This is a genomic window from Rothia sp. HMSC072B04 (assembly GCF_001813725.1).
Lineage (GTDB): Bacteria > Actinomycetota > Actinomycetes > Actinomycetales > Micrococcaceae > Rothia > Rothia mucilaginosa.
Genome location: NZ_KV813815.1, coordinates 1 through 57,671 on the forward strand (window position 1 = coordinate 1; position 57,671 = coordinate 57,671).

The 57,671-nt window shown below is 60.0% G+C and carries 45 protein-coding genes, 2 tRNA genes and 1 other RNA gene; 22 read left to right on the forward strand and 26 right to left on the reverse strand.

The annotated features are described in order from the left end of the window. Window positions 1-325: 325 nt before the first annotated feature. From rlmB to HMPREF2928_RS08360, 9 genes are all read right to left on the reverse strand, one after another. On the reverse strand, window positions 326-1,312 hold the full coding sequence (gene rlmB, locus HMPREF2928_RS08320) for a 23S rRNA (guanosine(2251)-2'-O)-methyltransferase RlmB (RefSeq protein ID WP_005509305.1): 987 nt from the start codon (window positions 1,310-1,312) through the stop codon (window positions 326-328). Window positions 1,313-1,407: 95 nt separating this feature from the next. Beyond that, complete coding sequence (cysS, locus tag HMPREF2928_RS08325) at window positions 1,408-2,826, reverse strand: cysteine--tRNA ligase (protein ID WP_044146129.1); 1,419 nt, start codon at window positions 2,824-2,826, stop codon at window positions 1,408-1,410. A gap of 82 nt (window positions 2,827-2,908) precedes the next feature. After that, the gene (gene ispF, locus HMPREF2928_RS08330) at window positions 2,909-3,391 is read right to left on the reverse strand and encodes a 2-C-methyl-D-erythritol 2,4-cyclodiphosphate synthase (protein WP_005509302.1); all 483 of its coding nucleotides are present in this window, start codon (window positions 3,389-3,391) and stop codon (window positions 2,909-2,911) included. A 73-nt stretch (window positions 3,392-3,464) separates the two neighbouring features. Then, a complete protein-coding gene (gene ispD, locus HMPREF2928_RS08335; protein WP_070688224.1) occupies window positions 3,465-4,208 on the reverse strand; it encodes a 2-C-methyl-D-erythritol 4-phosphate cytidylyltransferase in 744 nt (247 codons plus the stop codon). Window positions 4,209-4,223: 15 nt separating this feature from the next. Beyond that, window positions 4,224-4,907 carry a response regulator transcription factor gene (locus tag HMPREF2928_RS08340; protein ID WP_005507150.1) on the reverse strand — a complete coding sequence of 228 codons (684 nt, stop codon included), beginning with the start codon at window positions 4,905-4,907 and terminating at the stop codon, window positions 4,224-4,226. A 41-nt stretch (window positions 4,908-4,948) separates the two neighbouring features. Next, window positions 4,949-6,091, reverse strand: coding sequence for a sensor histidine kinase (locus tag HMPREF2928_RS08345; RefSeq protein WP_246823468.1), 1,143 nt, complete (start codon window positions 6,089-6,091; stop codon window positions 4,949-4,951). 167 nt (window positions 6,092-6,258) lie between these two features. Then, a complete protein-coding gene (locus tag HMPREF2928_RS08350) occupies window positions 6,259-6,996 on the reverse strand; it encodes a phosphoglyceromutase (RefSeq protein WP_005507152.1) in 738 nt (245 codons plus the stop codon). 220 nt (window positions 6,997-7,216) lie between these two features. Continuing rightward, window positions 7,217-7,534 (reverse strand): DUF2516 family protein, encoded by a 318-nt coding sequence (locus HMPREF2928_RS08355; protein ID WP_005507153.1) that lies wholly within the window; start codon window positions 7,532-7,534, stop codon window positions 7,217-7,219. Between the two features lie 48 nt (window positions 7,535-7,582). Beyond that, on the reverse strand, window positions 7,583-8,785 hold the full coding sequence (locus tag HMPREF2928_RS08360; RefSeq protein ID WP_070688226.1) for a trans-sulfuration enzyme family protein: 1,203 nt from the start codon (window positions 8,783-8,785) through the stop codon (window positions 7,583-7,585). Window positions 8,786-8,944: 159 nt separating this feature from the next. On the opposite strand from HMPREF2928_RS08360, the gene tmk reads away from it, so the two are divergent. Together tmk and HMPREF2928_RS08370 are read left to right on the forward strand one after the other, a co-directional pair. Then, the gene (tmk, locus tag HMPREF2928_RS08365) at window positions 8,945-9,661 is read left to right on the forward strand and encodes a dTMP kinase (protein WP_083311404.1); all 717 of its coding nucleotides are present in this window, start codon (window positions 8,945-8,947) and stop codon (window positions 9,659-9,661) included. Then, the gene (locus tag HMPREF2928_RS08370; protein ID WP_070688228.1) at window positions 9,658-10,800 is read left to right on the forward strand and encodes a DNA polymerase III subunit delta'; all 1,143 of its coding nucleotides are present in this window, start codon (window positions 9,658-9,660) and stop codon (window positions 10,798-10,800) included. The genes tmk and HMPREF2928_RS08370 overlap by 4 nt, the downstream gene beginning before the upstream one ends. Window positions 10,801-10,948: 148 nt before the next feature. Here the strand turns inward: HMPREF2928_RS08370 and HMPREF2928_RS08375 are convergent, their stop codons facing one another. From HMPREF2928_RS08375 to manA, 3 genes are all read right to left on the reverse strand, one after another. Further along, window positions 10,949-12,304, reverse strand: a complete 1,356-nt coding sequence (locus tag HMPREF2928_RS08375; RefSeq protein ID WP_070688230.1) for a PFL family protein — start codon at window positions 12,302-12,304, stop codon at window positions 10,949-10,951. Between the two features lie 10 nt (window positions 12,305-12,314). After that, window positions 12,315-12,584, reverse strand: a complete 270-nt coding sequence (locus tag HMPREF2928_RS08380) for an ACT domain-containing protein (RefSeq protein WP_049340339.1) — start codon at window positions 12,582-12,584, stop codon at window positions 12,315-12,317. A gap of 299 nt (window positions 12,585-12,883) precedes the next feature. After that, window positions 12,884-14,071 carry a mannose-6-phosphate isomerase, class I gene (gene manA, locus HMPREF2928_RS08385; protein WP_070688231.1) on the reverse strand — a complete coding sequence of 396 codons (1,188 nt, stop codon included), beginning with the start codon at window positions 14,069-14,071 and terminating at the stop codon, window positions 12,884-12,886. Window positions 14,072-14,208: 137 nt separating this feature from the next. On the opposite strand from manA, the gene HMPREF2928_RS08390 reads away from it, so the two are divergent. Beyond that, window positions 14,209-15,615, forward strand: a complete 1,407-nt coding sequence (locus HMPREF2928_RS08390) for a phosphomannomutase/phosphoglucomutase (RefSeq protein ID WP_049357755.1) — start codon at window positions 14,209-14,211, stop codon at window positions 15,613-15,615. Window positions 15,616-15,771: 156 nt separating this feature from the next. Here HMPREF2928_RS08390 and HMPREF2928_RS08395 read toward each other — a convergent pair whose 3' ends face one another. From HMPREF2928_RS08395 to HMPREF2928_RS08405, 3 genes are all read right to left on the reverse strand, one after another. Next, entirely contained in the window at window positions 15,772-16,953 is a 1,182-nt protein-coding gene (locus HMPREF2928_RS08395) for an FAD-binding oxidoreductase (RefSeq protein ID WP_070615660.1), read from the reverse strand. Window positions 16,954-17,553: 600 nt separating this feature from the next. Then, window positions 17,554-18,024: an RrF2 family transcriptional regulator gene (locus HMPREF2928_RS08400; protein ID WP_005509289.1), complete on the reverse strand. Its 471-nt coding sequence runs from the start codon at window positions 18,022-18,024 to the stop codon at window positions 17,554-17,556. A gap of 375 nt (window positions 18,025-18,399) precedes the next feature. Beyond that, window positions 18,400-20,250 carry a phosphoenolpyruvate carboxykinase (GTP) gene (locus tag HMPREF2928_RS08405; protein ID WP_070688233.1) on the reverse strand — a complete coding sequence of 617 codons (1,851 nt, stop codon included), beginning with the start codon at window positions 20,248-20,250 and terminating at the stop codon, window positions 18,400-18,402. A 500-nt stretch (window positions 20,251-20,750) separates the two neighbouring features. On the opposite strand from HMPREF2928_RS08405, the gene HMPREF2928_RS08410 reads away from it, so the two are divergent. The 5 genes from HMPREF2928_RS08410 (at window position 20,751) to HMPREF2928_RS08430 (ending at window position 25,553) form a co-directional block, all read left to right on the forward strand. Beyond that, window positions 20,751-20,826, forward strand: a tRNA-Arg gene (locus HMPREF2928_RS08410). A 319-nt stretch (window positions 20,827-21,145) separates the two neighbouring features. Next, complete coding sequence (locus HMPREF2928_RS08415) at window positions 21,146-22,744, forward strand: DNA repair protein (RefSeq protein WP_070688236.1); 1,599 nt, start codon at window positions 21,146-21,148, stop codon at window positions 22,742-22,744. After that, entirely contained in the window at window positions 22,744-23,997 is a 1,254-nt protein-coding gene (locus HMPREF2928_RS08420; RefSeq protein WP_070688238.1) for a cell wall biosynthesis glycosyltransferase, read from the forward strand. Before HMPREF2928_RS08415 ends, HMPREF2928_RS08420 begins: the two co-directional genes overlap by 1 nt. A gap of 279 nt (window positions 23,998-24,276) precedes the next feature. Then, on the forward strand, window positions 24,277-24,597 hold the full coding sequence (locus HMPREF2928_RS08425; RefSeq protein WP_005509285.1) for a 2Fe-2S iron-sulfur cluster-binding protein: 321 nt from the start codon (window positions 24,277-24,279) through the stop codon (window positions 24,595-24,597). A gap of 2 nt (window positions 24,598-24,599) precedes the next feature. Next, window positions 24,600-25,553, forward strand: a complete 954-nt coding sequence (locus tag HMPREF2928_RS08430) for a DUF4232 domain-containing protein (protein ID WP_070688240.1) — start codon at window positions 24,600-24,602, stop codon at window positions 25,551-25,553. A 142-nt stretch (window positions 25,554-25,695) separates the two neighbouring features. Here the strand turns inward: HMPREF2928_RS08430 and HMPREF2928_RS08435 are convergent, their stop codons facing one another. Beyond that, complete coding sequence (locus HMPREF2928_RS08435; protein ID WP_070688242.1) at window positions 25,696-26,283, reverse strand: malonic semialdehyde reductase; 588 nt, start codon at window positions 26,281-26,283, stop codon at window positions 25,696-25,698. Window positions 26,284-26,431: 148 nt separating this feature from the next. Here HMPREF2928_RS08435 and HMPREF2928_RS08440 point away from each other — a divergent pair, with 148 nt between their 5' ends. After that, window positions 26,432-32,017: a DEAD/DEAH box helicase gene (locus tag HMPREF2928_RS08440; protein WP_070688244.1), complete on the forward strand. Its 5,586-nt coding sequence runs from the start codon at window positions 26,432-26,434 to the stop codon at window positions 32,015-32,017. A gap of 276 nt (window positions 32,018-32,293) precedes the next feature. Here the strand turns inward: HMPREF2928_RS08440 and HMPREF2928_RS08445 are convergent, their stop codons facing one another. Continuing rightward, the gene (locus tag HMPREF2928_RS08445) at window positions 32,294-32,878 is read right to left on the reverse strand and encodes a TetR/AcrR family transcriptional regulator (RefSeq protein ID WP_005507171.1); all 585 of its coding nucleotides are present in this window, start codon (window positions 32,876-32,878) and stop codon (window positions 32,294-32,296) included. 570 nt (window positions 32,879-33,448) lie between these two features. On the opposite strand from HMPREF2928_RS08445, the gene HMPREF2928_RS08450 reads away from it, so the two are divergent. From HMPREF2928_RS08450 to HMPREF2928_RS08470, 5 genes are all read left to right on the forward strand, one after another. Beyond that, window positions 33,449-34,615 (forward strand): pseudouridine synthase, encoded by a 1,167-nt coding sequence (locus tag HMPREF2928_RS08450; protein ID WP_070688245.1) that lies wholly within the window; start codon window positions 33,449-33,451, stop codon window positions 34,613-34,615. Window positions 34,616-34,777: 162 nt separating this feature from the next. Further along, window positions 34,778-36,040: a glycoside hydrolase family 76 protein gene (locus HMPREF2928_RS08455; protein ID WP_070677868.1), complete on the forward strand. Its 1,263-nt coding sequence runs from the start codon at window positions 34,778-34,780 to the stop codon at window positions 36,038-36,040. A gap of 134 nt (window positions 36,041-36,174) precedes the next feature. After that, entirely contained in the window at window positions 36,175-37,113 is a 939-nt protein-coding gene (locus HMPREF2928_RS08460; protein ID WP_070688247.1) for a Dyp-type peroxidase, read from the forward strand. Window positions 37,114-37,237: 124 nt separating this feature from the next. Further along, complete coding sequence (tgt, locus tag HMPREF2928_RS08465) at window positions 37,238-38,548, forward strand: tRNA guanosine(34) transglycosylase Tgt (protein WP_044150805.1); 1,311 nt, start codon at window positions 37,238-37,240, stop codon at window positions 38,546-38,548. Between the two features lie 32 nt (window positions 38,549-38,580). After that, the gene (locus HMPREF2928_RS08470; protein ID WP_070641818.1) at window positions 38,581-39,090 is read left to right on the forward strand and encodes an SRPBCC family protein; all 510 of its coding nucleotides are present in this window, start codon (window positions 38,581-38,583) and stop codon (window positions 39,088-39,090) included. Window positions 39,091-39,236: 146 nt separating this feature from the next. On the opposite strand, the gene HMPREF2928_RS08475 is transcribed toward HMPREF2928_RS08470, so the two are convergent. From HMPREF2928_RS08475 to HMPREF2928_RS08500, 6 genes are all read right to left on the reverse strand, one after another. Continuing rightward, a complete protein-coding gene (locus tag HMPREF2928_RS08475) occupies window positions 39,237-39,944 on the reverse strand; it encodes a hypothetical protein (protein ID WP_049353407.1) in 708 nt (235 codons plus the stop codon). Window positions 39,945-40,164: 220 nt separating this feature from the next. Next, on the reverse strand, window positions 40,165-41,286 hold the full coding sequence (locus HMPREF2928_RS08480) for a hypothetical protein (RefSeq protein WP_049353408.1): 1,122 nt from the start codon (window positions 41,284-41,286) through the stop codon (window positions 40,165-40,167). 111 nt (window positions 41,287-41,397) lie between these two features. Next, window positions 41,398-41,910 (reverse strand): acyl-CoA thioesterase, encoded by a 513-nt coding sequence (locus HMPREF2928_RS08485; RefSeq protein ID WP_049353409.1) that lies wholly within the window; start codon window positions 41,908-41,910, stop codon window positions 41,398-41,400. 345 nt (window positions 41,911-42,255) lie between these two features. After that, window positions 42,256-43,761 (reverse strand): amino acid permease, encoded by a 1,506-nt coding sequence (locus HMPREF2928_RS08490; RefSeq protein WP_049353410.1) that lies wholly within the window; start codon window positions 43,759-43,761, stop codon window positions 42,256-42,258. Window positions 43,762-43,994: 233 nt separating this feature from the next. Beyond that, window positions 43,995-45,449: an amino acid permease gene (locus tag HMPREF2928_RS08495; protein ID WP_070688250.1), complete on the reverse strand. Its 1,455-nt coding sequence runs from the start codon at window positions 45,447-45,449 to the stop codon at window positions 43,995-43,997. A gap of 107 nt (window positions 45,450-45,556) precedes the next feature. After that, window positions 45,557-46,285 carry a queuosine precursor transporter gene (locus HMPREF2928_RS08500; protein WP_049346651.1) on the reverse strand — a complete coding sequence of 243 codons (729 nt, stop codon included), beginning with the start codon at window positions 46,283-46,285 and terminating at the stop codon, window positions 45,557-45,559. 233 nt (window positions 46,286-46,518) lie between these two features. On the opposite strand from HMPREF2928_RS08500, the gene HMPREF2928_RS08505 reads away from it, so the two are divergent. After that, a complete protein-coding gene (locus tag HMPREF2928_RS08505) occupies window positions 46,519-47,571 on the forward strand; it encodes a hypothetical protein (protein WP_049350498.1) in 1,053 nt (350 codons plus the stop codon). Window positions 47,572-47,680: 109 nt separating this feature from the next. Then, window positions 47,681-48,376: a TetR/AcrR family transcriptional regulator gene (locus HMPREF2928_RS08510; protein ID WP_005509262.1), complete on the forward strand. Its 696-nt coding sequence runs from the start codon at window positions 47,681-47,683 to the stop codon at window positions 48,374-48,376. A 143-nt stretch (window positions 48,377-48,519) separates the two neighbouring features. Here the strand turns inward: HMPREF2928_RS08510 and HMPREF2928_RS08515 are convergent, their stop codons facing one another. From HMPREF2928_RS08515 to ffs, 3 genes are all read right to left on the reverse strand, one after another. Then, window positions 48,520-48,843 (reverse strand): type II toxin-antitoxin system VapB family antitoxin, encoded by a 324-nt coding sequence (locus HMPREF2928_RS08515; protein ID WP_005507186.1) that lies wholly within the window; start codon window positions 48,841-48,843, stop codon window positions 48,520-48,522. Window positions 48,844-48,961: 118 nt separating this feature from the next. Beyond that, window positions 48,962-49,050, reverse strand: a tRNA-Ser gene (locus HMPREF2928_RS08520). A 199-nt stretch (window positions 49,051-49,249) separates the two neighbouring features. Continuing rightward, window positions 49,250-49,346, reverse strand: an RNA gene (gene ffs, locus HMPREF2928_RS08525) — signal recognition particle sRNA small type. 228 nt (window positions 49,347-49,574) lie between these two features. Here ffs and HMPREF2928_RS08530 point away from each other — a divergent pair. From HMPREF2928_RS08530 to HMPREF2928_RS08555, 6 genes are all read left to right on the forward strand, one after another. Further along, a complete protein-coding gene (locus HMPREF2928_RS08530) occupies window positions 49,575-52,457 on the forward strand; it encodes a DNA polymerase III subunit gamma and tau (RefSeq protein WP_070688252.1) in 2,883 nt (960 codons plus the stop codon). Between the two features lie 193 nt (window positions 52,458-52,650). After that, window positions 52,651-53,805 carry a recombination mediator RecR gene (gene recR / locus HMPREF2928_RS08535; protein ID WP_070634305.1) on the forward strand — a complete coding sequence of 385 codons (1,155 nt, stop codon included), beginning with the start codon at window positions 52,651-52,653 and terminating at the stop codon, window positions 53,803-53,805. Window positions 53,806-53,992: 187 nt separating this feature from the next. After that, window positions 53,993-55,288, forward strand: a complete 1,296-nt coding sequence (locus tag HMPREF2928_RS08540; RefSeq protein WP_070505882.1) for an aspartate kinase — start codon at window positions 53,993-53,995, stop codon at window positions 55,286-55,288. Between the two features lie 227 nt (window positions 55,289-55,515). Next, window positions 55,516-55,986 carry a helix-turn-helix domain-containing protein gene (locus HMPREF2928_RS08545; protein WP_070688253.1) on the forward strand — a complete coding sequence of 157 codons (471 nt, stop codon included), beginning with the start codon at window positions 55,516-55,518 and terminating at the stop codon, window positions 55,984-55,986. Beyond that, on the forward strand, window positions 55,980-56,639 hold the full coding sequence (locus HMPREF2928_RS08550; protein WP_070688255.1) for a PIN domain-containing protein: 660 nt from the start codon (window positions 55,980-55,982) through the stop codon (window positions 56,637-56,639). Before HMPREF2928_RS08545 ends, HMPREF2928_RS08550 begins: the two co-directional genes overlap by 7 nt. A 52-nt stretch (window positions 56,640-56,691) precedes the next feature. Further along, window positions 56,692-57,645, forward strand: a complete 954-nt coding sequence (locus HMPREF2928_RS08555) for a 3-methyladenine DNA glycosylase (protein WP_070688258.1) — start codon at window positions 56,692-56,694, stop codon at window positions 57,643-57,645. The last annotated feature ends 26 nt before the right edge of the window (window positions 57,646-57,671 follow it).

Below are 57,671 nucleotides of genomic sequence, written 5' to 3' on the forward strand. Positions count from 1 at the left end.
CAGATGCCGAAATGGGTCTGCAACCCGAAAACAGGTGAAGTAGACCACAAATAAGGGGGTTTAGGTTCATTCTGACTTGAACAGAGCACTAAAACCCCTAGTCAACGCAGGATAAGCCTCCCTAAAGTTCTTTGAAAAAAGTTTAAAAACCTTCAAAAGAGCTCAGAAAGCCTCCAGGAGCACATCCAAAGGACACCTTATAGAGGGAGCAGAAGATAGGAAGAGATAGAAAAGGAGGGCACCCCCTCACGGGGGCGCCCTCCTTATTCAAGCTACAGGGTTCAAGCTACAGAGCTACAGGCTGTAGCTCGCCAACTTCAAAACTCTAGTTCGCGGAAGCGCGACGACGAGAAACATCGTACAGAGTAATGCCCACAGCCATCGCCGCGTTCAAAGACTCCATCGCAGAATCAATCGGAATCGACACAATCTGATCGCAGTTCTCAGTCACCAGGCGGGACAGACCCTTACCCTCAGAACCAACCACCACGCACAGCGGCTCATTCGCAAGCTCCAGAGCCGGCAGCTCAATATCGCCGCCGCCATCCAGACCAATCACGAAAATACCCTGCTCCTTAGCCTGCTGAATCACGCGAGTCAGATTAGTCGCCATCGCAACAGGAATACGAGCAGCCGCACCAGCACTAGTCTTCCACGCACCAGCAGTCACAGCAGCCGAACGACGCTCAGGAATAATCACGCCATCACCGCTAAACGCGGACACGCTACGAATAATCGCACCCAAGTTACGCGGATCAGTAATACCGTCCAAAGCAACAAACAGCGGCGGAGTCGACAGCTTACCCGAGTGCCAACGCTCCATAGTATCCAGCACCAGGTCAGTAGCGTCCGGGTACTTGTACGGCGGAATCTGCATCGCAACACCCTGATGCACAGAACCATCAGTCAAACGATCCAGCTCGCTACGCGGAATCTCCAGCATCGGAATATTGCGCTTATTCGCAATAGTCATAATCTCGCGAACGCGGTCATCAACCTCAACACGGCTCATGATGTACAAGTGCTTCGAGGGAATCTCAGTACGCAGAGCCTCAAGCACCGCATTACGACCAGTCACCAGCTCATCGCTAGCACGCTTACCGCCCAGACGAGTCTGGAACTTACGGTTCGTACCGGTAGCAGCACGACGCTCAGCCGCACGCTTCATCTTATGCGCCTTGTGATAAACGCGGTCCTCAGCCTTCGGAGTAGGGCCCTTACCCTCAAGCGCCTTACGACCGTGACCGCCAGTGCCCTTAGTAGCACCCTTCTTCTTGGTGGTAGCGCCCGGGCGCGAACCTGCCTTAGCCATTCTTCTCTTCCTTCGTCAAAGTAATGAATACGAGTCTACGCGAGAGAAACCCGCACGACCTAAGCCTTACGCACAAACGCGGGGCACATCACCCTCTAGCCAACGCTCCAGCTCGAACCATTCGCGCCATCCTTCACCTGCACACCAGCAGACGCCAACAAATCACGCATCGCATCAGCCTTCGCCCAATCCTTCTGAGCACGAGCATCAGCACGCTCCGCCAACACAGCCTGAATCAGCGCATCCAAAGCCTCATGCTCAGCACCCGAAGTGCCCTCAGCATTAAAGCTCATCAGCTGCGCCAGACCCAGAACCTCAGCCATAGCCATCACAGCATTCGCCGCCTCCGAAGCATCCTCACCGGCAGCAAGCGCCGCATTACCGGCACGAGTCTGCTCATGCAGAACCGCCAGAGCACGCGGAATATTCACGTCATCATCCATAGCCTCTGCAAAAGCCTCCGGAACCTCACGACCCGGCTTCAGCACATCCTGAGTTGCAGCAAGGAACGCCTCAACACGCTCAATAGCGGTTGCCGCCTCCTGCAGAGACGACGGACGGTAATCAAGAATCGAACGATAATGCGCACTACCCAGGTAATAACGAACCACCAGCGGACGGGCCATCTGCAGCATCTGCGCCGGCGAAATCGTATTACCGATAGACTTCGACATCTTCTCACCCTCATAGGTGACCATGCCGTTATGCATCCAGAAATTCGCGAAATCATCGCCAGCTGCAGTCGACTGCGCCAGCTCATTCTCATGGTGCGGGAAACGCAAATCCAAACCGCCACCGTGAATATCGAAACGCGAACCCAAATACTTACCAGCCATCGCCGAGCACTCCAGGTGCCAGCCCGGACGGCCGCGACCCCACGGAGACTCCCACGAAGCAGTCAGCGGCTCACCCTCCTTATAGCCCTTCCACAGGGCAAAATCGCGAGGGTCACGCTTACCGCGCGGATCAGCATCCGCAGAATCCTGCATATCCTCAACGCTCTGATTCGTCAGCGCACCATACTTATCCCACGAACGCACATCAAAATACACGTCACCAGAATCATCCAGTGCAGGATACGCGTGGCCACGATCAATCAGACGCTGAATCAGAGCAAACATCTCCGGAATATGACCGGTCGCGCGCGGCTCATACGTCGGCGGATCAATACCCAACGCCGCATACGCCTGAGCAAAAACCTTCTCAAAACGGTACGCGAGCGCCCACCACTGCTCATTCGGGAACTCACCCTCAAAACCGGGCTCCATAGAATCAGCAGACTTCGCCAAAATCTTGTCATCAATATCAGTGACATTGCGGACCGTCGTCACCTTCAAACCACGGTAACGCATCCAACGGCTCAACTGGTCAAAAACCAACGCCGAACGGATGTGGCCCAGATGCGGTTCACCCTGCACCGTAGCACCACAATAATAGATACGCGCCTCACCGGGCACGACGGGCTCAAACTCGCGAATAGTCGCGGAAGCTGAATCATAAAAACGCATAGTCACACTCTCATTCTACGGGGTCGGTTCAGACGCCGGGGCGGTAAATCAGCGATAGGTTACAGAATGGCTCGAAGCAGCCAAACACCTACGAACGCGGATACACCAGCGCCGTCGCAATAGCAGCCACACCCTCGCCGCGGCCCGTCAAACCCAGACCGTCAGTAGTCGTCGCAATCACCGTCACCGGAGCACCCGCCGCCTCGCTCAGCACACGGTTCGCCTCATCACGGCGCGGAGAGAACTTCGGGCGGTTACCCACCAGCTGAACGCTCACATTACCAATCTCAAAACCAGCAGCACGCACAATCGCCGCAGCCTCAGAAAGAATACGAACACCCGAAGCGCCCTTCATATCCGGGCGGTCCACACCAAAATTAGAGCCCAAATCCCCCGTGCCGGAGGCGGCAAAAAGAGCATCCGCGGCAGCATGAGCCACCACATCACCATCAGAATGGCCGCTCAAACCACGCTCACCCGGCCAATGCAGACCAGCAATATACAGGGGAGTGCCCTCTTCGCCAAAAGCGTGGACATCAACACCGGTACCAACACGAGGAATAACAGTCATCACAGGACCCTTCAATCGATCAAACATCTTCTCAGCAGCAATGCCTCGGCAAAAGAGGCATTAGGCGGCAAGGTTAGGCAGCAGAATCACCAAACAGCGCGCGAGCAACCCGCAAATCCATCGGAGTCGTCACCTTAAACGCATCCGCAGCACCGGCAACCGTCAATACCGGCTCACCCGCCGCCTCCATCGCCATCGCATCATCAGTCAACAGCTCAGCCTCCTCAGCAGGCAGGGAACGGCTACGCTCATGTGCCGCCAACAGGGCAGCCACCTCAAAACCCTGAGGAGTCTGCACCGCACGCATCTGCGCACGCGAAGGAGTACCCGTCACCAAACCAGCAGAATCCACAGTCTTCACCGTATCCACCACCGGCAACACAGGAATCACCGCACGCACAACACCCTGCGGGCTCGCAGAACCCAAACCCTCAAGCACGCGGTGATACACCTGCGGCGGAGTAAAAGCACGAGCGCAATCATGAATCAGCACATAATCCACCGGAACCTGCGCATCCTTCAAAGCATCCAACGCCGCAACCACCGAAGCAGTACGCGTATCACCACCGGCAGTAATCAACGCACCGGCACGGCGGGCATCCTCCAAAAGCTCCGGGCAACTCGCCGAACAATCAGCAGGAACAGTCACCACCACATGCTCAGCAACACCCGAAGCGAGCGCACCCTCCAACGCATAATCCAGCAGGGTACGACCATGCACACGCACAGCGGCCTTCGGGATCGGCTCACCCAGGCGAGTACCCGAACCAGCCGCCAAAACAATCACAGCAGTATTCGCCGCAGAAGCAGAACTCATCAGTCTCAAGCCCGCCTACGCCTCGAACTTATAGCCCAAGCCGCGAACCGTCACCACATACTGCGGGGCAGAAGAATCCGGCTCAATCTTCGAACGCAGACGCTTAATATGCACATCCAGGGTCTTCGTATCACCCACATAGTCGGCGCCCCACACACGCTCAATCAGCTGGCCACGAGTCATCACACGACCCACATTGCGCAGCAGAATCTCCAGGAGCTCAAACTCCTTCAGCGGCATAGAAATCTCTTCACCATTAACCGTCACCACATGGCGGTCAATATCCATACGCACCGGGCCGCCCTGCAGCACCGACTCAGTAGCAGAATCAGTCTCCGCCGAACGACGACGCAACACCGCGCGGATACGAGCAATCAGCTCACGCGCAGAATACGGCTTCGTCACATAGTCATCAGCGCCCAGCTCCAGACCCAGCACCTTATCCAGCTCAGAGTCCTTAGCGGTCAACATGATAATCGGGACCGAAGACACCTCACGCAGCTTACGGCACACCTCCATACCGGACATGCCCGGAAGCATCACATCCAGAAGCACCAAATCCGCGCCCTCGCGGTCAAACACCGGCAGAGCGTCCAGACCGTTGTCCACAACAATCGTCTGGAAACCCTCACGACCCAGCAAAAACGCAAGGGGATCCGAGAGGGCCTCTTCGTCCTCAACAATCAGAATTTTAGACATCAATAACTTCCTTCGATTCCATAAAACCTATACCGCTAACACTACACTGCGGCCGGAGGCTCATTCAGCGGCAACGCCAACGTAAACGTCGAACCTTCCTGCGGCATCGACCGAACCGTCACGCTACCACCGTGCTGAGTCATCACATGCTTCACAATGCTCAAGCCCAAACCAGTGCCGCCCGTCTGACGCGAACGAGCCGGATCAACCCGGTAAAAACGCTCAAAAATACGCTTCTGCTCGTCCTCCGGAATACCCACGCCCTGATCAGCAACCTCAACCAGCAGCTGATCAGCCACACGGTGCACCCAAATATCCACCTTCGTATGCTCCGGCGAATAACGCACCGCGTTCTCCACCAGGTTCTGCACAGCAATACCGAGCAGCTCGGCGTCACCGTACACCTCGGGCACCTCCTCGATGCGGGTAGAAATCTGAATGTCCTTCTCCTCCGCCACAATATGCGAACGGTCCACCGCATCAGTAACCAAAGAAGGCACCGACACCGGACCACCACGCGCAATCACATCGGTCGACTGCAGACGCGAAAGCTCAATAATGTCACGCACCAGCGCAGACAGGCGGCGCGTCTCCTTATGAAGACGCCCCACAAAATACTCAATCGCCTCCGGGTCATCACTCGCCTGCTCAATAGCCTCAGCCAACAGACTCACCGCACCCACCGGAGTCTTCAACTCATGCGACACATTCGCCACAAAATCATTACGCATACGCTGCACACGAGAAATCTCAGTGCGGTCATCCGCGAGCACCAAAATGTACTCGTCCCCCAGCGAAGCAACACGCACATCCAAGACCAGCGCCTCACCCTCACCGCGGTCAATCTCAAAAGTACGCTCCGCAAAAATACCGCGATGACGCACCGTGCGAATCATATCCGCCAACTCATCAGACGCCACCGTATGACCACGCACCAGACCCATCGCGTACGCACCCGGAGAAGCCTGAACCACGCCGCCCACCTCATCAATCACCAGGTAGGCGCGACCAATCACAGCAAGTACCTGAGCGGCACCATCACGCAGCGCCGGCGCCGACACCAAACTACGCTCCTGCTCCCGCTCACTACGCGCCACCGCATTCATGCTCAGGACGCCCACCAGCAGACCTATCATGCCCGCAATAAAGGCGATCAGACCGGCATCCATGTACTTCCCTTCCATTCGGGTACCCCATAAGTATAAATGTGGCCGATACCCAGCACTCAGGCGAATGCTCTTCTTCTCAGGCACGCTCCCCGTACAGAAACCTTGCAGACAACGCAATGAGCCGCCCACCTTACCGGTGAACGGCTCATCACAATGACAGGGGTGAAACCCTGCCGGAGGTATTACTTACCCTGGTTTGCTACGGCAGCAATAGCGTCCTTAGCAGCCTCGGGGTCCAGGTACTCGCCGGGCTTGACGGGCTGGAAGTTCTCATCCAGTTCGTAGTACAGCGGAATACCGGTGGGGATGTTCAGGCCAGCAATGTCCTCGTCGGAAATGCCCTCGAGGTGCTTGACCAGCGAACGCAGGGAGTTACCGTGTGCAGCAACCAGAACGGTCTTGCCTGCTGCGAGGTCGGGCTTGATGTCCGACTCCCAGTAGGGAAGCATACGGCCCAGAACGTCCTTCAGGCACTCGGTGCGAGGAGCGTTCTCGACATCCGCGTAGCGGGGGTCGTGTGCCTGCGAGTAGGGGTCGTTGTCATCCAGCGGGGGCGGCGGAACGTCGTAGGAACGACGCCAAGTCATGAACTTCTCGTCGCCGTATTCCTCGCGGATCTCGGACTTGTTCTTACCCTGCAGAGCACCGTAGTGACGCTCGTTCAGGCGCCAGGTGCGCTTGACGGGAATCCACAGACGGTCTGCTGCATCCAGTGCAAGGTTTGCGGTGTTGATTGCGCGACGCTGCAGGGAGGTGTGAACAACATCGGGGAGGATGTTGCGCTCTGCCAGCAGCTCGCCGCCGCGCTTAGCCTCAGCGCGGCCCTTATCGGTCAGGTTAACGTCCACCCAGCCGGTGAACAGGTTCTTCTCGTTCCACTCGGACTGGCCGTGGCGCAGGAGTACTAGTTTGTAAGTCATACCTCTATTTTTTCATTTACCTGCCGGTTTGTCATGCCTTAGAGCCTAGAAAATATGCATTCTCCCAAAAATTTATAAGGGTCTTTTCTACCAGAACGAAAGGCTCAAAAACCCCGCCAGAAAAGGGAAAAGCCCCGCACACCATCCGACCGGGACAAACCAGCCAGAGGGCACGCGAGGCCTCACACTGCATCACTCAAAGCGAGCGCACAAGCTAACGCTAGAAACGGCGGCGGCCCACCGAAGGCCACACACCAGCCAAGAACACGCAGCTAATCACAGCAGCCACAAGCTGAAGAATCAGCACAGTATTACCACCGCCAGTCACCGCAGCAAAAACGCTAAACAGCGACACCGCAGCAGAACCACCGGTCAAAGCCAGCCACGTGTTCTTCGGGCGCTTACCGGCAAAATCGTACGCGTTCGCCGGAGACATCCACGCACGCACAAAAGCCAGCACACCAACCGCAGCACCAGCGATAGCCAGCAGCGTATCAACAAAAGTGGTCACGTACCAGACCAACAGAATAGGAGACATAGTATTCCTTAGAATCAGCAGCTTCTCTAGACAACCCTAGCAAAGTGCCTAGCGGACAACTTTAAAGGCCTCAACCAAGTCATTGTAAAGGTCATCCACGTTCTCAATACCCACCGACAGGCGCAGCAGAGACTCCGGAATCGAATCCGGCTCGTTACCGTGGCGACGACGACGCTCCACCAGAGACTCCACGCCGCCCAGAGAGGTCGCCGGGGTCCACAGCTTCAACGCCTCCACGACGTTACGGGCACCCGATGCGTCGGTATCCAGGGTGACGCACAGAATCGCACCGAAACCATCCATCTGCTTCTTCGCAACCTCATGACCGCGATCGCTCTCCAGACCCGGGTAACGCACCTCAGTCACGAAGGGGTGCTCACTCAGACGCTCTGCGAGAACCTGCGCGTTCTGCACCGCACGTTCCACGCGCAGCGCCAGGGTGCGCAGACCGCGCAAACCAAGCCACGCCTCCACCGGACCGGGGATTGCGCCGTTGGTGATGCGGTGGTGCAGCATCGCCTTGTACAGCTCCTCATTCGAGGTCAGAGCCATACCCAGCAGAACATCAGAGTGGCCTGCAAGGAACTTCGTAGCGGAGTGAACCACCACGTCAGCGCCCAAATCCAGGGGACGCTGCAGAATCGGGGTTGCGAAGGTATTATCCACCGCGGTCACAATGCCCAGGCGGCGAGCAGCAGAAAGCAGGGCAGGCAGGTCAGCGACCTCAAGCATCGGGTTCGTGGGGCTTTCCAGCCACGCCAGGACCTTCGGTGCCGAGTAGTTCACGTTCTCCGGGGTCACGCCGGTGCGGGATGTGGCATCCTCCATAGCGGCGATAACGCTCTCGGTGTCTTCAATGTCCACGCGAACGAGCTCAATGATGCCGCGGCGCTCCAAATCCTTGCACAGGGTCACCGACGCCATGTATGCGTGCTTCGGAATCAGAACAATGGAGCCAACCGGCACCAGGTCGATGACAGCAGCGACAGCAGCCATACCGGAGGGGAACAGCAGACCCGGCTGGGTAGCGTTCTCCAGCTTCGCCACAACCTCTTCCATGCCCTCCCAAGTGGGGTTCGAGAAGCGGGCGTACACGCGGTCCTGCTCAATATTGACGGCGTCCACACCACGGTAGGTGGAAGAAAGAACGATTGGAGGGTTCACCGGCGCGTCATGCTCGTGTGCCGGGCGGCCGCCAGAGACGACGAAGGTCTCTGCGGAGTAATTCATGTCGTGGTTATCTGCACTCATGTCTTTAAGCCTGGCACACCCGCGCCCAGAACGCACGCCCGCGCAGATGATGGCGCGCAGGATTTACATGTTTTTTACCTTGATACGCACTCAATCCCACGCGGAGGTATCACCAAAACCGCACCTGTGCAGCTAAGAGACCCGGTACCCTTAAAGGTGATGGATACTCTCAGCTACACCCCCGATGCGCAGAATCTTCCCGCCGACCCGACCGGTCGCCGCGGGCTTTTTATCGTGGTCGAAGGAGGCGACGGTGCCGGCAAAACCACCCAGCTCGCCCTGCTGAATGAAGCACTCAGCGCCCGCGGATACCGTGTCATCACCACCCGCGAACCCGGCGGCACCGAGATCGGCGAGAAGCTGCGAGCCCTCGTCCTTGAAGCGGGTCAGGGTACCATTGACGACCGCACCGAGGCGCTGATTTTCGCGGCATCCCGCGCAGCGCACGCCTCCCAGTTGATTCGTCCCGCGCTCGCAGAGGGCGCCATCGTGCTGAGCGACCGCTATATTGATTCTTCTGCCGCGTACCAGGGCGTAGGCCGTGACCTGGGTGTTGAAACCATCGTCGATTTGAGCCGCTGGGCTACCGCCAATCTGGTGCCCGACGCGACCCTACTGCTGAGTGTGCCGTTGAGCGCCGAGCAGGAGCGCATGGATCAGCGCGGCACCGTCGACCGTATTGAGGCTGAAGGCGCCGCGTTCAAGGCCCGCATTCACGGTGCGTTCGAGCAGATTGCCCGCGAGGACGCTAACGGTTCGCACCGCATTATTGATGGCGTGGGCACGATTGAGCAGGTGCACGCGCGCGTGCTTAAGGTGATCGAACCTCTGCTCGCCGCCCGTGAGCTGATCCGCACCGGTAAGGAGGACTCATGAGCCTCTGGAATACCCTGCTGATTCCCGCCGATAAGCTCCAGCAACTACGCACGGATGCCGCCGCCAACCGCCCCACACACGCTTGGCTTTTCACGGGCGCGACCGGTGCGCCTCACCGTGAGGCTGCAAAAATTTTCGCTGCTGCGCTACTATGCGAGCAGCCCGACCCGCAGAACCGCGGATGCGGCCAGTGCAAGGGCTGCGTGACCGTCATGAACGGTTCGCACGCAGATTTTACGCACTTTAGTACCGAGGTGACGCACATCAGTATTGATGAGGCACGCGAGCTGGTCATGAAGGCTCAGGACCGCCCGACCGTGGGTCGCTGGCGCGTGATTCTGGTGGAGGACACCGAGCGCATGCCGGAGCGTACCTCCAATGTGTTGTTGAAGGCGATTGAGGAGCCGCCGCCGCATACGATTTGGTTGCTGACGGCGCCCTCCCCCACTGACGTGCTGGTGACGATTCGTTCGCGTTGCCGTCCGGTTCAGCTGCCAGTTCCGACGGATGCTCAGGTGCACGAGTACCTACTGGCGCACGGTGTGGTGGATCCTTTGGCGCAGCGTGCGGCGCGTCTGGCTCTGGGTGATGCGCAGGAGGGGTACCGTTTGGCGACCGATGAGCAGGCGATGGCTCGTCGGGAATTGATTACCTCCCTGATTCTGAATGTTCGTTCTATTTCTTCGGCTTTCAACGCAGCTGAGAAGCTCACCGACCTTGCTGACCAGGACGCGCAGGCTGTCTCCGCTCTCAAGGATGAGCAGGAACGCCAGGAGCTTCTAGCGCTGCTGGGTATCCGCGAGGGCGAGCGCGTTTCGCCATCTTTGCGTGCACAGGTTCGCCGTCTGGAGGAGCAGCAGAAGCGCCGCGCTAAGCGCGTTTCCTCCGATACGCTGTTGCGTTCCGTGGCGCAGGTTCAGACGGTTCTGCGTGATGCGTTGACGGTGGCTCTGTCGGCGCAGGCTCCGCTGGTCAATGAGCATTTGCGTGAGCCTCTGGAGGCGTTCTGCACCCGCCGTTCCGCCCAGCAGCTGCTGGAGGATGTGCAGGCGGTCGAGCTGACTCTGCGTCGTCTGCGGACGAACGCGAATGCGCGTTTGGCGCTTGAGGCGTTAATGAGCCGCTTCGTGTATCAGTAGTTTCTTAGTAGCTCATACAACGAAGGGGAGGCCCCGAAGAGATAATCTTCGGTGCCTCCCCCTTTTTTCTGTTGGTTCTCAGCGCACTTAGGGCTTAGTTACGGAAGCGAGATTAGTTGCGGATTCGAGCTTAGTTACGGAATCAAACTTAGTTGCGGAAACCGTGAACCGGCGACGGAATACGACCGCAGCGGGCGATGAACGCCTCCGCGCTGGGGGTGTGGGTGGGCATGACGGGTGCTCGACCGAGCAGGCCGCCGAACTCAACCATGTCGCCTACGCTCAGACCAACCGCCGGGATGACGCGGACCGCGGTGGTCTTGTGGTTCATCACGCCGATTGCTGCTTCGTCGGCAATCATTGCTGCGAGGGTGGCGGCGGGGGTCTCGCCGGGAACCGCGACCATGTCCAGACCGACGGAGCAGATGGCGGTCATCGCTTCAAGCTTGTCGAGGCTGATGTGTCCGGCGGCTGCGGATTCAATCATGCCGATGTCCTCAGAGATCGGGATGAAGGACCCGGAGAGGCCACCGACGTTCGAGCACGCCATGAGGCCGCCCTTCTTCACCGCGTCGTTGAGCAACGCGAGGGCCGCAACAGTGCCGTGGGTACCGACGGTTTCCAGACCCATTTCCTCGAGGATGTGTGCGACCGAGTCGCCAATCTCTGCGGTGGGCGCCAGGGAGAGGTCGATAATGTTGAACTGCACGCCAAGGCGTTCAGCGGCGAGGGTACCGACCAGCTGGCCAACGCGGGTAATCTTGAAGGCTGCCTTCTTGATTTCTTCGGCGCAGGTGTCGAAGGATTCGCCGCGGACCTTCTGCAGGGCGCGGTGTACCACGCCGGGGCCGGAGACACCCACGGAGATGGTGGTGTCTGCCTCCTGAACACCGTGGAATGCGCCCGCCATGAAGGGGTTGTCGCTGACGGCGTTCGCGAAGACGACGAGCTTGGCGCAGCCGAAGCCGTGTGCATCCGCGGTCAGGTCTGCGGTGGCGCGGATGGTCTCGCCCATGAGCTTGACTGCGCTCATGTTAATGCCGGCTCGGGAGGATCCGATGTCTACGGAGGAGCAGACCACGTCGGTTTCTGCGAGCGCTCGCGGGATGGAGCGAATCAGCTTCTCGTCGGCGGGGGTCATGCCCTTATCGACGAGGGCGCTGAAGCCGCCGACGAAGTTCACGCCGACTGCCTTCGCAGCTGCGTCGAGGGTACGAGCGAACTCTACATAGTCCTCGTCGCCGGAGGCGCCTGCCACCAGCGCGATGGGGGTGACGGCGATGCGCTTGTTGACGATCGGGATGCCGAGCTCAGCTTCGATACCTTCGCAGACGCTGACGAGGTTTGCGGCGCGGTTGGTGATCTTGTCGTAGATTTTGCGGCGGGCTACTTCGCCGTCGGAGTCGGCGCAGTCGAGCAGGGAGATGCCCATGGTGACGGTGCGGATATCGAGTTTTTCTTCCTCGATCATTCGGATGGTTTCTAGAATATTGGTGTTGCGCATCAGTGGAGCCCTAGATGGCGTGCATTGCTTTGAAGATGGATTCTGCCTGGATGCGAATCTGCACCTTCTGTTCGTGTTCGACACCGATCATGGCTTCCTGCAGATCGATGAGGTTCTGCTGCGCTTCGTCGAAGGAGCAGTGCATGATCATGGTGAAGTATTCGCCCATGATGGTCTGGGAGACGTCGAGGACGTTGACCTTACGCTCGGCGAGGGTTGCGGTCACGGCAGCGATGATGCCTTCGTGGTCGATGCCTGTGACGGTGAGGATGATCTTCACAGTGTTCTCCTAGCAGTTTGGGGCTGCGTACCTGAGGAAGAGGTGCATAAAGGCACAGGTATACGCATATTTATAAGACCAATTATAGGTTACTCAGAACACACTGTGCAGGGTAGACACAAAAATATCCCCTGCATCCCATATTCGGGGCATAAAAAATCCACGCCTTCCCGGTCTGAATAAATACAGGGAAGAACGTGGATTCTTTATTATGTGCCAGTCTTGATGTATCTTTCGACACTCCTTATATCTGGCTAGATTATAACTGTCTAGAAGTTTTAGTTATCGAGGATTATTTCCTAAACATAAGAAGCAATGTACAGCTCGCCATTACCGCTCAAGGTTGCCTCGGAGGGCTCACCCACGTGCAGTACCGACTCGGTGGCGCCCAGCACGAACTCTTCGGTGCCGTTGCCGTCTGCCGCGTGAATGGTGATTTCACCGGATACGCTCAGTGCGGCACTAATACCCTCAAAGGTGTATTCCTGCGGCTTGCCCTCTTCAACGCGGATGCGGGTTACGCTCATGCGCTCATCCCACATGGCATAGGTGCCCACGGGTGCGTTATCGGGGGTGGGTTGCTGAATCACGGGGGCGTCCTGGCTTTCGCCGAGAACCTTGATGAGCTCTTCGGTGTCGATGTGCTTTGCGGTCAGACCCGCGCGCATCACGTTATCGGAGGGGTTCATCAGCTCAATGGCGGTACCGGAGACGTAGGCGTGCACCTGGCCGTCGGGGGTGAATGCGGATTCGCCGGGTGCCAGGTGCACCAGGTTCATGACGAATGCGACGAGCAGGCCGCGGTCGCCGGGGTACTTGCCGGCAACAATCTGTACGAGCTCAGCGGCGTCAGCAATGAGCGCGTTTTCGGAGCCGGTCAGCTGTGCTGCCACCTCGATGAGCTGTTCAACAGCGGTTGCGGCAGCGTCTTCGGGCATGCGAATAATCTCGGTCAACAGCTGCTTGGGGGTAAGCTCCACGCGCTCTGCCAGCCAGTCAGCTTTGAATGCCCTCGCCAGTTCTGCCAGCTGCGCGGAGGTGCGCACACCGGTGAGCACACGCATCGGGGTCAGCGCAATGACGGTTTCGGGCTTGGAGTAGCGGTCCTTGTAGTTGCGGTGCGGCGCGTCAATCGCGATGCCGCGTGCCTGCTCGTCCTCGAAGCCAGCAATAGCCTGCTCGGGGGTGGGGTGCACCTGAATCGACAGGGGGGCGTCAATCGCAAGAATCTTAAAGAGGAAGGGGAACCAGTCAGAGATACGGTCCGGACGCAGGAAGCGGGAGGGGTTCTCCACAATCAGCTCGTTGAGCGGGGATTCAGTGCCATCAACGGTGGCACGGGAAGGTGCAGCCGGATGCGCGCCAACCCACACCTCAGCCTCAGGCTGTTCGGTGGGGACAGGCACGCCACGCATGCGTCCGAGAATTTCGCGGGAGCCCCACGCATAATTCTGAATCTGGTTTTTTAGGGAAAAAATCTCACCCATGGGGGAAAATACCTCTCGACGTGAGTTGTTTGAAGCAAGTGACGTGATAAAAAACCCATACATTCAGCAGAATTTATAAGGTTTTACCTGCCCATTATAGAGGCTAATTACACTTCTTTACCGCTAAAATAAAAGGCGTGACTACTATTAATCTACATGACTCATTCAAAGCGTACGACGTGCGTGGCATCGTCGGCGAGACCATTACCGCAGAGACTGTTCGTGCCACTGGCGCGGCTTTCGTAGATATTCTGGGCCTGGAGGGCCAGACCATCCTGGTCGGTGGCGACATGCGCCCCTCCTCCCCCGAATTCATGGATGCATTCGCCCAGGGTGCAACCGCTCGCGGTGCAAATGTTGAGAAGATCGGCCTGATCTCCACTGACGTTCTGTACTTCGCATGTGGCGTTGAGAACGCTGCCGGTGTTACCTTCACCGCTAGCCACAACCCCGCAGAGTACAACGGCATGAAGATGGCTAAGGCTGGCGCTGTTCCCCTGTCTTCCGAGTCCGGTCTGTTCGATATTCGCGATCTGGCTCAGAAGTACCTGGATTCGGGCGAGATTCCTTCGGTGGAGAAGGTCGGCACCGTTTCTGAGAAGGACATTCTCAAGCCTTACGCAGAGTACCTGCGCAAGCTGGTTGATCTGTCTTCCATCCGCCCCCTGAAGGTTGTTGTTGACGCTGGTAACGGCATGGGTGGTATGACCACTCCCGCTGTTCTGGGCGACACCATCCTGCCGGGCCTGCCCCTGGAAATTGTTCCCCTGTACTTCGAGCTGGACGGTACCTTCCCGAACCACCCGGCTAACCCGCTGGAGCCGGCTAACCTGGTTGACCTGCAGAAGGCTGTTGTTGAGCACGGTGCCGACATTGGTCTGGCATTCGACGGCGACGCTGACCGCTGCTTCGTCATCGACGAGAAGGGCGAGCCCGTTACTCCTTCGGCTGTGACCGCTCTGGTTGCTGAGCGCGAGATTGCTCGTGCGAAGGCTGAGGGCAATGAAGAGCCCGTCATCATTTACAACCTGATTACTTCGAAGGCTGTTCCTGAGCTGGTTGAGAAGCTGGGCGGCCGCGCAGTGAAGACCCGCGTGGGCCACTCCTTCATCAAGGCTGTCATGGCTGAGGAGAACGGCGTTTTCGGTGGCGAGCACTCCGCTCACTACTACTTCAAGGACTTCTTCAACGCAGACACCGGCATGCTCGCTGCAATGCACGTGCTGGCTGCTCTGGGTGGCGGCGACAAGCCCCTCTCCGAGATCAGCGCGAAGTACTCCCCGTACGTTGCTTCCGGTGAGATTAACTCCGAGCTGGAAGACAAGGCTGCAGCTGTGGACCGCGTTCGTGCACACTACGCTAACGCTCCCGTGGTTGTTGAGGACTCTGACGGCACCACCTTCACCAACACCGAAGAGGGTTGGTGGGTTAACCTGCGTCCTTCGAACACCGAGCCTTTCCTGCGCCTGAACCTTGAGGCACCGGATGTTGCGACTATGGAGCGCGTCCGTGACGAGGTTCTGGCTCTGGTTCGCCAGGGCTAAGCGCTAGCTAGCTACTAAAAAGTCCCGCCCCGCAGATTCGTCTGCGGGGCGGGACTTTTTAGTTTGAGTTCTAAAAACCCGGCTAGGTTCTTCTGTCTAAGAGGAGAACCTAGCCGGGTTTAAGGAACCTAGCGGACGAGCCGGCTTACGGGGTTTTTACGCTTCGCGAGCCTGGTCGTGGAGCATCCACTGGTCGGGGCCGAAGATCTCGTAGTTGATGTTCTTGCCGGGGACGCCTGCCTCCACCAGTGCGGAGCGTACGCCCTGCATGAAGGGCAGCGGGCCGCAGAGGTAAACGTTAGCGTCGGAGGGCACGTCCAGCTTGGACACGTCAACACGGCCGGCGAAGTCGCCGCCCTCACCCTCGATGAACGAGATGAGGCGTGCGTTGGGCAGCTTGTTGACGAGCTCGGTGAGCTCTTCGCGCAGGGGCCAGGTGTCCAGGCTACGGTCCGCGTGAACTACGGTTACGGGGCGCTGGGAGCCCTTCTCAATCAGCTCGGAGAGGAAGCTGAGCATGGGGGTGGTGCCGATACCTGCGGAGAAGAGGTACAGGGGTGCCTCGGGGTTGCCGAAGCCTTCCAGGGTCAGGTCACCGTAGGGGTTGGAGATCTCGACGACGTCGCCGATCTTCAGTTCGTGCAGGATGGAGGTCATCTCGCCGTTGGGGTCGAGCTTCACACCGATGCGGCGCTGGTTCTTTTCGCTGGGCAGCAGGGTGTACTGGCGTGCCTGGCGCAGGCCGTCGCGTGCGGGAACGACGATGGAGATGTACTGGCCGCCCTTGGACTCGGTCATGGGGGTTTCGTCGGCGGGCTCGAAGGTCAGCACGACGACGTTCTCGCCGGTCTCCTTGCGGTCAACGAGCTTGAAGGGCGCGAACATGACGTCGTTTGCCTGGGAAGCGTACAGGCCCTTCTCCAGCTTGATGAGGGCGTTGCCCATGAGCCAGTAGACCTCGGTCCATGCCTCAACGATTTCGGGGGTTGCCAGATCGCCGAGGTTAGCGGCGATTGCCTCGAAGAGGTACTTGTAGACGGTGGGGTACTCTTCTTCCTTCAGGCCCAGGGAGGCGTGCTTGTGAGCAACGCGGGAGAGGACTTCGTCGGGGTAGGAGTCCGGGTGCTCAACGATGTAGGAAGCGAACACAGCGATGGAGCCTGCAAGTGCGCGGGGCTGGGTGCCTTCGAGCTGGGAGGAGCGGGAGAACATGCCGTCCATCAGGTCGGGGCGAGCGGCGAACATTCGACGGTAGAAGTCGGGGGTGATGTCGTTGATGCGCTCAGCAATGATGGGCAGCGTTGCCTCAATAATGGGGCGGGACTTCTCGGAGAGCATGTCTTGCCTTCTTCCTGTGTGGTCACCTGGTCGTTGTGATGATGCCCTTGATATGTGTGATGCTGGGGCGTTCACTCGGACAGCTCAGTTGGTGACGAAGTGTTTATAAAGCACCCTTACCGTAGCATTTTGTGGGGTGCTTGCGCTGTGTGCAGGTCATGCTCTGAGGGTTATTTGGCACTGTGGATGCGACTTATGGTTCACCCTGACTCAAAGATAGAGTTGCGCGTCACACTATATATTTTCAGCCGCACTTCTACAATCGGCGAGTGACCAGCCTGGAAACATGTATAAAAATACCGGAGTGAAAATATATTTACCCAGGAAAGTATGCAGTGTGGTGCAAAAATGAATATGGTCACATTTTCTGCATTTGAAAAGCAAATTTGCAATATTCTGCATTTACTGCACAAATTTTAGATTCAACCGAACACTGCTCGCTGTACGTCAAGAGGTAAAAAGACCCTCCCAAAAGGACCCCGCAAGCACACCGCACACAGCAATCCACCCCCATACCGGCAGATAAAGCGCCATAAAAAATAGGGTGGAGCCTCCTATTAGAAAGCTCCACACATACTAAAAAGTTATCGGGTCAACGATTTAGCGCACAGTCAGCGCATTCTCCGGAGGCGCGAAGCCTAGCTCCACAAATACCGGACCAACAGGGCGCGCACCAGCGGTCAACTCGCTAATGATGACCGAATCAACCGATGCGTAGAACGCCTCACGAGCCTTCGCCAAAACATTGCGCAGGCGGCAGAACTTATCGAGGGGACAGTGACCGTTCTCATCCTCGCACTCAATCATGGGGATATCGCCCTCAGTAGCACGAAGAACAGTGCCGACGGTCGCAGAGCGGCCCGCATCCGAGAGCATAACGCCGCCGGAACGACCGCGGGTCGAATCCAAATAACCCATGTTCACGAGGAAGGCCACAGCCTTCGCCACATGGTTGTAGGGGGTATCCACTCCCTCAGCAATCTTCTGGGTAGAAAGCTTCTGACCGGGCTCCAGGGCAGACAGGAGCATCAGAACGCGGAGCGAGACATCCGAGAATGCTGTCAAACGCATGGATACTCCTTCTATCTTTCTCGTGATACCGCCGCTTCTACATCGACGGCAACAAATGCTCCGAACCAGCCAAGGCACAGAGCGCTCAAAATCTTACATTGGCATTGTATCGGTGCAGTGAGAGTGCAAGAAATCAGGATTACCCACTATCGTATTCTCGCCACCCTCCCAATGTCTTTAGAGTATTTCTCAAGAACAGGTAGACTGCATAGCCTTACACTCATAACTCCAAGAGAAACTCGGCGGTTCCCATCTGACGGGGATTCAAAACCTTCCCATAAAAGGAAGGAAGGAGCGGAACCTCACAGTGAGATTCCACCCCTTCCAAACGCTCAACCATACGGCTCAGCGAAGAGTTTTAGTCCCTTCGAAGGATTAGCCCTCCAGGGCCTTTGCCAGAGCATCGCGCTGTTCGCGAACCTCAGCGGGCAGCTTGTCGCCGAACTTCTCGAGCCACTCGTCGATGCCGGGCAGTTCAGCAGCCCATTCTTCCTTCGAGACAGCCAGAGCAGCCTTCAGCTCGTCCTCGGAGATTTCCAGACCGCTCAGGTCCAGGTCTTCCTTGGTGGGAACGGTGCCCAGGAAGGTCTCCTGGCCGCCAACCTTGCCGTCCAGGCGGTCGAAGATCCACTTCACAACGCGAGAGTTCTCGCCGAAGCCGGGCCATGCGAAGCCACCATCGGGGGTGCGGCGGAACCAGTTGACGTAGTAGACCTTCGGCATGTTCTCAGCGCCGTGCTTCTTGCCCAGGTCAATCCAGTGCTTGAAGTAGTCACCAGCGTTGTAACCGATGAAGGGCAGCATAGCCATCGGGTCGCGGCGAATCACGCCGACGGCGCCCTTAGCAGCCGCAGTGGTCTCAGAGGACAGAGTGACAGCGCGGAAGACGCCCTGCTCCCAGCTCTCGGACTCGGAAACCAGCGGGATGGTGGTCTTACGGCGACCACCCAGAACGATAGCGCTCAGCGGCACACCCTCGGGGTCGTAGTACTCGGGAGCGAGCATGTCGACCTGGGATGCGGGGGTGCAGAAACGGGAGTTCGGGTGAGCTGCCGGGCGGCCGGACTCGGGGGTCCAGTCCTTACCGGTCCAGTCGGTCAGGTGTGCGGGAGCCTCGTCGGTCTTGCCCTCCCACCAGACGGAGCCGTCGTCGGTCAGAGCAACGTTGGTGAAGATGGTGTTGCCCTTAGCAATAGCCTTCATAGCGTTCGGGTTGGTGGAGTAACCGGTGCCCGGTGCCACGCCGAACAGGCCAGCCTCGGGGTTGACCACGCGTGCCTGGTGGTTCTCGTCGAACTCAATCCATGCGATGTCGTCGCCGACCATCTCAGCCTTCCAGCCGTCAATGGTGGGCTCCATCATTGCGAAGTTGGTCTTGCCACATGCGGAGGGGAACGCTGCGGAGATGTAGCGGACCTTGCCCTCGGGGTTGGTGACCTTCAGGATGAGCATGTGCTCTGCCATCCAGCCCTCGTCGCGGCCGATGACGGATGCGATACGCAGTGCGTAGCACTTCTTACCGAGCAGTGCGTTACCGCCGTAACCGGAGCCGAAGGACCAGATTTCGCGGGTCTCGGGGAACTGGACGATGTACTTCTCGGGGTTGCAAGGCCAGGGAACATCTTCCTGACCGGGCTCCAGGGGTGCACCGACAGAGTGCAGAGCCTTGACGAAGAAGCCGTTGGTCTCGTTCAGCTTGGCAAGAACGTCCTTACCGATGGTTGCCATGATGCGCATGGAGCAGACAACGTATGCGGAGTCGCTCAGCTCAACAGCAATCTTGGGGTTCTTAGCCTTCAGAGAGCCCATGACGAAGGGAATGACGTACATGGTACGACCGCGCATGGAGCCCTCGAACAGGCCGGTCAGGGTCTGCTTCATTTCAACGGGGTCGCGCCAGTTGTTGGTCGGGCCTGCGCCTTCTTCGGTCTCGGAGCAGATGAAGGTGCGCTCCTCGACACGTGCAACGTCGTCAGGATCGGAGAAAGCTGCGTAAGAGTTCGGGAATTCGTGATCGCTGAGGCGAACGAAGGTACCGGCGTCAACCAGTTCCTGTGCCAGGCGGTCATATTCTTCCTGGGTGCCGTCGACCCAGTAGATGTGTGCGGGCTGGGTCAGGGCCGCAACTTCGCGAACCCAGTCCAGAAGGCCCTGGTGGGTGGTGGGTGCGCTCTGCAGCTCCTTCTCGAGTTCGGCAGAGAGAGTACGAGTTGAGGTGTCAGCCATTGACATTTTCCCCTTCAATCGGTGGTCCGGATACTACATTGATCCGGATAGGTCTGCGGTAACAAAGAAGCAGTTAAACACTACAAGCGTGCAAACAATGGTGAATATGCACGCTTGGACAGAAGCCACTTCCTCGTGATGCTTACAGAATAACGCATTAATGACCCGAACACCCCTCTATGACGCTATGTCTCATGTTCTGCGCATCACATTCTGCTCTCGCGCAAAGATTTTTTGGATGATTTTTGGGCACCCCCTGAAGGTCCTGGGTGGCGAATTCTGACACCTTCGAGGCGGCTTTTGGGGTATTTCGAAAATATTTTGAAAAATTTTTACGGGCACAAAAACCCTGAAATTACGCGGCAAAATGGGGTATTTTCAGGATGCAAGGAGGAGATTTTGGGCAAATTTCGAGTTTTTCAGCTTGCACGCCCTCCAGGTCATCCGTATAGTAGTACCTGTTGCCGCGACGGGTTGAAGAAATCCGAAGCGAGGAACATGCGCCTGTAGCTCAACGGATAGAGCATCTGACTACGGATCAGAAGGTTGGGGGTTCGAATCCCTTCGGGCGCACCAACGATCCCCGGTTCTTCGGAACCGGGGATTTTTTGTGTACCCAGAAATGCGCTCAAAAAGTGCCCCGCCGAAAGCGCCGGACCCAGCACAGGCCACCACGCGCACGGCAGACGTTATATAGAAACTACGACGTATATGAAGGTGTAGCAAGGACGCTCCACCGACTAACGCCGCGCCCAAAAGTGCAATTCAACCTGTGAATCCGCAGATTTACGCTCCCAGATGACGTGCTCCGGGGCACACCCGCCGAAAAACGCCTAGGATGGAAAGAAGGACCCTCCACACATAGGCTGGAGAGCAGACAACGCGAAGGAGCACTATGGCACAGCTATCCATTCCGCAGTCCCTGATAGGTGCACTCATCGATATAGCCGACCTTGGAACACTCGACTACTTCCCGCCCACCGAACGATGCGCCCACTGGTCCCTCTACGACGCACAGCGCCAGGAGCTCCTCTGCCCCTGCGCACCCGCCGCCAACACCACCGCGGAGAAGCTCTTTGAGGCCGCGGCAAAGATTCTCTACGAGAACTTCCCCCGATATATCGACTCTCCCGAGGAAATCATTCCTTATACTTCCCGACAGGAACTCGTTGCCGCCCTACGCCGCGGTGAGGAAGAGCCTGTTGATGAGGAACAGGGCGAGTTGCAAGAGCAGTCAGCTGAAAATACTGTAGAGCCTACGGCTGAGGTTGAAACTAGCCCCGCCGAACCTGCAGTAGTTGAGGACACGGAAGTGAGCGCTTCTGTTGCGCCCAAGCCCGCAGCACCGAAGCCCGCACCTTCCCCCGCGCTCTTTGCCGCCCGCGCGGCCCAGGCACCCGCACCGGCTCCCAGCGTGCCGGAAGAAGCAACTGTGGAGGCGACTGCAGAAAAGACGGTTCCGACGCCCACCACGGTTGCTCCCGCAGCGCCCAAGCCCGCTGCACCGAAACCTGCAACACTCAAGCCTGCTGTGCCGAAGCCTGTGGCTCCCAAGCCTGCAGCACCGACTCCCGGCGCGCCCTCCCCCGGTATGTTCCGCAAGTCCACGCTGACTTACCGACCGCCGCGCATCGAAGAGTACCTGGAGGGCCTGCGTGCCCGCCAACAGGCTGCCGAAGCCGCAGAAGCTACCCATACGGCAGTATCTAGCGAGCAGGCACCTGTTGAAGAGTTGCTCGTGTTTGCCCAGTCCTTGCCGAGCGCACCCGCAGCTCCCAAGCCGAGTGCACCGAAGCCCGCTGCACCGGAACCGGGTGCACCGATGACTGCCGCACCCGCCCCGAGCACTCCGGCAGCAGAACCGGTAGCCGCCGCACCTCGCGGCGTTACCGCCGAGGACCGCGAACGCAACTACCGACTGCGCCCGAGCCTGCGTGCCCGCCTCGAACGCGAAAACATTAGCGAAGAGCTCGTGCGCACCATCCTGCGCGACGGCGAAGCGGAACGCATCAACGATTGGACCATTCGCTTCACGCACGACGACTACCGGGTTGACGTGAACACCGCCTCCGCAGAAGTTATTACCGTCATTGACGAATACGACGCCGACTACAACGAGGCGGCGCAGGCTTCCCTGGCGCAGGGCGAATACACCTCGCTCAACGCCCTGGAACTCGAGTTCAGCGAGCGCGCTCGCACCTTCTTGAAGAAGAACCCGCCGTTCGTTTTCGATCTGATGCTTCAGGCGCTGAGTAGCCCCGAGAGCGTGCGCATGGCTGAAGGCTGGACCCGCATCTACGCGGCACAGGGTCTGGAGATCGCGGTTTCGCCCGATGAGCGGACCGTTCTGGCTCTGGCGAAGACCCCGGATTTCCATGTTCTGCACGCGGAGAACCTGCGCAAGGTGCAGCTCGAGGAGCTCAGCAACACCCTGGCGAAACAGGCAGAAGATAAGGCAGCCCAGGCAGAAAACACCACCGAGGAGGAGAAATAATGTCCGCTAAGCAGATCACTATTCCTCTCGAGGTGTATGTTCGCCTGCAGGAGCTTGCCTCCCTCGCCGCCTATAGCTACCGGGACAATCAGGGCTCCGAAGAGAGCACGGCAAGCGATAAGCCGTGGGATTTGCTCTCCAAGGACGGCGCGTCCCTACTCGATGAGAACGGCGCGCTCAAGCCCGAAGCGGCAGAGCTCTACTTCACCCTCCTACCGCTCATTGCCCAGGAATTCGTAGAGCAGCAGCAGGCACTCGTGGACGCATACCGTCAGGCACCCAAGCCCGCCGCCGCACGCGCCAAGATTCGCCCCTCCAACCAGCGCCTCATCCCGCTGACCGAGGTGCCGCTGGAGAACCAGCGTATTGCCGCGCGCATCGAGAAGGAATTCTACGGCGAGGTGCCGCCGCGCCGCCGTATCTACGGCGTGCTCCCGGGCGTGATGGACTATATGATGCGCCACGGTCTCACCTACGAGCTACTGCTGGACATCATCGAATCGCCCGCAAGCACCGTGGTTCAAGAGAGCGCGCAGGAGAACCGTTACGGCCGCGAAGTCACCCTCTACACGCATGAAGAGGAAGGCTACCAGGTGGTGCTCAACCCCCTGACTGCCGAAGTGCTCGCGCTGCGCCCGCTGCAGGCTCTGGCGGGAGGCTACCAGCTCTCCCCCGATGCTCAGGCACAGCTGAAGGCGCTCGGTCTGACCGGCGAGTACATTGCCCGCATCCTGGATGAGGCTGAGGACCGCTGCCCAATTCCCGGCAGTAGCCGCACCGTGTACTCGCTCAACGGCTACCAGGTGGAGTTCTCGCACTCCGACCAGCAGGTAATCCGTATTAGCCGCGGCGCCGCGCCCAGCCGTAACCCCTTCGAGTCGCAGCCGAGGATGAGCGGCACAAAGAGGCAGCGCGGCCGCAAGATCCCGCACGATGTGGATGCGTTCGTGCAGCTGTTGCAAGAGCACGGCTTCACCATCACCATGGGCGGTAAGCACTACGATATTCGCCACGAGAAGCTGGCTCCGGGTCAGAAGGCGGTCACCTCGGTGACTCCGTCGGATTCGCAGCGTTGGCACCTGAACTCGGCACGCCAGATCCGCAATACCTTCGGTATCGACCTGCGCTACGCCGACCCGCGCGATAGCGTACGCGGTATTGTGCGCGGCCCCGGGCGAAGCATCCAGAATGCCGATAACCAAAGCGCAGAAAAGCAGGACGCCGAGAAGACTGTGGAGAAGGAATCAAAGTAGGTCTTCGTCACCGTTGAGGCGCCTCTGCGTGCCGGTTCTTTATACTGCCCCCAGCATGTCTTTGCATCTGGGGGCAGTATTCATTAGCACCAATATCCCGCATTGTCAGGGCAATACGGGGTAGACTGGGGGCAATACATACATGCTATTCAGCATAAAAATTAATATGCGTTCCCGTGATATGCGTGACGGTAGGGTTGGGGATGCGCCACAAAGTACGGTGATTAACAGCCCCTACCTCTACAATAGAAACGCATCACTACAGAAGAAGGAGAACGCATGGGCGTAACGATTAAGGTCACTGACGAAGCAGGCGTAAACTACGACATTCAGTGGGAAGACCACCACACCCTCCTGGAAACCCTCCAGGCTAACGGTGTGCCGGTCCTCGCAACCTGCGGTGGTAACGCATCCTGCGCTACCTGCCACGGCTTCATCGACCCCGAGCACTTCGAAGCTTCCGGTGAGCGCACCGAAGCTGAGCAGGACCTGCTCGACATGGTCGATGACGTCGCCAACGAGTACTCCCGCCTGTGTTGCCAGGTCGAGTACGCCCCCGGTATGGACGGAGCAGAAATCCAAATGCAGGCGGCGATGTAATCATGTTTAAATCGGCTCAGGTACTCGCATCAACCACCCTCCTCTGCGGCGTGCTAGCGCTCAGCGGATGCGGCGCGTCCCAGGCCGGTCAGGAAGCTGAAGGCACCTCGGCGCAGCCGAGTGCTTCGGCTTCGGTCAAGCCCGGCACGATTCGAGTAGCCTCCGACGGGGCTACCTCTTCGGTGACCCCGGGCTCTATTACCGTGGTGAACTCTCCCGAGGCGGAGAACCACGGCTCTTCCTCTGATCACTCCGAGTCTTCTTCCCACACCGAGACTCACGAGTCGAAGCAGAACTCTGACTCTCATTCTTCTGGGTCCTCCCACGAGGGTTCCGAGCAGAACAAGTCAGACGACTCTGCAGATTCTCAGCAGGATTCCCAGAGGAGCTCAAACTCGTCTTCGCAATCGGGTTCTAACTCTTCGGGTGACTCGTCGAACTCCTCTGGTTCCTCGAACTCGTCGAATTCTTCCAACTCCTCGAATTCCTCGAGCTCTTCAGAGAAGTCCTCTAACTCCTCCAACAACACTGCTGAAGGCCCCGGCCAGTGCGATCTGGACGACCTGAACATTTCGGTGTCCATTGGAGAAGGCTCCCCCGGCGCCCGAAACTACACCCTGTACTTCCAGAACTCCTCGAATTCTTCTTGCACCCTGCGCGGTTACCCGCGTGTGGTGCATGCTGGTCCTTCGGGAACCTGGGTCGGCCGTGAGGCATCCACCTCTGATGAGTACATGAACTCTGCGGGCGTGACCCTCAACCCCGGCGATAGCACCACCGCGGTACTGCGTTCGGTGTACCCGGCACGCTTCGGTGACGCATGTGGTAGCCGCCCGGTTCAGGGCTTCCTGGTGGGTCTTCCCTCCGGTTCCGGTGGCGTGATTGTTCCGCTGGATACGACCGCGTGTTCCTCGTCTGTTCCGCAGCTGTCGGTGGGTCAGTTTGGTGCCCGCTAACGCGGCATTTCAGGGTTAAGAAACCGGCGCGTATAACGCACATATAGTTCAAGGGCGGTTCCCCGTGATGGGGAACCGCCCTTGAGCTGTCTATAAGTCTGAATCTAGGGTTTAGCTTTAGTCATACCATAGCTGCGCGCTCTTAGAGGGAGCGAGCAACCTCATCGTGGCTGAAGCGTGCACCGCGCGGGTATGCGGGAGCCTCGCCGTGACCGAGGTTGACGATCAGGAAGGGGATCTCTGCGTTGTCCGCGAAGAATTCCTTCTTGATGCCGGCGAAGTCTGCGCCGGTCATGGGGCCAGCGTCCAGGCCGAGGGCGCGGATTGCGGTAATGAAGTAACCTGCCTGCAGGTGAGCGCTCAGCTCAGCGGCGGGGGTAGCAAGCTCCTCGGTGGTGTAGAAGCCCTTGATGAAGCCGGCAGCGTTGGGATTGAAGGTGTCGGCGTGCTCTACCCAGTTTGCGTCTGCGGAGAGGATTGCGGTCACCGGTGCCGCCTGGGTCTTTGCCTTGTTGCCGTCTGCCAGGTGTGCGACGAGGCGCTCGCGTGCCTCGGGGCTCTTGACCCAGGTGATGCGCAGGGGCTGGCTGTTGAAGGCGGTGGGGCCGTAGTAGGTCAGTTCCTGGATGCGGCGCAGCTGCTCGTCGGTGACGGGCTCCTCGGTGAAGGAGGAGACGGTGCGCGGCTCATGGAAGAGATTGATGAGCTGTTCGTCGTTCAGGCGGGTCATGGTGAGGCTCCTTTGTGTTGTTCTCTCAGTCAATTACTTTACGGGTAAAACATTACATACTCTGTAGAGACACTGTCAAGCACATCTTCCTCCCCCAACCCCCAACAATTCAAGAGGCGAACACCATAAACCCCGCCATAATAGATACATGACCGACGCACTCTCCCACCTCTCCGCCCCCGTACGCGACTGGTTCCGCGCCACCTTCAGTGCACCCACCGCCGCCCAAGAAGGCGCCTGGGAGAGCATCCGCAACGGCAACAACACCCTCATCATCGCCCCCACCGGCTCTGGCAAAACCCTCGCCGCCTTCCTCTGGGCACTCGACGCCCTACACCGCGAACACGAAGCCGGAACCGCAGGCGGCACGCGCATCCTCTACATCTCACCCCTCAAAGCACTCGGCGCCGACGTCGAACGCAACCTACGCGCACCACTGACTGGAATCACGCGCCTGAGCGGAAACAACACGGGCGAACCGAACATCAGCGTGGGTGTGCGCAGCGGCGACACCCCCGCACGCGAACGCCGCCAACTCATCAGCAACCCGCCCGACATTCTCATCACCACCCCCGAATCCCTCTACCTCATGCTCACCAGCGCCGCCCGCAACACCCTCGCGGGCGTCACCACCGTGATCGTGGACGAGATCCACAACCTCGCCGCCACCAAACGCGGCGCACACCTGGCGGTCTCCCTAGAACGCCTCGACGCGCTCCTCGAAAAGCCCGCGCAGCGCATTGGGCTCTCGGCAACCGTCGAAAACCCGGAGGCGGTCGCCCGGTTCCTCGGCGGCATTCAGCCGGTAACCATCATGAGCCGCCCGGTCGCCAAAGAATTGGACCTGCGCCTGAGCGTGCCCGTACCCGATATGGCGGCACTCGGAGGCGCCAACGACTACGGGCAGGGGCTCTACGCGCCCTCAGAGATGCAGGGAGGCGGAGGCTCAGCTTCTACGAGCTCGCCGGTAAGTGCGGCGCAACCTATCTCTAGTGCAGCAAGCACCCCGGCGAGCGCTCCCTACACGCTCGAAGATGCCATTGGCGTGTTCCCCGGACAGGAAGCCGCGCAAGAAACCGGGCAGGCAAACCCGGAGCGACAGGGCGATACCGCCGCGCCCAAAAATACGCTCACCATCCCAGAAGAGGCATTGCTAGAAGGGGCACTGCACGAAAAGGCGCTGCGAGACGCCCCCGATAGCGAGCGCCCCGAGACCTCCATCTGGCCGCGTGTGCAGGAGCGCATCGTCGACCATATTGAGAACAACCGTTCTACGATTGTTTTCGTTAACTCGCGTGGACTAGCGGAAAAGCTCACCGCGGCACTCAACGATATTCACCTACACCGCGTGCTCGCAAAGCAGGGCATCAGCCCCGAAGACTACGCGGCAGGCATCTGCGACATCGCCGAGGTGCCACCGCTCGCCCGCGCGCACCACGGCTCCGTATCCAAGGAACAGCGCACCCTCATCGAGGAAGCGCTCAAGGGCGGAACCCTACGCTGCGTGGTCGCCACCAGCTCCCTGGAGCTGGGCATCGACATGGGCCACGTGGACCTCGTGGTTCAGGTGGCGGCGCCTCCATCGGTTGCCTCCGCACTGCAGCGCGTGGGCCGCGCCGGACACCGCGTGGGCGAAATTTCGCGCGGATTCTTCTACCCCAAGCACCGCGGCGACCTGCTCGGTGCAACCGTCACCCTCGCCGGAATGCGCAGTGGAACCCTCGAGCCGCTTGCCATCCCCACCAACCCCCTGGACGTACTCGCGCAGCAGACCGTCGCCGCCTGTGCGTTGGGCCCCATCAGCGTGGACTCCTGGTACGAGGCGCTACGCCGCAGCGCGCCCTACGCCGAACTGCCGCGCGCCCTCTTCGACTCCGTACTCGAAATGCTCGCCGGACGCTACCCCTCCGACGAATTCGCCGAACTGCGCCCGCGCATCATCTGGGACCGCACCCCCACCGAGGAAGCCCCCTCCGGCAGTATTGAGGGCCGCCCGGGTGCGCAGCGCCTCGCCGTCACCAGCGGCGGCACGATTCCCGACCGCGGGCTCTTCCCCGTCTACCTGGTCAGCGGCGATGAGGAGCGCGGCCCCAAGCGTGTGGGTGAGCTCGATGAGGAAATGGTGTACGAATCCCGTGCCGGCGAGGTCATCACCCTCGGCGCGAGCAGTTGGCGCATTGAAGAAATTACGCACGACTCGGTGCGGGTCTCCCCCGCACCCGGTCAGCCCGCGCGCCTGCCCTTCTGGCACGGCGACCGCATGAGCCGCCCCTACGCCCTGGGCGTGCAGACGGGTGCGTTCACGCGCGCCCTCTCCAGCCTGGACGCCACCGATAGCGCCGCCGCCCGCCAGCAACTCGAACAGCTCGGACTGGACACCTGGGCGGTCGACAACCTGCTCGCCTACCTGCGTGAGCAGCGCGAATCCACCGGGGCGGTCCCCTCCGACACCCGCATGATTGTGGAGCGGCACCGCGACGAACTGGGCGATTGGCGCGTGGTCCTGCACTCGCCGCTCGGCTACGGGGTGCACGCACCCTGGGCGCTGGCGGTACGCGCCCGCATTGAGGAGCGGTACGGGGTGGACTCCTCCGTCATGGCGAGTGATGACGGCTTGATTCTGCGCCTGCCCGCCATGGAGGATGTGCCGCCCGGCGCTGATCTGTTCCTTTTCGACCCAGACGAGCTGGAGGCGATTGTCACCGAACGTGTGGGCGATTCTGCGCTTTTTGCATCTCGGTTCCGTGAGAATGCGGCGCGTGCCCTGCTGTTGCCGCGCCGTGATCCGGGTAAGCGCACCCCGCTGTGGCAGCAGCGTCAGCGTGCGGCGCAGCTGCTGGGTGTGGCGCGTAAGTACCCTGATTTTCCGGTGCTTTTGGAGACGGCGCGCGAGTGTCTGCAGGATGTGTACGATGTTCCGGCGCTGGTTCAGGTGCACCGTTCGTTGCAGTCTCGGGCGGTGTCCATGCTGGAGGTTGAGACGAACGACCCTTCGCCTTTTGCGCGCACCCTGCTCTTTGAGTACGTTGCCGAGCACCTCTACGACGGCGATGCGCCCGCCGCCGAACGTCGCGCCGCCGCGCTGTCGCTGGACCCGGCTCTGCTGGCTGAGTTGCTGGGTTCGAGCGGTCTGCGCGACCTGCTGGATCCGGCGGTTCTGGTGCAGACTCAGCAGCGTCTGCAGCGCACGGGTGAGCGTTACCGCGCCTGCGGTGTGGAGGGCGTGGCGGATCTTTTGCGCCAGCTGGGTCCGTTGAGCGCGCGGGAGTTGAGTCTGCGCTTGCGGGCTGACAACCCGCGGGCTGAATCTGCGGCGCACGGTTCTCAAGATTTCGGCGAGTCCGAGGACTCTGAAAACTACAGCGAAGAGTCCGGCGAGGAGTACGGCGCGCACGCCAGCACGACTGAGGCGCATGCCCTGGCGGAGGAGCTGGTGCGCTCGCGCCGTGCGTTCTCGTTCATGGGAGCTGCCGACGGTTCCGCCGAGCCGCAGCTGTACTATGCGGTGGTTGAGGATGCCGCGCGTCTGCGCGATGGGCTGGGCATTATGCCCGCCGCGGCGCTTCCTACTTCCCTTTTGGAGCCGGTCGAGGAGCCTTTGGAGGATCTGGTCTCTCGCTATGCGCGCACCCATATTCCCTTTACGGCGCAGCAGGCGGCGGGGCATTTTTCGCGCCTGACCCCGGTGGGTGTGGGCGTGCTGACTCCGGTGTTGCAGCGTCTTCAGCAGCAGCGCCGTCTGAGCTCCGGCGAGTTCCTGCCCGAGGTACTGCGCACTCCCGGGTCTGCCGGTGTTGAGTGGGTGGATGCGCAGGTTTTGCGCACGATTCGTGCCCGTTCTCTGGCGGCGTTACGTGAGGAGATTGAGCCGGTATCGGCGCAGGTCTATGGTGTATTTCTACCCTCGTGGCAGAACGTTCGTTCTTTATCCGTGCGGGTTGCGCAGACCCTGCCGGAGGCGAGCGCCTACGGTGCGTTCATGCCCTCCCGCCGCGCCGCCACGGTGGTGGGCGAGAGGGTGGCACCCCTCGGCTCGGCAGCACCCAACCCGATGGCACTCACCCCGATAGCAGAGCACGGCGCAGAACATACGGGACAAGATTCCGCCTCCGCCACGGAGGATCTGCTCACCGCCATCGACCAGCTGGCGGGTGTGCGCGTACCGGCTTCCGCGCTGGAGACGCTGATTCTTCCGGCACGCGTGCCCGGCTACCAGCCGCACATGCTGGACGAGCTTATGGCAAGCGGCAGGGTGTTCTTCACCGGCGCCGGGCAGCTCGGCGGCGGTAGCGCGCAGAAGTCTGACGGCTGGATTCGCCTGCACTTGAGCGAGAGTTCCTCGCTGACCCTGGGTGAGGACTACCCGGAGCAGCTGTTGCGCGCGGAGAACCCTGAGCTCTGGGAGGCACTGCAGGCTCCGGGCACGCTCGAGCACGCCATCTATGAGGCGCTGGCTCACGGCGGCCTGTTCGTGCCGGCGCTACGTGAGCGGGTGGCGCAGCTGATGAGCGCCGCGGCACCTGCCGGTCAGATGGTGACTTTCCCGGATACGGCGGAGATTTCGGCGGCTCTGTGGCGTCTGGTGTGGGCTGGTGCGGTGACGAACGATAGTTTCGCGCCGGTTCGGGCGATGCTGGCGGGTGTCCGCAGTGCGCATCCGACTCCGGCGGCTCCTGCGCGTCTGACGCGGGTGGGCCGCCGTGGTGCGGGGCGTATTGCGGCGGCGCGCGCCTCCATGGGTAACGGCTTGACGGGCGGTTACGGCGCTGATAGCTACAGTTCCAGCGGCTACTCTGTGCCTGCCGCCGGGCGCGGTCTGCGTTCCCTCCACAGTCATTCCCTCCGCGGCGGGTTCCATGCCGCTGCTCCCACCGTTGCCCCGCAGGATAGCGGCCGCTTCTCGCGCGTAGACACACTACTACAGGAGCCTGTGGAGGCGACGGTTACGGCACTCGCACGCGCCGACCTACTGCTGGACCGCTACGGTGTACTGACTCGCGGGTGCCTGCAGGTGGAGGATTCTGCCGGCGGGTTCTCGCAGCTGTACCGAATCTATTCGGCGGCTGAGGATCGTGCGCTGGTGCGTCGCGGCTACTTTATTGAGGGTTTGGGTGCGGCGCAGTTCGCCGCCCCGACGACGGTGGATCTACTGCGTTCTACCGCCGATAGCCTCAGTATTCCCGCAGGTCCGCAGGGTTTTGATGCGACACAGGGTTTTGGTGCGACACAGGGTTTTGGTGCGAGCGCCTACACCCCGCAGCGTACTGATACCGAGCAAGTGTACGGCACATTCACGGTGACCCTGCTGGCGGCGACCGACCCGGCGAACCCGTACGGTGCGGCGCTGAGCTGGCCCGCGATTCCCTCCTTTGCACACGAAGGCGAGGGCACCGTGAAGCACCGTCCGGCACGCAAGGCGGGCGCCTGCGTGGTACTGGTGGATGGCGCCCCGGTGCTGTACGTGGAGCGCGGCGCGAAGACCCTGCTGGCGTTCACAACCGACCCGATACTTCTGGAGGCGGCGGCCCCCGCCCTGGCGCGCCTGGTGTCCGCCGGTGGTGCGGAGAAGATTTCGGTGGAGAAGGTTAACGATGTGGAGCTTTTGGGCACGCATACCTTGAGTGTCTCCGGCGGCGAGGTTATGGAGCATCCGGTGGAGGCGCTGCGTGCGGCACTGCAGGCGCAGGGGTTCTACGCGACGGTTCGTGGCCTATCACTACGCCGTTCCATTTAGCCGAACCGAGCCTCAAGCTTAGCCTCAGAGTAAAACTATTTTCTTCAACCTCAACCTGAGCATTATAATGCCCCGCACCCTCACGGAAGGGGATGCGGGGCATTATGTTTCCCTACTCACGAACCGGGTGGTGTTCCCGGAGTCCACCACGTCGCAAGCGGCGTAGCGGAGGAATAACCGCCCGGATGTCCACGTCATCTTTGCCGTGGAGCACATAACCAAACATCGGAGCGGGAAGTCCTACGCTGACCTGTTACCTCTTAGGGTGACAGGTGGCTAGTAGCCGCCGGTGAGGGTGTCAACGGCACCCAGGCACAGGTCGATAGCTTCTTCGAGCCCGAGCCCGCGGGAGCGAACGGTGCGCTGATCGCGGGGGTTGAGCTGCACGACGTGCATGGCGAAGTAGTCGACGAGCTGCAACCAGCCTCCGAGGATGACGCGAGTGCGGTCATTAATCGGCATGCCGGTGCGTTCAAGCATCCATTCGAGGTAGTCGGTAGGGTTGTTCGGGAAGTCCTCCCCACCGGGGGTGGGAACGCCGGCTACAACGAGGAAATACGTGCGTAGCGCATTGCGCAACGCCTCTTCGGGGTTTTCGTGATGCTCGCCCAGGGCCTCAAGGACTGCGTTGGCTTCGCGTCGGGTGACAGCGGCCGCCAGGGAGTCCTTGCCGGGGAAGTAGTGGTAGAGCAGGGCGCGGGTAATGCCTGCATCGCGGGCGATAGCGCTCATGGAGGCACCGAGCACGCCGCGGCGAGCGAAATGCTCTGCAGCGATTTTCAGAATTTGCTCTTCGCGTTCGTGCGGCTCCATACGCAGGGCACCGGTGCGAGGCTCCGCATTCTTTTGTGAATGTTCCATAACCTCTCCTATCGCATTTTCCGGTGCTTTGGAATTGTCCGATTGCACCGCTGTATTTGGGGGTGTTCCTTTAACCTCTGCATCCTTGCGCTGTTTCTGTCCCATTTCGACCCCTTCGTTCGAAATATCGAACTTCTGTGTCTTAATCGTACCGCTTTAAGGCTACTTTCAGCCTTTATTAAGGCGTTTATGACGTAGGGTGCCCAGGTTAGCATGTCTTTAATTGCTTTACATCTTTTATACTTAGAAAAACCAAAGGGGCTAAATTGAGGGTTATTGATTTATGATTTGACAGCATTTTCGAAAATACCGCACTTAAACGCTATTTTTTGTAAAATTAATGTAGTTTTTTTAAATTAAATGTCCAATAATTTCAAAAATTTGTGAAGTTTTCGTTTTCTGTTCCACATATTCACACAAACATTCATGAGTGTCAGACAAAACTGTCTTCCGCAACCCCACACCCAAGCCCACGGTAATATTTCCACCGGCACGTAGCTCAGCCCAACTCACTCAGTACGCCTCCAGCTTGCCTCCGAACCTACCCCGCCCAGGCGGTAGAGTAGAGCCATGCCCGCACAGAACACCGCACGCCCGCAGCCTATCGCACGCCCCGATACACAGCAGGGAATACAGCCCGCCTATCAGGCAAAGCCTGCACGCCGCACGCATCGCCGTCTGCTGGCCCCTCCGCTGGCTCAGAAGAACGGTATCGACCCAATTCAGCTGATCCTGCCGCGCGTGGAGGAGCTCCCCGCCGAGCTCGCCCCGAGCAACACTGCACCGAACAACACCACCCCGAACAATACGGCTCCGGCAACCATTGCGGATTACCTGATTGCGCGCTTCTACCCGAACGACCCGCAGATTATTCACGCCCGCTTTAATACCGGTGAGGTGCGTCTGGACGACGGCACGATCCTGACCGGCGATAGCCCCTATATGCCGGGTGAGCGCATCTGGTATTTCCGTGAGCTTGCGGATGAGCCGCAGCTACCCTCCGACATGCCGGTGCTCTACGAGGATGAGCATGTGCTGGCGATTGATAAGCCGCATTTTCTGCCGACCACCCCGCGCGGTTCCTATATTGCGCAGACCGCGCTGACCAAGCTGCGGGTGCGTGAGCAGAACCCGCTGCTGATTCCGATTCACCGCCTGGACCGCCCGACCGCGGGTGTGCTGCTTTTTGCCAAGACCGTTGAGGCACGCCGCCCCTTCCAGATGATGTTTCAGCACCGTCAGGTGTCAAAGACCTACCGTGCCGTGGCGCCGGTTCCCGCCGATGCTGCCGCCGCCGAGCAGGCGTTGAGTGCGGAGGGGCTGCAGGTGCGTTCGCATATTCAGAAGATTCGTGATCAGCTGCAGGTTCAGCAGCTTTCTGAGCAAGAGTGCGCGGCGCAGGGTGTGGAGCCGAATACGCTGACGACCGTGAAGATTCTGCGGACTTTCACTCCGAGTGCGCAGGCGGTTGAGGGGTGGCGCGCGGAACCGAATAGAGAATGGGCGCTCTATGATTTGGCGCCTCACACCGGCAAAACGCACCAGCTGCGGGCGCATCTGAATATGCTCAGCTCCCCCATTCTGGGCGATGTGCTCTACCCGCAGGTGCTACCCGACGCGCCAGACCGCCCGGAGTACCCGCTGCAGTTGCTGGCGTACAGTCTGCATTTTGAGCATCCCATCACCGGCGAGCGAGTGGATTTGTACAGCGGGCGTTCGCTGACTGCCGCCTCCTAACTGGTTTTTGAATGGCGTTCACCCCGTTCCCTGCGGTGCATCTTCTCGGCGGTCTCTCGAAAAGGAATCACACCCGAGAGCCCGCCCACAGCATCCGGGCGCTCAGAGGGCAAAAAGTGGGATAATTCAGACGTAATACTTCACCGCAACTACAGAGGGTCCATGAATTCCCAGCCGTCTTCCCACAACGCGCAGTCTCTGGAGTCGATTAGCGAGTACGCCGAGCGCACCTCCTCGCATGCCGCTGCCGCAGCCGCCAGCGTCACCGACACCTTCGTGCACCGTATTCTTGGCGTTCCCGGCGCCCTCATCGGTTCGGTGCAGGTGCCCGACCCGCGCCCGCTGAGCCAGCGCCTGAACGCTTGGCACTACTGGTGGCAGGCGCACCTGCTGGACTGTGTGATTGATGCCGGTCAGCGTCACCTGCGCGAAGGCGATATTACTGCCGCCCAGGAGCAGCTGCACCGCGCCCGCGCACTATTGCGCGGCATTAACGTGCGTAATTACGGCCGCTTCGCAAACGACTACTTTGACGATATGGCGTGGCTGACCCTCGCGGTGGGCCGCATGAACTCCTTCTGCATTGAGCTGACCGGCGCGAATGATGTTGCCGCCCAGGATGCTGGCGCGGCCCTCTTTGAGCAGTTGGCGAAGGGTTTCTCCCCGGTGGGTGGCATGAGTTGGCGCAAGTCCAAGCGTGATTTTGTGAATGCTGCGGCGACCGCGCCGACTGCTCTGGCGTATGTGCGTGCGGGCGACCCGAAGACTGCCGCCGCGCTCATGGATTGGATGAACGAAACCCTCTGGGATGCAGAACGTTCGCTCTATATTGATGGCGTGAACGTGCGCGGCGACGAGTACGAGTACGAGCGCGGCGAATTCACCTACAACCAGGGAACCGCCCTGGGCGCCCTGCTGAGCCTCGCCGCATCCGGTGTGCCCTGCGAGGTGGACCCCGCAGAACGCGCCGAGCGCCTCATCGTCGGCATCGTCAAGCACATGACCGAAGAGGTGGAGTTCCTCTCCGGTGCGCGCCGCCGCATCCTCATCTCTCACGGCGACGGCGACGGCGGCCTGTTCACCGGCATTCTCGTGCGCTACCTGGGCATGGCGGCATCCTCGCCGCTGCTTAGTGATGAGGCGCGAGCGCTCGCCTCGACCCTGGTGTACTCGACCGCACGCGCCCTGTGGGAGGGCCGCCGCGAGTTCGACCCCGACCTGCCGATGAATGAGTACGGCATTGACCCGAATGAGATTCGCGGTAAGGCGCTCGTGCAGTTCTCCCCGCGATTCACCGAGCCGATGAGCAAGGTTGTGAAGCCCGGCGCGCCGGTGGAGCTGTCCGCTCAGGTGCAGGCGTGGACTATTTTTGAGACGGCGGCGCGTCTGGCGCATGCGCGGTACCTCGCCTCCCACAGTTTCTAAAGTACGGCTTCTAAAACCCTGCTGTTCTTTATCCCCAGCCCTAATCTTCTCCCAGCGGTGCGTTCTCCCAGCAGCGCAGAAGGTTAGGGCTGGATTCATTGCGGGGGCGTACACACGGGCGTACGGTGAGTTTTATGTTTGCACCAGAATCACAACAGGTCACTGCCAGCCCGAACGCTAACACCATTTTCATGGTGTGGAAGTTCAAGGAAGACATCAGCCAGGATGCGCTCGTTGAGGGGTTCCAGAACCTCTGCGGGCTCGTTATTAACCTCAACCACACCGCCGCGAACCGCTACTCTCCCGAGAACGCCAGCGTTGTGCTGGGTATCAGCCACAGCGCGTGGCTGACCCTGGATCTGCCCAAGCCGCTGCCGCAAGAGCTCGTGGAGTTCGAGGAGATTAGGGGCCATAAGCACACCGCTGTGTCCACTCCCGGCGATTTGCACTTCCATATCCGCGCGACTCAGCCGTCCGTCGCCTACGATATGGCGTCCGCTATTACCGCGGCACTGCGCGATATTGCTGAGGTACTGGATGAGGTGCACGGCTTCCGCTACTGGGACGGCCGCTCCATCATCGGTTTTGTCGACGGCACCGAAAACCCGCAGACCCCCGCGGCACGCGAATACTTCGGCATCATCGGTGACAGCGACCCCATGTACAGGGGCGGCAGCTACCAGTTCGTGCAGAAGTACATCCACGACATGACCGCGTGGAACGCCCTGCCCGTTGCCGAGCAGGAGAAGGTCATTGGCCGCTCCAAGCACGACGACATCGAGATGAGCGAGGACGAGAAGCCCGCCAACTCGCACTCCGCTATCGCCAATATCGGTGACGACTTCAAGGTTATTCGCGACAACATGCCCTTCGGCACCGTGGGTAACAACGAGCTGGGCACCTACTTCATCTGCTACGCCAGCACCTTCTCGACCGTCCGGAAGATGCTCATGAACATGTTCACCGGCGTGGATGGCGCCAACTACGACCGTCTGCTGGATTTCAGCACTGCGGTGACCGGCACCCTCTTCTTCGTGCCGACTGTGGATATGCTCGGCGACTTCGCCGGCTAAGGCGAGCTAAACCCAGCTACCCTCAGCTAAATTCTCGTGACCCCCGCCTCCGGCAAGAGAGGCGGGGTTTTCCGGGAGGCTAGGGTGTAGACATTCAGACGGAAAGCAAACAATCGAGAGAAGAATGAGCGTTCTAGATAATTCTTTCCCTACCGAGGACTTTGGCTTCACCATCACCAGCCGCCTGGCGGACACCGCCTCCCCCAGCGCTGAACGTGTAGAAGCCAACGGCGGACAGTTCCGCGGACGCACCGGTGTCATCACCACCCCGCACGGACAGATCCAGACCCCCGCCTTCACCCCCGTGGGCACCAAGGCAACCGTCAAGGCGGTCCTGCCCGAATCCATGAAGGAGCTCGGCGCTCAGGCTCTGCTCTCCAACGCCTACCACCTGTACCTGCAGCCCGGCCCCGAAATCCTCGACGCGGCAGGCGGCCTGGGCGCATTCATGAACTGGGACGGACCCACCTTCACCGACTCCGGCGGATTCCAGGTCATGAGCCTGGGCTCCGGCTTCAAGAAGGTTATCGATATGGGTACCGTCGCGGACGCTAAGGGCGCCGACGGCCGCCCCCTCGGCGATGACGACGTGGCGAAGGGCAAGGAACGCCTCGCCCACATTGACGACGACGGCGTGAACTTCAAGTCGCATATTGACGGCTCGATTCACCGCTTCACTCCCGAGGTGTCCATGCAGGTTCAGCACCAGATTGGTGCCGACGTCATGTTCGCCTTCGACGAGCTGACCACCCTGTACAACTCCCGCGGCTACCAGGAGGAGGCGCTCGAACGCACCCGCCTGTGGGCGCTGCGCTGCATCGCTGAGCACCAGCGCCTCACCGCAGAGCGTGTGGGCAAGCCCTACCAGGCGCTGTTTGGCGTGATTCAGGGTGCCCAGTACGAGGACCTGCGCCGCAAGGCCTGCCAGGACCTCGGTTCCATGCCCTTCGACGGCTTCGGCATCGGTGGCGCGCTCGAGAAGGAAAACCTCGGCACCATCGTGCGCTGGTGCGCCGAAGAGCTGCCCGAGTCCAAGCCCCGCCACCTGCTCGGCATCTCCGAACCCGACGACATCTTCGTCGGCATCGAGAACGGCGTGGACACCTTCGACTGCGTCTCCCCCACCCGCGTGGCGCGCAACGCCGCCGTCTACTCCCCCACCGGCCGCTACAACATCACCAACGCGCGCTTCAAGGCGGACTTCTCGCCCATCTACGAGGGCTGCGACTGCTACACCTGCACCCACTACACCCGCGCTTACCTGCGTCACCTCTTCAAGGCGGACGAGCGTCTGGCGGCAACCCTCGCTTCCATCCACAATGAGCGTTTCATCGTGCGCATGGTAGACGACGCCCGCGAAGCCATCAAGGACGGCACCTACTTCGAGTACCGTGACGAATTCCTCGGCAACTACTACTCCGGCAAGAAGCCCTAAACCCGCTCTTCAACCCGCTTAAGGAGAACCCTATGAGCATCACTCATGTTCCCGATGAGGAGCTTCTCGTCTTCGACCACGAGATCGCAGCCCCGGTCGAGGACGTCTTCGGCGCCTACCTGGACCCCGAACTGCTGGTCCGCTGGTACGGCCCCGCCGGCTGGCACGTGCGCCCCACCGACGTTGTCGTGGAGCCTGTCGTCGGCGGCATGCAGCGCCTGTCCATGATCAACGAGGTTGACCCCTCGGTGTCCTGCATTCTGCAGAGCCGCTTTTTGAGCATTGAACCGTTCAAGGAGCTCGAATACGCCGAGCAGTTGCCCGACCACCTGGGCAACCCCGGTAGCGTGCTGGTGTACCAGCGTCACCGTTTCTTCCCCGAAACCGTGATTACCGCCGACGGCGTGGGTTCCGGTACCCGCATCCTCATTGAGATTGGCCCCATGCCCGCCTCGGTTCACGAGGAGGTGCGCACCACCTGGCGTTCGACCTTCGCCCGCCTGGATGACGTACTCGCCGCCCGCGCACGTGGGGAGCTCTAAAACCTGCCGCGCCAGCTGCCTGAGATAGCTTCAAGACAAAAAGCGCCGCGTTGACGAATCATTCGTCAACGCGGCGCTTGTGTTTAACACCCGTGCCTTGCCGGGTGCACCTTCTGGGGTGTGCCCTGCCGGGTGGGAGTCGTAAACTAGTTGGTCAGCTTCACGGTAATGACGGTGCTGCCACCATCCAGGGACACGCACTCGGGGGTCGCACGATTCGCACCGTCGCCCGGCTTCCAGTAGCAGCGCGCCGACATGACGGTACGCTCACCATTCGCCTTATCGGTCACCTCGGCGGGGTTCTGCACCACAAACTGGCGGATCAACTCACGCGCAAACAGGCAATCCACCGCACCGGAAGCCACCTGAACCGTAGCGTTGTGCTTCAGGTAGCCGGTAGCGTCCATGCTGCCGCAGCTACCGCCCGCAGACTGAACATCCGAGCTGGACAGGCTCGCGGTGCTCGACGCCTTCGCCACCGCGCTCGCCGAAGTATTCGCCTTAGCCGATGCGGAGGGGCTCGACGCTGCGCTCGCCTGAGCAGTCGTTGCCGGGCTTGCGGTGGTGATGGTTCCGGGGCTCACGGTAGCCACCGCGGTGGGGGTGTGCACGGTACCGGCAGTCGGGGTGCTTTCAGTGACCGTTGCGGTGCGGGTGGGCGAAGGGGTCGCCTTCGCGCTCGTAGCGCTGGGGCTAGGGGTCGCGGTGGCGCTCGGGGAGGCGGTGGTAGCGCCTCCGGAGCATGCCGACAGCGCCAGCAGCAGCGTGGCACCGAGCGCTACGAGGCTGTAGCGCTTAGCGGTGCGGAGCGTAGTAGAAGAAGTCTGGGTAGAGTGCTTCTGTGCCGGATGCATGGTGACCTTTCTGCGTCATCGGTTCGGGTTCCTAACCAGTATTCTAAAGACGCTACCTGTGAGCTAGCTATACGGCATCTTAGGAACCCACAGGGTGCCCCCGCTAGGACACAGCGGGTAGAGGCACAGCGCAATAAGAGGGGCTCCCCGGCAGTGCGGGAAGCCCCTCCTTAGCTCTCTTCACAACTCACTGACAACTCATTGCCTCTAGCGCGGGTGTTTAGCCTTCGTGCCTGCCACGCACCAGAATAGTGTGCCCGTTTCCGTCATGGCAGCTTATCGAGCTATTCTCAATCTCGCCGAAACAGGTCAGCTGATTACCATCGGCAGCGGGCACAGTCACCACATCCCAGGTGTGCATCATCTTCGTGTTTGCGGTGGTGGTTTCCGCGTGCAGAGCCGAGGACCCATTCGCGGTATTCACCTCGCTAGCGCCGGTCAGGAAGTTCATGCGAGTCACCTCCACCGGACCTGCAAAAGTACGACCGACCGCACCGTTACCGTCACCGGTCTGCTCACCGGTGCGGCGCTCGCACACCAGGGTTCCATCCGCGGGGTTCAGCTCGCAGAGGGTGCGCTCGTCATCGCTCTTGAAACGGTAATAGCCGGCACCGGAATCGTAGTAGGAGGGCTCCATGAGGAAGGGAATCGGGGGAGCATCCGGGTTTTCCAGACGAGCCACAAAGGCGACATCCTCACCGATAGTGCACTCGGGGGCGCCGCGATCCTCGCGACGGTTCTCAGCCATCGCGTACTGCGGGTTCCAGTAGCAGGTGGCGTCCTGAACCTTCGCAACCTGGTGCTCGGTCAGGTTGTCGTCGGCACGCGGGGTGGTGATGTACTCGGTCAGCACGTCCAGGGCGTGGGCGCAGTCCACGGTACCGCGCAGCACCATGATTTCCGCACCAGTCTTCAGGTAGCCCTTGCGGCCAATGTGTCCGCAGCGCTCGCCGGCGGAGGCGCGTTCAGCCTCCACCTTTTCGGGCGCGCGGGGAGTGTCACCGGTGGGGGTTGCTGCCGCGACGGGGGTTGCCTTTGCATCAGCGGGTGCGGAGGAATCGGACGCCTTCGCCTCGGCGCTCTCGCTGGGGGCGGGTGCCTGAGTCTCGGTGACGGTCGGCTCGGTCTTCTTCGTCGGCGTCGGGGACGCGGTGGAGGAAGGAAGCGGGTACTTCGAGTGGTTAGCCGTACTGGAGGCGCTGGGGGTCGACGAGGAGTTTTCGCTCTGAGAACCGCCGAAGCAGCCGGTCAGAGCGAGGAGCAGGGCGGCGGCGCATCCGGTGGCGCGCATCGTGCGGCGACCCCAACCGGTGGGGTCTGCCTGAGTGTGGTGGAACGACATCGTTATCTCTCCCGGGAATGAACCTTTTGCACCCTTTGCAGAAGGTATTTAAAGCATACGCTTGACCCCGTTCAAGACCGGTTTATTACAGCGGAGCGCCGGTATCTACCCCTACTTCTGCGGCAGGTAGGAGCTCAACAGCTCACGCTGCTCGGGGCTCAGACGGGTCAAACGCCCCACAACCGAATCCCAGAACGCCAGCACGGTAAAGGCACGCACGCATTCGCAGCCGTCCACCGGGGAGAGAATCGAGTAGCCAATCCGCACGGATGCGGCGCTGACCTTCTCCACGCTCAGGCGCACGGGTACGGGCTCACCGGTGTAGGGCAGCTGAGCCAGGTAGCGGATGCCGTGCTCGGCAATAAGCGCCTGCACGCCCTCGGCAACCAGGTCGAAAAGCGGAATCGGAGGCTGCGGTGCCACGGTGGGCTTCTGCCCGGAGGAGGGCGGCGGGCCGAAGAGCGCCACACGGGCTTCTTCCATGACCGAGAGGATGGCAACGTTGTTGACGTGCCCGTAGGCGTCCATATCGCCCCAGCGTGCGGGTACGTGCACCAGCAGTTCGTCGGTGGTACCGACCTCAGAGGTGGGGGTGTTTTCGCGGTTCTTTTCGTGGCTTTGCATGGTTTTAACTCTACTCCCCCACCGCTGTGAGGCGGCTATTCGTACGAATCCGCAAGGTACAGCAAATGAATCAGCTGATAATGATTCGGGGGCTAGAAATATATTTGATAGTTAAAGCGATGAGGCTCGAAAGCTACGATGCTTTCGAGCCTCATCCAACACACAGACATTTGAACGCATACAAGATCATACGGTTCACTGTCCATGATAGACCCGTCCTGAGGGCCAACTGCATTTTTACGGTTTTATTACGAGGAATTCCAGAAATTTTCCGTATTTTTCGTTTATTACTGTGTTGGAGTCTCTGCAGGCCCCAACACCGGCCCTCCCGGCAGCTGCAGAACCTTAACGGCCCAGCTTTGCCGCAGTCTCCAGGGCATGATCAGCGTCGTACTTCATGGCGTCATACTCGGCAGTTGCCTGCTGAGCCTCCACGAAGGTCTGCTCATCAATCACGTGAGTGTGGCGGATACGAGCAAAGTACAGCAGGCTCAGCACCACAAAGTAGCCCACGCCCACAATTGCCGGAACCATAGAACCACGCACCATGAAGAGCGCAACCCACACCGCGAAGAGCAGCAGAACGCCAACCGCCGCGGTGAACTGGCCACCCCACAGGCGGAAACCATTGGTTGCAGGCTCAACACGCTTGTACACGATGTAGGCGAACAGAATCAGAACCCACACGGTCAGCGCGCACACCATAATCACAAAAATCATGGAGAGGAACGCTTCCTTCGGGCTGTACAGCGCCAGCAGAATAGCAATGACCATGCCGCTGGTCGACAGCCACACCGCACGAGCCGGAACGCCGGCACGGTTTACCTGAGCCAGCTGGCGAGGCGCCATACCGTCAGCCGCCAACGAGTGCAGCAGACGCGCACCCGCGTACAGGTTCGCGTTCGCGCTCGACAGCGCCGCGATCAGCACCACAAAGTTCACGAAGTGTGCCACACCGTGAACCCCCAGCTGTTCAAAGACCAGAACGAACGGGGATGCCTCCACAGCGTCGCCCAGACCCGATGCCGAACGCCACGGAATAACAGCCACAACAATCAGCACCGCCAGCACGTAGAAGGTCGCCAAACGAACCATCATCGCCTTAGCCGAGGAACGCACCGAACGGGAGGGGTCCTTCGCCTCCGCAGCAGAGATCGAGATCATCTCAATACCACCGAAGGAGAACATCACCACAGCCAGCGACAGCCACACCGACTGGAGGCCGTTCGGCATGAAGCCGCCGTCGTTGAAGAGGTTTGCGGTACCCACCGCGGCGTGGCCGGGCAGACCGAAGAAAATCAGGCACAGGCCCACCAGCAGGAAGGCAATAATCGAAATGACCTTAATCGAAGACAGGAAGAACTCCAGCATGCCGAAAGACTTCACACTGGTCAGGTTCAGCACAATCAGCGCCACACCAAACGCGGCAATACCCGCCCACAGCGGAAGCTGCGGCCACCAATAATTCAGGTAAGTCGCCACCGACACCAGCTCAACGCCAGCAATCAAAACAGTCGCCGTCCAGTATGCGATGCGAGTCAAAAAGCCCGCGAAGGGGCCCAGGTAGCGGGTAGCAATAGTACCGAAACCGCCGCGGACAGGGTAGCGAACCGCCATTTCACCGGTTGCCGCGCCAATCACCGAAGCGAGCGCAGAACCAATAGCGTAGGTGAGAATGACCGCGGGACCAGCCATCGCAATGGCGGTGCCCGAACCCAAGAAGAGGCCCGTACCGAGCGCGGAACCCATCACGATCATGGTCATCTGTCCGTGGGACAGAGAACGCTTCAGGGTGCGCGATCCGGCGGTCCCCGCTGCAGCGTGGCTGCGGGTATCGTCGTTGTGGGACACGAAGGTGCCTTCCGTCAGTACGCCTTAGGGGCGTGATGTGCAATGTGTGCTCGCACCCGGCTTCTGCGGCTTCTAGCCTCGTTGACGGGTACGAATAGTTAACTATTCTACGGGCACACTCACATCGCTCAGAACGGCGCCGTCTAGAGCGCAGAAGCGAAAAGGCACCGAACGGGGGTGCTCCCCCATCCGGTGCCTTCTTATGTTTTAGCCTCGCGAGGCTTTCACGCTATTTAGTGCTGTGCCGCGTTGGTGTTCTCATCGGCGTGCATAGCGTCCAAATCGGGGCGCTCATAACCGCCCTTAACCTTCGACGAGATGGCGTAGCCAATAGAAATCAGCACGAAGAAGACGATGCCGACCATGATGGATTCCTGAACACCCGAGCCGGGCAGCATGAACATTGCCGCCAGGGTCGCCAGGACACCCGCCAGAGCCAGACCTGCGGTGACGCGGCCACCCAGCACGGTGAAGGAGGAGGCGTCCTTTTGGTCCTTCTTGTACGCCTGGTAGGTCAGCAGAATCATAATCCACACGACCAGGATGCACAGGGTCACCAGCGCCATGAGCAGGGCGAAGATGTCGCCAATCTTGGCAACAGCCATCACGGTTGCCACGACAACGCCGGTGAAGGAGATGAGCAGAGCCACGACCGGTACGCCGCGCGAGGAGGTGCGGGCAGCCACTGCGGGAGCCATACGGTCGGAGCCCAGGGCATGCAGCAGGCGGGTTGCCGCGTACAGGGAGGCGTTAGCGCCAGAGAGCGCAGCAACGAGCACCACAAAGTTCATGATGTCCGCCGCGAAGGGGATACCCAGTTCAGAGAAGACCAGCACGAACGGCGACTCGGTCAGCTCCGAGTTCTGTGCGGCGGTCTGCCAGGGCACCAGGCACAGAATAATTGCCATGGACACCACGTAGAAGGTGGACAGGCGCCAAATCATTGCCTTCACGCTGGTTGCCACCGAGCGTGCCGGGTCCTTCGCCTCCGCGGCGGAGAGAGAAATCATTTCCACACCGCCGAAGGAGAACATGACAACAGCCATCGAAATCCAGATGGATGCCGGGCCGTTCGGCAGGAAGCCGCCGTCGTTCACGAGGTTTGCGGTACCCGCAGCGGTGTGACCGGGCAGACCCACGAACACCAGCAGTACACCAATCACCATGAACACGATGACGGCAGAAACCTTAATCGAAGAGAGCAGGAACTCCAGGGCGCCGAAGGACTTCACGCTCACCAGGTTCAGCACCAGAATAATCGCGCCGAAGAGAGCAACGAACACAGCCAGGGGAACGTCCGGGAACCAGTACGCCATGTAGTGGCCAACCGCCACCAGCTCAGCACCAGCCAGCGGCACGGTGCACGCCCAATACGCCCAGCGAGTCAGATAGCCGCTAAAGGGGTTCAGGTATCGGCTCGCAATGGTGCCGAAACCGCCCTGGACGGGATGACGCACGGACATTTCGCTCGCGCACGCAGCAATGGTTGCCGCAATCATCGAACCAATAGCGTAAGAGAGGATTGCGCCAGGGCCCGCAATTTTAATGGCGGAGGAGGAGCCCAGGAACAGGCCCGTACCCAGCGCCAAGCCCATTGCAATCATGGTCAACTGGCCGTGGGAGAGGGAACGATTCAACGAGTCGTTCTTCTCCGACTGCTCGGGGGTGTTCCCCTGCAGTTTAGACATAACGTATCTCTTTCTTAGACATGCTGTGTATTGAATAAAGCTGAAATGGCAATGCCGCCCAGTCGTTAGGCCGGGCGGCTCTGCACATCAGCTGTCAGGAGGTTAGCTTATGCCACGTACTCGAGTTCGTGACGCTTGAACCAACCAATAATCGGGTAGCTGATCGGCATGAGGATCACCTCGACCAGGCACTTATAGATATAGCCAATCAGTACGTAGTTGATGAATGCTTCCATGGTGTCGATACCAAGCACCGGTGCCGCAATGGAGCAGAAGATGACGGTATCAAGCAGCTCACCGACCAGGGTGGAGACAATCATACGCAGCCACAGGAAACGGCCCTTGCTTGCCTTCTTCATTGCCACCATGACCCAGGCGTTCAGGGTCTGACCGAAGAGGTAACCGAGCAGGGAGCCCACAAAAATCTGCCAGACCGGGCCGAGAACCTGCGCGAACGCCTCCTGGCCGGTGTAGAAGCTCGCAGCGGGCAGGTGCACAATCAGCAGGAAGCACAGGGCGGCAAAAGCAGCCGCGGCGAAGGACGACACAATGGCTCGGCGGGCACGCTTGAAGCCGTACACCTCAGAAAGAAGGTCGCCAATAACGTAGGCGAGCGGGAAAAGGAAGAAACCACCATCGGTGACGATGGTCGAGCCAATCAGGGGCAGCTCGAAGGGCAACGGACCGAACTCCACGCCCTTGGTTGCACCAATATTCGAAATGATCAGGATGACGCAGGATGCGCCCAGCAGCAGATCAAAGTAGCCGCGGCGACCAGCCCAGGGCACCTTGACGGTGCTCGTCTGAGCCTTAGATTCGCTAACGGGTTTAGCCATTACTTTCCCCAAGTCTTTCTTCATGCGATGTGTTTCTTCACGTAAGGCACGAGCCTTCACGCGTGGTGGTGAGCCTGCAATGCAGGGCAGGGTTCACCGGCTCGTCTGCCACCCGAGCTTATCTAATAGTACCTATATGCCGTGGCGGCGGCAGGTTTACGGACTTCGTTCAAGAGTGTGGACGCTCATGACCACCCCGCCAGCCTTCCTGACCGCACATTTACAATAAATGTATGAAGAATCTGGGCCACGGAATTCACCGCACTGAGCAGGTGGTATCCCTGCTGGGGGCGGGGCGTGCGCTACGCGCCTCGCTTCGGCGGTCGGTACGGGGTTCTTCACAGCAGGTGCGTAGGCGGCGGCACCGTAACCAGCGGCGGCTGAGCGCGCATATTCCGCGTCTGCATCCGCTGTTCACCTATGCGGCGCAGGCTGTGCGCACCGGTCTTTCCCTGCTGGAGCCGATGTTTCTGGCTTCGTCTGAGTTGCTCGGTTACCGATCGTTTACGCATCGCGGGCGTAATATCTACTATCGGGTCGATAACCTGTATCTTCTGACCGATTCTGAGTCTGCGCCCGGTGTGCTGTTCTATTTTGATGGTGACCACCTCTCGCGTGCCGGTAGCCGCCTGTTGCGCCGCGACTCCCCGTTGCGTGCCGAGTTGGCGCAGGTGGCGGCTGAGTTCAATATGCTGTCGGTGCCGGTGCTGTCGCCGGGTAGTATGCGGGAGCCGCGTCTGGCCGATGGTGATTCTTATGCGCCTCCGCTGACCTATAACTGGTGGGTTCGTGCCCGCTCGAACGGCAGGATGGTTCGCGCCCTCATTGAGGAAATTGCCCTGGCGTACGGGGTGGATACGAGCCGTATCTGGCTTGCGGGCTATTCGGGTGGCGCCGAGTTCCTCAGCTACGAGCTGCTGTCACACGATATTGAGTGGATTCGTGGAGGTGGCGCCACCTTTATCGGTGGCGGCGGTACTGACGGCGTGCCGGCTCGGGTGCGTGAGCGGGCTGCGCTGAATCCTTCTTCGCATGCGCATCTGTTGATGAGCTGGCATGTGGGTGTGCTGGATGGTCGTTCGCCGTCGGCTCGTCGGCGTATGGCGACGAGTTCTGAGGGGAGTTGGTCGGCGCGGATTGCGGTGCAGGAGGGTAGTGCGTTCTACGAGGGTTTGGGTGCGCGGACTTTGTTGCAGGTGACTCCGGGGCGTGGCCATACGGGGTATCCGATTGCGTCGTTGGTGGGTGCTGATTTGGCGGCTGCTACGCGTTTGGGCTTCTTGTAGTGCCGGTCGTTCTGTCATATTTGTGAAAATTCGCATGGATTGGGCAAATTTCTTGGTGACACATTCGATAAATTCGTCATTTGCTGACGATTTGGGGTAGAGTGTCACTATGCCTCGTATTTCTGCAGCAACCAACGCCGCCCAGCGCGAAAACACCAAGCGCGCCATCCTCAACTCCTTCGGCGAGATCCTCTACAACCGCGGCCTCTCCGGCCTGACCATGACCGACGTCGCCAAGAACGCCGGAATCGGCCGCACCGCGGTCTACAACTACTTCGCCGACATGGGCGAACTGCTGGTCGCCTACGCCCTGGACGAGACCGAACGCTTCCTCAACGAGCTGCGCGTCGGCCTGGAGGGCATCGAAAACCCGATTGACCAGCTCGCGGTCTACATTCGCTTGCAAATCAACGACCTGGCGCGCCGCCACCTGCCTCCGGGCCCTGCGATGCGCTCCATGCTCTCCCCCGAGTCCTACGCGAAGCTCGGCAAGCACGTTCACGAGCTGCAGATGGTGCTCGCGCATATTCTTTCTGCCGCCATTGCCGAGAACTACATTCCGAAGAACGACATTCGCGAACTGGCGATGCTCGTGCACGGCTCCCTCTCCTCAAGCGCCGGTCGCGCCGAGGACGCACCGGATGAGGAAACCCGTGAGCGCCAGATTCTGAATACTATCCGTTTTATTCAGATGGGCCTGGGCGCGCGTTTTGACGCCGAGGGCAACCCGGTTCGCCTGGATTCCGAGGAGTCCCTGCCGGAGCAATCCCCGGTGCAGGAGGCGGGCCTGAAGGTTGCGTCCTAAGCGTGGTATCTCTGCGTAGCGGAACGTAGCTCAGTTATACGTCACAAAAATGCCGCGGACCTGATGCTTCTTTGCATCGGTCCGCGGCATTTTCTGTATTCGGGTAGGCGTTTACGCGGTTAGGTTTTTACGCGAGTAGGTTTTTACGCGCCGGGCAGCAGCGCCGGGGAGATGGAGTCCAGGTCCAGTACGCGCGCATACATGACGGCGCGGCGGTGCAGGGCGTTACGCAGTGCGCGGTGCACGCCGTCTTCGAGGTAGAGTTCGCCTCCCCATTTGACGACGTGAGGGAAGAGGTCGCCGTAGAAGGTGGAGTCTTCGGCGAGTAGGGTCTCGAGGTTGAGGGTTTTTTGGGTGGTGATGAGGGTGTCGAGGCGTACCTGCTGCGGCGGGATTCCTCCCCAGTCGGCATGGGTCATGCCGTGCTGGGGGTAGGGGCGACTATCGCCTACTTTTTTGAAAATCATGGTGGTGCTTTCTCAGGTATGGGGCGCCTCGGCGGCACGTGTAACCGTGGGGTTCTGAAGAAATAGTACCAAGGGGTATAAAAAATCCCCGGTCTTAGAATCTAAGACCGGGGATCGGTGGCGGAGGATGGGGGATTTGAACCCCCGAGGGCTGTTAACCCAACACGCGTTCCAGGCGTGCGCCATAGGCCGCTAGGCGAATCCTCCAGCTATGTTTTCTACGCATTGCGTAGGCAACAAATAAAACCTTACTACGCTTTTGCTAAGCACGCAAGCCCTGAATGGGAAAAGTAACAGAAAGCACATTTATGGATGCTTGTGCCCCTGTTTTTGGGCGGAGCGCCAGCGGAGCGGGCACGCAGTGCATATGACGGGTGTGAACTATCCAGGTACCCGTTTTTGGGCATGAAAAAACCTCCTACGCCCCCGCCATAGCTCGAATACCCTTGCTACCTTCCGGTCCTGGGGGAGTTTTCCAAGATAACGCCACGTAAGAGGCAAGAACCAGTGTACCGGATTTTTGGGTTCTTGGGAATTCGGTGTGTTCGCGGTATTTCTGTGGGCGTACATGCCGCCCGGGTGAGCGCCCGGGTGAGTGTCCATAGTAGGTGTCGCGGTGGCGGTGGTGCGGTGGCGTGTTCACCGGTGACTGTCGGCCACTCGGGCCGAGAGTAAAGCGTCTAAAATGGTAGGGATTGTCCTATCCGCACCCCCGAGTTGAAGAGGTTGCCGTGAGCACTGCCCTTTATCGTCGTTATCGCCCCGAAACCTTTGCTGAGGTTATCGGGCAGGAGCACGTGACCGAACCTCTTATGGTCGCCTTGGAGAAGAACCGTGTGAATCACGCGTACCTGTTTTCGGGTCCGCGTGGTTGCGGTAAGACCACGTCGGCGCGTATTTTGGCGCGTTGTTTGAACTGTGCGCAGGGTCCGACTCCTACTCCGTGTGGTGTATGCGATTCGTGCCGTGAGCTCTCGCGTGATGGTGGCGGTTCTCTTGACGTGATTGAGATGGATGCGGCGAGCCACGGCGGTGTGGATCATGCCCGTGATTTGCGTGAGCGCGCTACTTTGGCGCCGGTGCGTGACCGTTACAAGATCTTCATTATTGATGAGGCGCATATGGTGACCCGTGAGGGTTTCAATGCGCTGCTGAAGATTGTGGAGGAGCCGCCGGAGCACGTGAAGTTTATCTTCGCGACGACTGAGCCGAATAAGGTGTTGGGTACGATTCGTTCGCGTACTCACCATTACCCGTTCCGTCTGGTTCCGCCGGAGGTTCTTCTGCCGTTCCTGCAGGGTCTGTGCGATCAGGAGCAGGTGGCCGTTGAGCCTGGCGTGCTGCAGCTGGTGATTCGTGCTGGCGGCGGTTCGGTGCGTGATTCGCTGTCGATTCTTGATCAGCTGATGGCTGGTGCATCGTCGCAGAACGGTATTGAGTATGACCGTGCGGTGGCGCTACTGGGTTATACCCACGCGCAGCTTCTGGATGAGGTCATTGAGGCGTTGGGTGCGAAGGATGCGCCGACTCTCTTTGGTGCGGTGTCTCGTGTGGTGGCTACCGGTCAGGATCCTCGCCGTTTTGTGGAGGATCTGCTGGAGCGTCTGCGTGATTTGATTGTGGTGAAGGCTGTTCCGCAGGCTGCCGGCCAGATTTTGCAGGGTGTTCCGCAGGATCAGTTGGAGCGTTTGGCTCAGCAGGCTCAGGCTCTGGGTGAGCGTGAGCTGACGGTTGCTGCGGGTACGGCGAATGAGACTCTGAATGGTATGACGGGTGCGGCGAATCCGCAGCTTCAGTTGGAGTTGCTGTGTGCTCGTCTGCTTCTGCCTGCGGTGGAGGGTTCTGCCGGTGGCGCTGAGGTTGCGGCGTTGGCTTCTCGCCTGCAGGTTTTGGAGCGTCGCGTGGCTTCTGGTGCTGCTGGTTCCTCGGGTTCCGCTGGTTCTGCTCCGGCGCAGGGCGGCATGTCTGCGGCTCGTGCGGCGGGTATGGCGGCGGCTGGTCTAATGCCTAAGACCCAGGCACCTAAGACTCCGGTTACTGAAGCTCAGGTACCTAGTGCACAGGCTCCTAGCGCCCCGGTTCAGGAGGCAGCTCAGCCCGCGCAGCAGGTAGCCCCTCAGCGGGGCGGCTCTCAGCAGGCTAGCGCGGGTGCTCCCCCGCTGGCAGGTGCGCCCCTTAGTGCTGCACCTCTGGCACCGACCGCGCAGGAGTCCGCACCTGCGGCTGGTGCTCCCCTAGCGGGTAACGCCCCGGCGACACCGGATACCCCCGCTTCTTCTGTAGCTGATGCCGCTGCGGCGGGTGCCCCCTCCGCGCCTCTGAAGCTTGACCCGAACGATCCCCTGGCGGCGGTTCAGGGTAATTGGCGCGCCATTCTTAACCGAATGAGCGTTCCCGGTGCGGCGGAGCAGCTGATGAAGGTTCGCCCCGCCCGCATGGACGGCGCAACCCTGTACGTGAGCGCCGACATTGCGACTTTGCGCGCGGTCAAGGGCTTTGTGCCCGAGCTGACCGCCCGCGTGAGTGAGTTTCTGCGCCGTCAGGTGACCATTCACGCTCAGGTGGCGAAGCCCGGTGAGCAGGTCAAGCCCGCAGCTCAGCCTGCTGCTCAGCCCGCAGCGCCCAGTGCGCCCACAGCGCAGCCTGCAGTTCCTGCGACTGTTGCCCCGCAGGTGCCTCAGCAGCCCGTTCAGCAGACTCCCCCGCAGCCCGCTCAGCCGGCGCCTCTGGCTGATGGTCCGCGCGGCGGTGAGGATGCGTGGCGTCGCCACGGTCAGCCGCTGACCGGCGCAAACACCCCCGAGTCTACGAGCGTGGATGCGCCCCTGGGTGCGTGGGAGGTTGCCCCGATTCCGCAGAGCGCCCCCGAGGAGGCACCTCAGCAGGCTGTCCAGGCGGCAGTGCAGGCACCGGTTCAGGAAGCCCCGGCTGGCCCGCTTGCGCCTGAACCTCCGGTTGCTCCGCAGGTTCCGGCAGCTCAGCAGGTTCCGACTGCTCCGGCGGGTGGTTTTGGTGAGCGTGATTCCTTTGCCGCATCCGGTAGCGGAGTTCCGCAGCAGGAGAGCGCTCCTGAACCCCAGCAAGCACAGGAACCCCAGTACGCGCAAGAGCCTCCGTTCTCGCAGGAGCCCCCTCACGTAGAGGAACCTCCGTATGAGGAGGAGCCCCCTTTTGAGGATGAGCCTGCCTACGCTGAACCGGTTGAGGCACCCGCTGCACCCGCAATGCCGACTGCGCCTGTAGCACCGGCAGGCCCGCTCGCTACTCCGGTTGAGCCTGCTGGTCCCCTCGTTACTCCGGTTGCACCGGCGGGACCCCTCGCGCCGGCAGGTCCGTTGGCGGAGGCACCGCAGGCGGCTGCGGCTGATAACGCTCCGGCAAGCGATGAGAAGCCCGCAGCGCAGGCTTCTAACGCACCTGCCACACCGACTCCTAACGCGCCGACTCCTAACGCACCGGCGGCACCGGCTCGCCCGGCACGCGCCGCATCCGATGAGGACTACGTCTCTGAGGATGACGAGAAGGTCGAAAATAGCACCTTCATCGGTCTGCGCGCTATCGAAAAAATTATTGGTGGCACCGTCATTGACGAACGCCCCCTGCACCAGCCCTAATCCGGGGTTGTAGGTGCCGCGCCCGCCATCGCACCGATGGCGGGCGCACTCATTCCAGCCGCATACTCGCTACGCGAAACGCCCCCTAAACTGTCAGGGGTTGGGTGCATACTCATAACGTCGCCCAAGAACAAGCGCACCAACGCACCAGCACAACACACCAGCACAACGCACCGCATCTGAAGGAGAAGCCATGTACGAGGGAGCAGTTCAAAACCTCATTGACGAGCTCGGCCGCCTGCCGGGCGTGGGTCCCAAGTCGGCTCAGCGCATCGCTTTTCACATTCTGAATGCGGATGCTGCCGATATGGCGCGCCTAGCCAACGCCATTTCCACGGTGAAGACCAGCGTCAGCTTCTGCGAGGAGTGCGGTAACGTCTCCGAGACGAAGCTGTGCACGATCTGTCGTGATGAGCGCCGCGACCCGTCCGTGCTGTGTGTGGTCGAGGAGTCGAAGGACGTGGTGGCGATTGAGCGTACCCGTTCCTTTACCGGCCGCTACCATGTGCTCGGCGGCGCCATTAACCCGCTGGCGGGTGTGGGCCCGGAGCAGCTGCGTATTCGTGAGCTAGTGTCCCGCCTGGCGGATGAGCGTATCCAGGAGATTATTCTGGCGATGGACCCGAACCTTGAGGGTGAGGCGACCGCAACCTACCTCTCGCGTATGCTCGTGCCGCTGGGTGTGCGTCTATCGCGCCTGGCATCGGGTCTTCCGGTCGGTGGCGATCTGGAGTACGCGGACGAGATTACCCTGGGCCGCGCGTTGGAGGGCCGCCGCGTCATTAGCGAGGGCACAGCGGTGGCGCATACTGCCGCCGAGGATTTTGAGCGCGTGAACCGTGAGGAGGAACAGGAGCGTGAGCAGGCGGCTCAGGTTCAGGCTCAGGAGGCGAAGCAGAGTCGTCGCCGCTGGACTTCGAGCATGTTTGATGACCTGGATTCTGAGGATTCTGCAGGTTCCCGCACGGAGGCGCCCGCCACTGAGGGTGTGCAGGGCACGGTGGATGAGCAGCTGATTGAGCAGGTTCTGCAGGAGGCTGAGGAATCCAGCAACAAGGAATCCCCCGCTGGTTCTGGTATGGATTCTGCTGCCGAATCTGCAGACGCAGAACCCACTGTAAAACCCGCCCCCGACCTGGGCGAAGACTCCGGCGAGGAGGCTCCTGCGAGCGCCACCTCCGAACCGGCTGAAGCACCCGTAGCCGAGCAGGCGGAAGATGCGCCGGAGGTGTTCCGCACCCCCGATTATGAGGAGAAGATCCGCACTATTCAGAACGCCCCGTTGCGCACCCCGAAGCCGGATGTTCCGCCGCTACCGGGTGTCACGTATGTGAACCCGTGGACCTAAAAACTAGCCTCCGCGGGCGTGCTGTACCCGCTTCCGCGCCCCGCGTCACCACCGCGTAATACTACGTAATATTTCACGGGGCAATACATACGGGTGCACAGTTCGCCGCTTGCGCTGAACGCCGTTTACTATAAATGAGGAGCCGGCGCCTGCCGGTAGCACACAAGTAACTGACCTGGAGATATCAATGAGCCTGATCGTCCAAAAGTTCGGCGGTTCCTCCGTAGCTGATGCGGAGGGTGTAAAGCGCGTTGCCCGCCGCGTCGTGGACACTCAGAAGGCAGGTAACGATGTGGTCGTCGTGGTGTCCGCTATGGGTGACACCACCGATGAGTTGCTCGACCTTGCCGCAGAGGTCACCAGCAATGTCGTTCCCTCGCGTGAGCTGGACATGCTGCTGACCGCCGGTGAACGCATTTCGACCGCCGTCCTGTCGATGGCCATTAACGACCTGGGCGCTAAGGCGCAGTCCTTCACCGGTTCGCAGGCTGGCATGATTACCGACGGCGTGCACGGTTCGGCGCGCCTCGTGGAGGTTCGCCCCGATCGCATCCGTGAGTCCGTCGAGGCCGGAAATATCGCGATTGTGGCCGGTTTCCAGGGCATGAACCGTCAGAGCGGCGACATTACGACCCTGGGCCGCGGCGGCTCCGATACGACCGCCGTTGCGCTGGCCGCCGCGCTGAACGCCGATGTGTGCGAGATTTACTCGGACGTGGACGGCGTGTTCACCGCCGACCCGCGCATCGTGCCGACCGCGCACAAGCTGGATACCATCACCAGCGAGGAGATGCTGGAGATGGCGGCGAACGGTGCAAAGATTCTGCACCTGCGTAGCGTCGAGTATGCTCGTCGCTTTAACTTGAAGCTTCACGTGCGTTCTTCGTTCTCGGACCTTGAAGGCACTATCGTGGTTCCGGAGGAGTCCGCGGAACTGACCCCCATTCATCTGAAGGAGATTCCCTTGGAGCAGCCCCTGATTTCCGGTGTCGCGCACGATCGCACCCGCGCAAAGATTACCGTTGTTGGCGTTCCGGACGTTCCCGGTTCGGCCGCTAAGGTGTTCGGCCTGATTAACGAGGCGAAGGTAAACCTGGACATGATTGTTCAGAACGTTCCCACCGACCGCCCGAACGTGACCGACATTTCCTTCACTCTGGATCAGGCTCAGGGCGACGCTGCGCTGAAGGCGCTGAAGGCTGCGCAGGCTGAGTTGGGTTTCCAGGAGGTTATTTACAACGAGTCTGTGGGTAAGCTGTCGCTGGTTGGCGCGGGCATGAAGACCAACCCCGGCGTTTCGTTCACCTTCTTCGAGGCTCTGTCCTCGGCGGGCGTAAACATCGACATGATTTCGACCTCTGAGATCCGTATTTCGGTGATTACTGAGCTGAGCAAGCTGGATGAGGCTGTTCGCGCGGTGCACACTGCGTTCGGTCTGGATGCTGAGGGTGAGGCTACTGTTTACGGTGGTACTGGCCGCTAGAGTTTAGCTCGTTTGTGAGCTGTACGCTTCGGGAGGGGCGGTGCTGGTTTGGTCCGGCGCCGCCCCTCCCTTTTGTCGATGTATAGGTGAAATAACTGAAACACTTTACAGTTATTTCAGATAGGGGTAAGGTTGTGTCAACCGTGGATGAGCCTCCCCCGAATGACATACGCCCCATCGACGTGGTGTCTTCAGGCGCTTATTCACCCAACCCCAAGGAGAAGATGATGACCACCACCCTAACCGCCCCTCTGGAGGAAGATACCCTCAACCAGGCTCGCGCAGAGGCGCGGGAGATTCTCAAGAACTCTGCAGAAACCACCATTGAGCTGACTGTTTCAGGTCGAGAAAGCCAGCAACTTGGTGATGCCCTTAACCAGGTCATTCAGCACGTTCTCCATGCCCTAGCGCAGGGTCAGAGTATTGACGTTCAGGTTGTCCCTCACGATTTGACGACGACCGTTGCGGCTCAGCGTATCGGTATTTCCCGCCCCACGCTTATGAAGGCTATTCGTTCTGGTGACCTTCCGGCGCATAAGGTGGGTAGCCACTTCCGTATCCGTACTGAGGACGCTGACGCTTTCCGCAAGACCCTTTTGGAGAAGACTATCGCGCAGAAGGAACAAGCTCTCAAAGATCTTTGGAAATTTGAGGAAGAGAACAATCTCAACGACATTATCGGAGGACCTGCGTGGTAAAAGAGAGCACATTATCAGATGCTGAATCTGTCCTACTGGATACGAACATTCTGATGTCTAAGACTCTTCGCGATTGGATTCTCCTTTTGACAAAGGAGAGTGACTACAGATTTTTCGCTCCATACGTATCCACCCGAATCATGGATGAGTTTGGATACCACACACGCCGAAAGGACCCAATGATTCATGATGCAAAAATTGAGAAATGGAAACAACAAATCCTGACATCCTGCAAGTCCCTAATCGCAGGTTTCCCTGTTGAACCAGTTGCTGGCTTTCCCGATATAAACGATCTTCATGTGCATGCTGCCACCCAACACGGCGGCATGCACGCATTAGTCACTGATGACCGCAAACTGCTCGATTATGCTTCCACGGAAGAAGCTCAGAATATTCAAAATTATGAGACGCTCAGCGCGGATGATTTTCTGATGCAGCTCACCGAATACGCTCATCCCTCCTTATTTGCGGAGGTCTATCTTTTCCAGGAATCCTACGCTCGCTCTAAGGGGTTCACGGAGATTGATATTCCTCGCGCACTTGAACGAGCAGGGGCGGGTCAATTTGCCCGATATCTTCGGACAGTGGTGATTAATAGCCCACAGTTTGTCGATTTTGAACGTGAGTTTAAAGCCCGGTCTTCTAATAAATAGATAGACATTGCTACGTCCGCTACCTCGTCGCGGCATCGTTTAGGCTAGAAGCATGAGTAGTGTTGTTTTTTCCCAGGTGATGGATGCCCGCCATTGGCGTGCCGCAGAGGCGGCGCATGAGGCGCGTGCCGGCCGATACGCCGACCCGTTTGCGCAGCGTCGCGCCCGCCACGAAGTGCACCCCGTGGAAGACTTCCTCTTCACCTACTACACGCTCAAGCCCGGCCAGTTCAAGCGCTGGCACCCCGGCGCCGGCGTCATTCTGCTGGATGCACCCGAGCGCGCCTCATGGCGTTTCTACCGGCCCGCAACCGAGCAGGAACTCCTTGACGCTGGCTGCGCCCCGCAGGTGGCGCGTGCCCAGGCGGATGCCGCCTCCGCCGTCACGGTGGACGTCACCGATTTTGTGGAGCGCCGCGCTACCGCCCTCGCCTTCACCCACGAGATCCTGCGCAACACCGCCGCGAAGAAGGGGCAGTTTGGTTGCTTCGGCATGCATGAGTGGGCGATGGCGTACAAGTCAGTGGAGAACAACATCCGCCACGGCTACCTGGAACTGCGCCTGGGCGCGGAGGGTACGGACCGCGTGGTGGAGGAGCACCGCATCCGCTGCTCGCACTTTGATGCGTTCCGTTTCTTCATGCCGCAGGCGGCACCGATGAACGAGCTGCAACCGACCCGCGAATCCCAGCGTTTTCTGGAACAGCCCGCGTGCCTGCACGCGAATATGGACGTGTACAAGTGGGCGTATAAGCTGCTGCCGCTGGTTGATTCGGCCCTGGTCATGGATTGTTTCGATCTGGCGTGGGATGCGCGCGAACTGGATATGCGCGCAGCCCCCTACGATATTCGCAGCTGGGGGTACGAACCGATTCCGGTGGAGACGGCCGAGGGTAAGGCCGAATACGTGCGGATTCAGCGTGAGCTGTCGGAGCATTCGATTGAGCTGCGTGAGCGCCTGTTGCAGGTGTGCGAGCGCTACCTGCCGCCGCTGAGCAGTGAGTAGGCTGAGTAGTGAGTAGGCTGGGCGGC

Bases quoted from the DNA above. Each gene is read 5' to 3' on its own strand.
- rlmB (WP_005509305.1), bottom strand. From the start codon at position 1,312: ATGGCTAAGGCAGGTTCGCGCCCGGGCGCTACCACCAAGAAGAAGGGT.
- ispF (WP_005509302.1), bottom strand. From the start codon at position 3,391: ATGACTGTTATTCCTCGTGTTGGTACCGGTGTTGATGTCCACGCTTTT.
- ispD (WP_070688224.1), bottom strand. From the start codon at position 4,208: ATGAGTTCTGCTTCTGCGGCGAATACTGCTGTGATTGTTTTGGCGGCT.
- HMPREF2928_RS08340 (WP_005507150.1), bottom strand. From the start codon at position 4,907: ATGTCTAAAATTCTGATTGTTGAGGACGAAGAGGCCCTCTCGGATCCC.
- HMPREF2928_RS08345 (WP_246823468.1), bottom strand. From the start codon at position 6,091: ATGGAAGGGAAGTACATGGATGCCGGTCTGATCGCCTTTATTGCGGGC.
- HMPREF2928_RS08350 (WP_005507152.1), bottom strand. From the start codon at position 6,996: ATGACTTACAAACTAGTACTCCTGCGCCACGGCCAGTCCGAGTGGAAC.
- HMPREF2928_RS08355 (WP_005507153.1), bottom strand. From the start codon at position 7,534: ATGTCTCCTATTCTGTTGGTCTGGTACGTGACCACTTTTGTTGATACG.
- HMPREF2928_RS08360 (WP_070688226.1), bottom strand. From the start codon at position 8,785: ATGAGTGCAGATAACCACGACATGAATTACTCCGCAGAGACCTTCGTC.
- tmk (WP_083311404.1), top strand. From the start codon at position 8,945: ATGGATACTCTCAGCTACACCCCCGATGCGCAGAATCTTCCCGCCGAC.
- HMPREF2928_RS08370 (WP_070688228.1), top strand. From the start codon at position 9,658: ATGAGCCTCTGGAATACCCTGCTGATTCCCGCCGATAAGCTCCAGCAA.
- HMPREF2928_RS08375 (WP_070688230.1), bottom strand. From the start codon at position 12,304: ATGCGCAACACCAATATTCTAGAAACCATCCGAATGATCGAGGAAGAA.
- manA (WP_070688231.1), bottom strand. From the start codon at position 14,071: ATGGGTGAGATTTTTTCCCTAAAAAACCAGATTCAGAATTATGCGTGG.
- HMPREF2928_RS08395 (WP_070615660.1), bottom strand. From the start codon at position 16,953: ATGCTCTCCGAGAAGTCCCGCCCCATTATTGAGGCAACGCTGCCCATC.
- HMPREF2928_RS08400 (WP_005509289.1), bottom strand. From the start codon at position 18,024: ATGCGTTTGACAGCATTCTCGGATGTCTCGCTCCGCGTTCTGATGCTC.
- HMPREF2928_RS08405 (WP_070688233.1), bottom strand. From the start codon at position 20,250: ATGGCTGACACCTCAACTCGTACTCTCTCTGCCGAACTCGAGAAGGAG.
- HMPREF2928_RS08415 (WP_070688236.1), top strand. From the start codon at position 21,146: ATGGCACAGCTATCCATTCCGCAGTCCCTGATAGGTGCACTCATCGAT.
- HMPREF2928_RS08420 (WP_070688238.1), top strand. From the start codon at position 22,744: ATGTCCGCTAAGCAGATCACTATTCCTCTCGAGGTGTATGTTCGCCTG.
- HMPREF2928_RS08425 (WP_005509285.1), top strand. From the start codon at position 24,277: ATGGGCGTAACGATTAAGGTCACTGACGAAGCAGGCGTAAACTACGAC.
- HMPREF2928_RS08430 (WP_070688240.1), top strand. From the start codon at position 24,600: ATGTTTAAATCGGCTCAGGTACTCGCATCAACCACCCTCCTCTGCGGC.
- HMPREF2928_RS08435 (WP_070688242.1), bottom strand. From the start codon at position 26,283: ATGACCCGCCTGAACGACGAACAGCTCATCAATCTCTTCCATGAGCCG.
- HMPREF2928_RS08440 (WP_070688244.1), top strand. From the start codon at position 26,432: ATGACCGACGCACTCTCCCACCTCTCCGCCCCCGTACGCGACTGGTTC.
- HMPREF2928_RS08445 (WP_005507171.1), bottom strand. From the start codon at position 32,878: ATGGAACATTCACAAAAGAATGCGGAGCCTCGCACCGGTGCCCTGCGT.
- HMPREF2928_RS08450 (WP_070688245.1), top strand. From the start codon at position 33,449: ATGCCCGCACAGAACACCGCACGCCCGCAGCCTATCGCACGCCCCGAT.
- HMPREF2928_RS08455 (WP_070677868.1), top strand. From the start codon at position 34,778: ATGAATTCCCAGCCGTCTTCCCACAACGCGCAGTCTCTGGAGTCGATT.
- HMPREF2928_RS08460 (WP_070688247.1), top strand. From the start codon at position 36,175: ATGTTTGCACCAGAATCACAACAGGTCACTGCCAGCCCGAACGCTAAC.
- tgt (WP_044150805.1), top strand. From the start codon at position 37,238: ATGAGCGTTCTAGATAATTCTTTCCCTACCGAGGACTTTGGCTTCACC.
- HMPREF2928_RS08470 (WP_070641818.1), top strand. From the start codon at position 38,581: ATGAGCATCACTCATGTTCCCGATGAGGAGCTTCTCGTCTTCGACCAC.
- HMPREF2928_RS08475 (WP_049353407.1), bottom strand. From the start codon at position 39,944: ATGCATCCGGCACAGAAGCACTCTACCCAGACTTCTTCTACTACGCTC.
- HMPREF2928_RS08480 (WP_049353408.1), bottom strand. From the start codon at position 41,286: ATGTCGTTCCACCACACTCAGGCAGACCCCACCGGTTGGGGTCGCCGC.
- HMPREF2928_RS08485 (WP_049353409.1), bottom strand. From the start codon at position 41,910: ATGCAAAGCCACGAAAAGAACCGCGAAAACACCCCCACCTCTGAGGTC.
- HMPREF2928_RS08495 (WP_070688250.1), bottom strand. From the start codon at position 45,449: ATGTCTAAACTGCAGGGGAACACCCCCGAGCAGTCGGAGAAGAACGAC.
- HMPREF2928_RS08500 (WP_049346651.1), bottom strand. From the start codon at position 46,285: ATGGCTAAACCCGTTAGCGAATCTAAGGCTCAGACGAGCACCGTCAAG.
- HMPREF2928_RS08505 (WP_049350498.1), top strand. From the start codon at position 46,519: ATGAAGAATCTGGGCCACGGAATTCACCGCACTGAGCAGGTGGTATCC.
- HMPREF2928_RS08510 (WP_005509262.1), top strand. From the start codon at position 47,681: ATGCCTCGTATTTCTGCAGCAACCAACGCCGCCCAGCGCGAAAACACC.
- HMPREF2928_RS08515 (WP_005507186.1), bottom strand. From the start codon at position 48,843: ATGATTTTCAAAAAAGTAGGCGATAGTCGCCCCTACCCCCAGCACGGC.
- recR (WP_070634305.1), top strand. From the start codon at position 52,651: ATGTACGAGGGAGCAGTTCAAAACCTCATTGACGAGCTCGGCCGCCTG.
- HMPREF2928_RS08540 (WP_070505882.1), top strand. From the start codon at position 53,993: ATGAGCCTGATCGTCCAAAAGTTCGGCGGTTCCTCCGTAGCTGATGCG.
- HMPREF2928_RS08545 (WP_070688253.1), top strand. From the start codon at position 55,516: ATGACCACCACCCTAACCGCCCCTCTGGAGGAAGATACCCTCAACCAG.
- HMPREF2928_RS08555 (WP_070688258.1), top strand. From the start codon at position 56,692: ATGAGTAGTGTTGTTTTTTCCCAGGTGATGGATGCCCGCCATTGGCGT.